The sequence below is a fragment of the Bacillus sp. BC08 genome, from assembly GCF_054326875.1.
The window spans coordinates 1-57,671 of sequence record NZ_JBTGPA010000018.1; the positions used below are offsets into that span (position 1 = coordinate 1).

Genomic DNA, 57,671 nt, shown 5'->3' on the forward strand with positions numbered 1-57,671 from the left:
AATGTTAACTGATTCTGGTGGTGTACAAGAGGAAGCGCCGTCATTAGGTGTACCGGTTCTTGTTCTTCGTGATACAACGGAGCGCCCAGAAGGTATTGAAGCAGGTACATTGAAATTAGCAGGAACAGACGAAGAGACAATCTTTGGTCTTGCTGATGAATTGTTATCAGATAAAGAAGCTCATGATAAGATGTCAAAAGCATCTAATCCTTACGGTGATGGCCGTGCATCAGAGCGTATTGTAGAAGCAATTTTACAACACTTTAATAAGTAAATAAAAAAGAGCCAAATCATATGCGATTTGGCTCTTTTTGTTATTGCTGATTTCTCATAATCCACTCTGCATGAGCATTCGTAGAAGGAGGTGGCTCAGTTGGTGTTTTGTTCTGATTCTGATTCGTTTCTTTCTTTGCTTTTTCGTCAGAGTTAGAATTTGAAGAAGGATTTGATTCGGTTTTTGTAGTTGGATTTTCTTGCGTGTTTGCTGTTTCGCCTAATTCTTTTTTAATTTCGTTACGTACTGTCTCTACACCGATTGGATCTGGAAGGAAGTAATAAATACCACCTATTTTTTTGTCTTCTCCTTCAAGTTTGAACGTTTGTATTGTAGAAGGGTCAAACCCAGACAATTTATTGTAAAGAGCAAGTCCGTCTGAAATAGGAATGTCAGTTTTTATATATTTTCCAACGACTGCCGTTAAATCTTTAATTTTAAATACGGTAGAGGCTGAATTTAGTTTTTGAGCAACAGCTGCTAGTAATTGTCTTTGTCTAGCGGCCCGACCATAATCGCCGTTTGGATCCTGTTTTCGCATACGTACGTATGCAAGTGCTTCTTCTCCATTTAAGTCTTGTTGTCCTTGTTTAAATTCGATTTTTTTGTAGTAATCCACGTCCGAACGCTCCCAAAAATCGAATGGGACATCAACGGTAACACCGCCAACAGCATCAACAATACCTTTAAAGCCTTGGAAATCAATTTTAAGATAATGGTCTACAGGAACTTTTAGAAAACCTTCGACTGTTTTGATTGCCATTTCTTCTCCGCCGTAAGCATGCGCAGCGTTAATTTTGTCCTCTTTGTTCTTACCAACAATTGGAACGCGACTATCACGAGGGATACTCATAAGCGAAATCTTTTTCGTTTTAGGATTGACTGTCGCAAACATTAATGAATCTGTACGACCGTTTTGACCGTCCGTTGCATAATCTTCTATACCCATAATGAGGAGTGTAAAAGGCTCCTTTGTAATTTCTACATCTTCGGTTCTCAAGTCCGATTTTTGACGAGTAAAACCACTATACATCCCCATGAGAGAAGAGTAGGAATTCAATATATAAAGTCCTACACCACCAAATAAAAATACGAAAATAAGGAAGTAGAAAAACTTTCTTCTTCGTTTCTTTTTTATTCTGCTATTTTGGAGATGATAATAACGTTCTTCCATATATAATCTCCTTAGTTCATTTGTAGGGAAGTAATTCACTACATTAATCTTTAGAGGTGATAATATAGTTATTCTTAGATAACATCTTGTTCTAAGTACAACATATCTCCTTCTGTAATTGTACATTTCCCATTTGTTAATTCAATCATCCAATCTGTGAATGCTTGTTTTCCGTCTTCTTCTACATACGTATCAAATGTGACATTTTCTAGGTAATGTATATCTTTAATGGCATATTTCGAATTGCGTAATTCATTTTCAATTTTGCCAAGTAATGTGTAATCAATTTCGGTCTGCATAACACGCATTAGTTTTCGCTGAACGACACCAACATGATTAATACCCTCACTTGTACATTTTCCATATGCGCGAATTAATCCACCTGCGCCAAGTTTGATGCCGCCAAAATAGCGAGTAACGACAACGACGGTATCTTTTAAACCGCGTTTTTTTAGTACCTCTAACATAGGTACGCCAGCTGTGCCGCTAGGTTCTCCATCATCATTTGCTTTTTGGATCTGATCTTGTTCGCCAATCAAATACGCAGAACAATTATGTGTGGCATTCCAATTTTGTTTTTTTATTTTTTGTATAAACTCTTGAGCTTCTTCCTCGGTTGTAGCTCGGCTAATATAACAGATAAATCTTGATTTTTGAATGACAATTTCGTGCTCACCGTAGTCTTTGATTGTTAAATATTGTAATAACACTCGTATACGCCCCTATCTATCAAAATGACTAGTACTTTACATTTTAAAAGCGAGCGTTTTTATATTCAAACATTTTTTATAAATAAGTTGAAATTTTTGATGAGTATTTCACCTTTTTGTTGTAATTTGTCGAGATGGTGAGTATAATTTCAAATCGGCATTTTCATGTATGGATGCACCATTTTTAGTTTTCGTGTAAACTTAGGGAATAAAAACTTTTTTATAAGGCAGGTACGCAAATGAAAACAGCTATTGTTACTGATAGTACAGCATATATACCGAAGCATATTCGTGATGAACTCAATATATATATGATTCCATTAAACGTTGTATTTGGAACGGAATCTTATCAAGAAGAAGCTGAAATTTCAGTAGATGATTTCTATGTAAAAGTACGTGAGCAAGAAGAACTTCCGAAAACTTCTCAGCCAGCAATCGGAAAGTTTGTTGAGTTATTTGAAGAACTATCGAAGGATTATGATGCGGTTATTAGTATTCATCTTTCAAGTGGGATTAGTGGTACATATCAAACGGCAACGACAGCTGGGCAGATGGTAGAGGGTATTGATGTATATACGTACGACTCTGAAATTAGCTGTGAAGTACAAGGATTCTATGTGCGTGAAGGAGCGAAATTAGCAAGCGAAGGAAAGGATCCGAAAGAGATCATTGCCCGTTTTGATGAAATGAAGCAAACGATGGACGCTTATTTTGTAGTAGATGATTTACATCATTTACAACGTGGAGGACGATTAAATAGTGCGCAAGCCTTCATTGGTAGTTTGTTACAAGTGAAGCCCGTTTTATATTTTAGAGATAAAATCATTATTCCATTTGAAAAAATTCGTACACGTAAAAAGGCGTTAAAACGAATTGTTGAAATTTTTGATGAGCAAGCAAGTAAAGGTGTACCTATGGAAGCAGTTATCATTCATGCACAACGTGAAGAGGAAGCGAATGAATGGAAGGCTGAATTAGAAGCAAAATATCCTCATGTCACAATCCGCACAGGTTATTTCGGTGCTGTAATTGGAACGCATTTAGGTGAAGGTGCACTAGGTCTTGGATGGTATACGAAGTAATAAGATATAAAAAGCTCTCTTTTTGAAGAGGGTTTTTTTACGGATATTTTACGTGTAGTTGACAAGTTAATATTTGGAAATGATAGAATGTACGTAAAATAAAATAATGAGGAAAGTTTTATAACTTACTTTTTACAAGAGACTATATTATAATGGAAGAGAGGTGAAACATATGGAGCATAATTCTTGTTTATGTCCAAAGTTTGAGTCAGCTTTTACTTTGCTTAGTAAAAAATGGACTGGTTTAATTATTAAATCTTTGCTTGAAGAGTCAAAACGTTTTAGAGAAATTGCAGATATTATACCAAATATGAGCGATCGTATGTTGTCAGAGCGTTTAAAGGAATTGGAAAGCGAAGGCATTGTAGTTCGTAATGTTTATCCAGAAGTACCAGTTCGAATCGAGTACGGCTTAACTGAAAAAGGAAAAGCATTAGAAAGTGTTATGGATGAAGTTCAAAATTGGGCTGAGAAATGGATGAAATAACGTTTTGATTTCATTTGTATTGGTGTATTTAACAAAACGTAAGGGAAACCTTGCGTTTTTTTTTGCTTATAAAAAGCTTTTAAAATTCTACACATATATACAAAAATATGCATATTTTGCGATAGAGTTACATGTAATATTACATTTGTTTTACAATAGCGTAACATTAGCAAAAAAAATCCCGAATTATGGTATAAATTTTATAGGTTATATACGGAAAAAGACAAAAGAAAGCGGTGTAAAAAATAAAATGAAAAAGCTAAAAATGGCATCTTGCGCATTAGTTGCAGGGTTAATGTTTTCAGGACTAACACCAAATGTATTTGCAGAAGATAAAATTTCTGACGTGAAATCACAAATTAATACACAAAATGACACTTTACATAAACAACAACAAGAACGTGATGAATTACAAAAACAAATGAATGACTTAAACAAAACAATTCAAGGTTTAGATAAGTCTGTTCAAGAGAATACTTCAAAGCTTGATGAAACAACGAAAAAAGTTGCTGATACTGAGAAATTAATCGAAAATAAAAATAAAGATATTGCAGAACTACAAACGAAAATTGCAAAACGTGAAGAGTTATTAAGAAAACGTTTAGTTGCACTTCAAGAGCAACCAAACACAAATGTTGTAACAGAAGTTCTTGTAAACTCTAAAAACGTTGCAGATTTAGTTGATCGTTTAGCTTCTGTTTCTAAAATTCTTGAGTCTGATGAAGATATCATGAAAACACAACAAGAAGATCAAGCGAACGTGAAAAAAGATGTTGAAACGGTAAAAACAAAGCAAAAAGAATTAAAAGAAGCACAAGCTCAAATTGAAACTGCTAAGAAAGAACTTGACGCTGAAAAAGCGAAAAAATCAACAGCAGTAAATGATTTAAGCGGTAAAATGGATACAGTTGTAACTTCAATGACAAGTACGGAAAGTCAATTGAAAGATCTTGAAAAACAAGCACTACAATTACAACGTATTGCTGAACAAGAAGCACAAGAAAAAGCTGCACAAGAAGCTGCTGCTCAAAAGCAAGCAGAGCAAGCTGCTAAAGATGCGCAAGCTCAGTCAGCACAGGCTCAACCAGCACAAGCGGCACCAGCTCAGCCAGCAGCACCAGCTCAAAAAGAAGAACCTAAAAAAGAAGAGCCTAAAAAAGAAGCACCTAAGCAAGAAAAGAAACAAGCAGAGCCAGCACCAACTCCAAATGCGGGTGGCGTAATTGGTAAAGCGCAAGGCTACTTAGGTTTACCATATGTTTGGGGAAGTGCATCTCCATCAAACGGTGGTTTTGACTGTAGTGGATTCATTTCTTACATCTATGGTGTAGGACGTCAAGACGTTGCAGGTTACTGGAACTCAGTTTCTAAAGTAAGTAGCCCACAACCTGGAGATTTAGTATTCTTCCAAGGCACTTATAAACCAGGTCCATCTCACATCGGTATTTACGTTGGGAATGGCCAAATGATTCATGCTGGTGATAAAGGGATTGCTTACGCTAGCTTAAGCAGTAGTTATAATCAAAAACATTTCTTAGGTTATGGAAGATTATAAGATTATAATTTAATAAAAAAACGTGTATAAAGTCGATAGCTTACTATTTTATAAGTAGGTTATCGGCTTTTTTGAGTTTTTACGAGATTATGAGAAGGGTTTATAGTAGTGCTGGAGGTGGTTGCTGATGTTAGCAGGGAAACAGTTACTATTAGAGGAACTCTCTTCAGATTTAAGGGATACATTACATGATTTGAAAAAGAAGAGGAAGGTCGTATGTGTACAAGGCGTAACAAAAAAGTCTTCTAAATATATATGTCAGCGCTGTGGAAATATAGAGCAACGACTATTTGCATCATTTTCATGTAAAAGATGTAGTAAAGTGTGCACGTATTGCAGGAAGTGTATCACGATGGGGAGAGTTAGTGAATGTGCTGTACTCGTTCGTGGGATCGCTGAAAGAAAAGGTGAAAAAGGTTTAAATTCGTTACAGTGGAACGGAACTTTGTCTACTGGTCAGGAGTTGGCGGCGCAAGGTGTTATAGAAGCTATTAAGCAGAAAGACTCTTTTTTTATTTGGGCTGTGTGCGGGGCTGGAAAAACAGAAATGTTGTTTTACGGTATTGCAAAGGCACTTCAAAAGGGAGAAAGAGTTTGTATCGCAACGCCAAGAACAGATGTTGTACTAGAATTAGCGCCGAGATTACAAAAAGTGTTTCCAAATGTAAATGTAGCGTCCTTATACGGAGGAAGTGAAGATAGGGACAAAGATGCAGCGCTAGTCGTTGCAACGACTCATCAACTGTTACGTTACTATAGAGCGTTTCATGTCATGGTTGTAGATGAGATAGATGCCTTCCCGTATTATGCAGATCAAATGTTACAGTATGCAGTGCAACAAGCGACGAAAGAGAAAGCAGCGCGTATTTATTTAACGGCGACTCCTGATGAAAAGTGGAAGCGTAATTTCAGAAGTGGGAAACAAAAGGGTATTATTGTCTCAGGGCGATATCATCGTCATCCGTTACCAGTTCCTCAATTTTGCTGGTGCGGAAGTTGGAAGAAAAGCCTCCATCATAAAAGAATTCCTCGAGTGTTACTACAATGGTTAAAAATGTACGTAAGCAAAAAGTACCCCATTTTTTTATTTGTTCCCCATGTGCGATATATAGAAAAAATGAGCCTGATATTGAAAGGATTGGATCATAGAATTGATGGTGTACATGCAGAAGATCCGATGAGAAAAGAAAAAGTAGCAGCTTTCAGAAAGGGAGAAATTCCATTATTAGTTACAACGACAATTTTAGAGAGAGGAGTAACTGTGAAGAATTTACAAGTTGCGGTGTTAGGGGCGGAAGAAGAAATCTTTTCAGAAAGTGCGCTCGTACAAATTGCAGGCCGAGCAGGTCGTAGTTTTGAAGAACCATATGGCGAGGTCGTTTATTTTCATTGCGGTAAGACAGAGGCGATGGTACGCGCGAAAAAACATATTCAAAGTATGAACAAAAAGGCGAAAGAACAAGGATTAATCGATTAATGCATTGTCTACTTTGCGATGAGTATATATTGGAAACAGTTAGTTGGTACACCTTCTTTGTAAAGCCTCATAAAAAATATATATGTGATAGATGTGAGCAGAAACTTTCCTATATTATAGGAGACATTTGTATGGAATGTGGGCGACCTTTAGAGGGCTTGCCTTCCGAATATAAAGAAAATGATATTTGTGTAGATTGCATAAGATGGATAAACAAGGAGAAATATCGTCCTTTTAAAAATCGTTCTTTGCACGTGTACGATGATGAGATGAAAGAAATAGTAGCACAGTTTAAGTTTCGGGGGGATGCGGAGTTAGTTCATATTTTTCATCGATCTTTTCGGGAGTTATTTCAAAAGCATTTTACGAGTGTTTCAAGTGTTATTGCTGTTCCGCTTAGTAGGGAACGGGAATATGAACGTGGTTTTAATCAGGCAGAGTTATTAGCAGCTTGTTTACCTGTCAAAATTTCTTATCCATCATTAAGAAGAAGAGAAACAGAAAAGCAAAGTAAGAAGAAACGTAAAGAAAGGCTTTCGGGAAGTAATCCTTTTTATTTTCAGGGAGAAGATATGTTTCATGACCAACATATCTTACTCGTTGACGATGTATATACGACAGGAATTACAGTTAGGCAAATTGGAAGTCTTTTATACGATAGAGGAGCAAGGGAAGTTTCTAGTTTGACGCTCTGTAGAAGTTGATCTGTAACTGTCGAAAGGGATAATAAAAAGGCGATAAGTCTCCTTTGACTTCGTAAGTTGTCATTCGTTATAGTCAAAGTATGGGGCGAATGCCCTGATTTTTAGAGTGAAGGGAATGGAATGAACATGCAAGGAAGAGTGAAATGGTTCAATGCAGAAAAGGGATTTGGATTTATTGAGCGTGAAGATGGTGATGATGTGTTTGTTCATTTTTCTGCTATTCAACAAGATGGATATAAGTCATTAGAAGAAGGGCAACAAGTTGAGTTTGATATTGTAGATGGAGCACGTGGACCACAAGCAGCTAATGTTGTAAAACTGTAGGAATATTGTTTTTGGGAAGAGAAAGCTGCGTTTGTGGCAACGTTATATATATGGTAGAACCTCTTGTTTTTTACAGGGGGTTTTTGTTATGAATCAAGTTGTCAAAAAGTTGTTTCTTTTCTGTAACGAATTGTCCACAGTTATATTCGTTATTCACGATGTTAATAGGATAAAATAAAGATAGAAACGATGCATCTTTTCATTTCAACAAAAAACGATAAAAAAATCGCAATTCCACTAATTTTTTTAAAAAAGTTAGAAGGAGTTTTTAAGCCAATGTCGAAATTATAGTACATAGGCTTGAAAGGAGGAATTCATCTATGAAATTCAACATTCGTGGTGAAAATATTGAAGTAACTCCAGCATTAAAGGAATATGTAGAGAAAAAACTAAGTAAGTTAGAGCGTTATTTTGATACATTCCCAGAGATTAAAGTTAATTTAAAAGTATACTCTGACAAGCAACGTGTCGAGGTAACAATTCCATTTACTGATTTATTACTTCGTGCAGAAGAAACTAATAGCGATATGTACGCTGCTATCGATTTAGTAGTTGATAAACTTGAGCGACAAATTCGTAAACATAAAACAAAGGTAAATCGTAAGTTACGTGAGAAAGGTTCTGTGAAAACGAACTTTATCCTTCCAGAAGCAGTAGCTGTTCTGGATGCGGTAGAAGAGGATGAATTAGAACTTGTACGTACAAAACGATTCGATTTAAAACCGATGGACGTCGAAGAAGCGATCCTACAAATGGATATGCTAGGACATAATTTCTTCGTCTTCACAAATGCTGATACAAATGAAACTAATGTTGTATACGGCCGTAAAGATGGGAAATACGGTTTAATCGAAACTAAATAATAATTCAAAAGCGCAGCCGAAATGGCTGCGCTTTTTTTGCTAAAAATAGATTTTTTTAAAAAGTTTCCTTAATTTAGAACGAGACATTCGGCCGATTGTTGTCATAGTTATAAAACAAGTGTTACAATTATCATTAGGTATATACATTTTAGTTTTTTTAATTAGGAGAAAAATTGGCATAACATACATTTGATTTTTATAACGACTGATTGTAATAGAAAAAGAAAAAACAATCGGAAGTTTTATTTTAATAAAAAAGAGGAGCGTATTTCCTATGATCGGTATTTTAAAAAAGGTATTTGATGTAAATCAACGCCAAATTAAACGTATGCAGAAGACAGTTGAGCAAATTGATGCATTAGAATCATCTATTAAGCCACTAACAGATGAACAATTAAAAGGAAAGACGCTTGAATTTAAAGAACGTCTAACAAAAGGTGAAACAGTAGATGATCTACTTCCTGAAGCTTTTGCGGTTGTTCGCGAAGCTGCGACTCGTGTTCTTGGAATGCGTCCGTATGGCGTGCAGTTAATGGGTGGTATTGCCTTACATGAAGGGAATATCTCTGAGATGAAAACGGGTGAAGGTAAAACGTTAACATCTACATTACCTGTATATTTAAATGCTTTAACAGGAAAAGGTGTTCACGTTGTTACGGTCAATGAATACTTAGCGCAACGTGATGCAAGCGAAATGGGACAACTTCATGAGTTCCTAGGCTTAACAGTAGGAATTAACTTAAACAGTATGTCACGCGAAGAAAAACAAGAAGCTTATGCTGCTGATATTACGTATAGCACAAATAATGAGCTTGGATTCGATTACTTACGTGACAACATGGTTTTATATAGAGAACAGTGCGTTCAGCGTCCACTTCATTTTGCTATTATCGATGAAGTCGATTCTATTTTAGTCGATGAAGCACGTACGCCGCTTATTATTTCGGGACAAGCTCAAAAATCAACAGAGCTATACATGTTTGCAAATGCATTCGTTCGTACGTTAGAAAATGAAAAAGAGTATTCATTTGATGTGAAAACGAAAAATGTAATGTTAACTGAAGATGGTATTACGAAAGCAGAGAAAGCTTTCCATATTGAAAACTTATTCGATTTAAAACATGTCGCACTTCTTCACCATATTAATCAGGCGCTTCGTGCACACGTTGTCATGCACCTTGATACAGATTATGTTGTACAAGAAGGCGAAATCGTAATTGTAGACCAATTCACTGGTCGTCTTATGAAAGGGCGTCGCTATAGCGAAGGTTTGCACCAAGCTATTGAAGCAAAAGAAGGCGTAGAAATTCAAAATGAAAGCATGACACTCGCAACAATTACGTTCCAGAACTATTTCCGTATGTATGAAAAGTTATCTGGTATGACTGGTACAGCAAAAACGGAAGAAGAAGAATTCCGTAGTATTTACAATATGAATGTTATCGTAATTCCAACGAACAAAGATATTATTCGTGATGACCGTGCTGATTTAATCTTCAAATCAATGGAAGGCAAATTCAATGCAGTTGTTGAGGATATTGTAAATCGTCATAAACAAGGGCAACCTATTCTTGTTGGTACAGTTGCAATTGAAACGTCAGAGCTTATTTCAAAAATGTTAACACGTAAAGGTGTACGCCATAACATTTTAAACGCGAAAAACCATGCGCGTGAAGCAGATATCATTGCAGAAGCTGGTATGAAAGGTGCTGTAACGATTGCAACGAATATGGCTGGTCGTGGTACGGATATTAAGCTTGGAGACGATATTAAAAACATTGGTCTAGCAGTTATCGGTACAGAGCGTCACGAAAGTCGTCGTATTGATAATCAGTTACGTGGTCGTGCTGGTCGTCAAGGGGACCCTGGCGTAACGCAGTTCTACTTGTCTATGGAAGATGAACTAATGCGCCGCTTCGGTTCTGACAATATGAAAGCGATGATGGATCGCCTTGGTATGGATGATTCACAGCCGATTGAAAGTAAAATGGTTTCTCGTGCGGTAGAATCTGCACAAAAACGTGTAGAAGGAAATAACTATGATGCACGTAAGCAGTTACTGCAGTACGATGATGTACTTCGTCAGCAACGTGAAGTTATTTACAAACAGCGTCAAGAAGTAATGGATTCTGAGAACTTACGCAGTATTATTGAAGGTATGATGAAATCGACAGTAGAACGTGCTGTTGCGCTTCATACACAAGAGGAAATTGAAGAAGATTGGAACATTAAAGGTCTTGTTGACTACTTAAATACAAACCTTCTGCAAGAAGGCGATATAAAAGAAGAAGAGTTACGTCGTCTTGCTCCAGAGGAAATGAGCGAGCCAATTATCACGAAATTAATAGAGCGTTACAACGACAAAGAAAAGCTTCTGCCAGAAGAGCAAATGCGTGAGTTTGAAAAAGTTGTTGTATTCCGTGTAGTAGATACGAAATGGACAGAGCATATTGATGCGATGGATCACCTTCGTGAAGGTATCCATTTACGTGCTTACGGTCAAATTGATCCACTTCGTGAGTATCAAATGGAAGGATTCGCAATGTTCGAGTCAATGATTGCTTCTATTGAAGAGGAAATTTCTCGTTACATTATGAAAGCTGAAATTGAACAAAACTTAGAGCGTCAAGAAGTTGTTCAAGGTGAAGCTGTTCATCCATCTAGCGATGGCGAAGAAGCGAAGAAAAAACCAGTTGTAAAAGGTGACCAAGTGGGTCGCAACGATTTATGTAAATGTGGTAGTGGCAAGAAATATAAAAACTGCTGTGGCATTGTAAGCTAATAAAAAATGCGGCTGCTGAATTCAGCTTGTTTTGCAAATTATAATAAAAGGATTAAACTCTCTCCCTAGTAAGTGGAGGGAGTTTCCCTTGTTTTCATACGAAAGTAACAGCAATTACATAGAGGTGAAGGAAATGGAATTAGTAGAAATTAGACAAGAATTAGAGAAAATGGCTAAGAGATTAGCGGCTTTTAGGGGGTCTCTTTGACCTTCCTACTAAGGAAAAACAAATTGCAGAATTAGAAGAGACAATGATGGGCGCAGGATTTTGGGATGACCAACAAGGCGCACAAGTTGTAATTAACGAAGCTAATGCACTGAAAGAGATGGTTGGAAAGTTCCGTCAGTTAGATGAGACATTCGAAAATTTAGAAATCACGCATGAGCTTTTAAAAGAAGAGTATGATGAAGATTTACATGAGGAGCTTGAATCAGAAGTGAAAGGCTTAATTCAAGAGATGAATGAGTATGAGCTTCAGTTACTACTAAGCGATCCTTATGATAAAAATAACGCGATTTTAGAATTACACCCAGGTGCTGGCGGAACAGAGTCACAAGACTGGGGTTCTATGTTATTACGTATGTACACACGTTGGGCTGAAAAACGTGGATTTAAAGTAGAAACGGTTGACTACTTACCAGGTGATGAAGCTGGTATTAAGAGTGTTACTTTATTAATTAAGGGTCATAACGCTTACGGTTACTTGAAAGCAGAGAAAGGTGTACATCGTCTTGTGCGTATTTCACCATTCGATTCTTCAGGCCGTCGTCATACATCGTTCGTATCTTGTGAAGTTGTACCTGAGTTCAATGATGAAGTTGAAATCGAAATACGTTCAGAGGACTTAAAAATTGATACGTACCGTGCAAGTGGTGCAGGTGGACAGCATATTAATACGACAGACTCAGCAGTTCGTATTACACATACACCTACAAACACAGTTGTAACGTGTCAGTCAGAGCGTTCACAGATTAAAAACCGTGAGCACGCGATGAAAATGTTAAAAGCGAAATTATACCAAAAGAAATTAGAAGAGCAACAAGCAGAATTAGATGAAATTCGCGGTGAACAAAAAGAAATCGGATGGGGTAGCCAAATTCGTTCTTACGTATTCCACCCGTATTCTCTTGTGAAAGACCACCGTACAAATACAGAGGTTGGTAACGTGCAAGCAGTTATGGATGGAGAAATTGATCCATTTATTGATGCTTACTTACGTTCTCGCATTTAATAAAGTGAAACTTTAATCAGTGGGGGGCATCCCCACTGATTATCAGCCCTCACCAATCGGGCTTTTACGGGCAGTTGATTCCGCACCTAACTTCTTTGCTTTCGCTGAATTTTGAGTTGAGGATCTTACTGCCCGTTAATGCGGGGTAAGCGAAAAAAAGCCAACAAAGTTGTCGGCATATGCTGAGGATAATCGAGGATATAAAGAATTTGATTTTATTTCTATAAATGAAGTAAAGAGGAAGAGAAGTTGGAAACGACAACTTCTCTTTTTGATGGGATTATATGTAGCATACAATGTTGTATATTGTATTGTAAAAAGTAGAGAATAGTAAAACAGAGCGGCAATAGAGTAAGACTTGAACAGAACTTTTGTGATTTTCTGTTCAACAAGAATTCTTTATAGAAGTTTTTACGTTGTTCACAGAATTGAAACAACTTATGAAAGCTTTATATTATCAGGGTTCTTACTGTATTTTTGAAGAATATGAAATATACCTTAGTTTTTCTATATAAAGATAATGCTTATAATGAAAATGAGTGTGTTAGGAATGAAAAGAATATCAACAATGGGGAGCGATAGAAGTGAAAAAGAAATTGTTGGCTATTGCGCTAGGAACATCAGTTGTTTTTGCTTTAGGAGCATGTGGAAATAAAGAAGAGAGTAAACCTTCGAAACAATCTGCAAGCACAGATAGCGCAGAGCAAATTTACCAAAAAAGTTGTATAGGCTGTCACGCGAAAGATTTATCGGGAGCAACTGGACCGGATTTACGAAAAGTGGGACAGAAATATGATGCAGCAGAGATTGAAAAGATTATTGAAAAAGGTCGCGGTTCCATGTCACCAGGAATTATTCAAGGTGAGGATGCGAAAAAAGTAGCTGAGTGGTTAGCTGAACATAAATAAAGTGGGTAAAATGGACGAGTTGATTACATAATCTTATCCCAAAATGATTTTTGGGTAAGAACTATGACAGCTCGTTTCCTTTTTTTGGAGTGTAACATAACTGTAACAAAATTGTATCCGAACTGGAAACCGTTTGATGTTACAATGGGGTTTGTAGAATTTTGCTGAAATATATTACATAGTAGTATTGCTTATAAATGTAAGTAGACTACCTTCAACAAGATTGGTTAAGCGAGAATAAAAGGTTATCTTTTATTTTTAGATGTACAGAAAAGTATTTCGAAAAAAATCATTAAGTATTGGGTGATAAATAATGATAAAAATGACGAATGTTTATAAGGAGTACCCGAATGGTATGAAAGCCATTGCTGGTCTCACAGTTAACATTAAACAAGGTGAGTTTGTATACGTAGTTGGACCGAGTGGAGCCGGGAAATCTACATTTATTAAAATGATGTATCGTGAAGAGAAGCCATCTACAGGATCAATTAATGTAAATGGACTTGTTATTGAAACATTAGCAGAAAGAGATGTTCCATATTTCCGTCGTCAATTAGGCGTAATTTTCCAAGATTTTAAATTACTACCTAAGTTAACGGTATATGAGAATGTTGCGTTTGCCTTAGAAGTAATTGAAGAAGAAAAAGAAGCCATTCGTGAGCGTGTAACAGAAGTTTTAGGTCTTGTAGGTCTTGAAGATCGTGCAGACGCACTACCAAGTGAACTTTCAGGCGGAGAGCAGCAACGTGTTGCGATTGCGAGAGCAATTGTTAATAGACCAAAGGTTGTAATTGCCGATGAGCCAACAGGTAACTTAGATATTGAAACAGCTCTTGATATTATGAAGATTTTCACACGCATCAATGAACGCGGTACAACGATCGTTATGGCGACACATAACGCAGATATCGTAAATACAATCCGTCATCGTGTAATCGCGATTGAAGGCGGAAAAATTGTTCGAGATGAGATTGAGGGAGGATACGGATATGAAGGCTAAGACCCTTAGTCGACATTTGCGAGAAGGTGTAAAGAATCTATCACGTAACGGATGGATGACGTTTGCTTCTGTTAGTGCAGTAACAGTTACATTATTACTTGTAGGTGTCTTTTTAACAGCGATTATGAATATGAACCATTTTGCGACGAAAGTAGAGCAAGATGTAGAGATTCGTGTACACATTGATCCAGCAGCAAAAGAAGCTGATCAAAAGAAATTAGAAGATGATATGAGTAAGATTGCAAAAGTAGACTCTATTAAATATTCTTCTAAAGAAGAAGAGCTAAAACGCTTAATTAAAAGCTTAGGCGATAGCGGAAAAACGTTTGAGTTATTTGAACAAGATAACCCACTTAAAAACGTATTCGTTGTAAAAGCGAAAGAACCAACAGATACAGCGACAATCGCGAAAAAGATTGAGAAAATGCAGTTTGTAAGTAATGTTCAATATGGTAAAGGGCAAGTTGAAAAATTATTTGATACTGTAAAAACAGGACGTAATATCGGTATTGCGTTAATTGCAGGTCTTTTATTCACAGCGATGTTCTTAATCTCTAATACAATTAAAATTACAATTTATGCTCGTAGTACAGAAATCGAAATTATGAAACTGGTAGGTGCAACAAACTGGTTTATTCGTTGGCCGTTCTTATTAGAGGGATTATTCTTAGGAGTATTAGGATCAATTATTCCAATTGGCTTAATTCTAGTTACGTATAATTCACTACAAAGCGTGTTTAACGAAAAACTTGGCGGAACAATTTTCGAACTTCTACCATACAGTCCTTTCGTATTCCAATTAGCTGGTTTATTAGTGTTAATCGGGGCTTTAATCGGTATGTGGGGAAGTGTAATGTCAATTCGTCGCTTCTTAAAAGTATAAAAAGTTGCAAACATAATTCGTACAAGCTTATCATATAGTAGAAATAGGTAAAGGCATCACACACTGTGTGATGCCTTTTGCTACACCACCTGTGTGTTTTGGAAAGGGGAATTCCGCATTGAAACGTAGAGTTGCAATTATTGGAATGGTTGTTGCATTTTTAATTGGTGCTGGCGGAATGTTTGCAGGTATGTCTTTATTTGGGGTTAACCCAGCAGAAGTAACGCAAACAATTTCGAGTGGAAACGCTAGCACCGCGCAAGGGAATTTGGCAAAAATTAATGAGGCGTATGCACTAATTGATTCACGTTATGTGGAAGACGTGAAGGATGACAAGTTAGTCGAAGGTGCAATACAAGGTATGTTGTCTACGCTGAAGGACCCTTATTCCACGTATATGGATAAAGAAACGGCTAAACAGTTTAGTGAATCACTTGATCCTGAGCTAGAGGGGATTGGGGCTGAGGTGAACAAAACGGACGGTAAGCTTATTATCGTATCTCCAATTAAAGGTTCACCAGCAGAAAAGATTGGAATTAAACCAAATGACCAAATTTTATCTGTAGATGGAAATAGTGTGAAAGATTTATCACGTGAAGAAGCAGTATTAAAGATCCGTGGTAAAAAAGGAACGACTGTCGCGATTGAAATTAAGCGTGCAGGAGTAGCTGATCCGATTGTATTTAAAATTAAGCGTGAAAAAATTCCAATCTTCACTGTGTTTAGTTCTGTGAAACAAGAGAGCGGAAAAGATATCGGTTATATGCAAATCACTTCTTTTGCTGAAAATACGGCGAAAGAATTTAAGGATCAGTTAAAAGAGTTAGAGAAGAAAAATATCAAAGGCTTAGTTATTGACGTGCGTGGTAATCCTGGTGGCTACTTAAATAGTGTAGAAGAGATACTAGGGGAAATTATGACGGATAAAAAGCCGATGCTACAAGTAGAGCAACGAAATGGTGAGAAAAAGAAATTCTCTACGGAACTGAAAGAGAGAAAGCCATATCCAATTTCAGTATTAATTGATAACGGAAGTGCTTCTGCTTCAGAGATTTTAGCGGGTGCGCTAAAAGAGGGAGAAGGATACGATTTAATTGGTGAAAAAACGTTTGGTAAAGGTACTGTGCAGCAAGCTGTTCCATTTAAAGATGGCAGCAACATTAAATTAACGATGTTTAAATGGTTAACACCGGATGGAAACTGGATTCATAAAAAAGGAATCGCGCCCACAGTAGAAGTGAAGCAACCAGATTATTATCATGCGACACCAATTCAAATTGAAAAAACACTTTCATACAATTCAAATGATGTGCAAGTAAAACACGCACAAGAAATGCTTAAGAGCCTAGGATATGTACCAGGGCGTGAAGATGGATACTTTAGTAAAGAGACAGAATCAGCGCTGAAAGCATTCCAAAATGCGAATGAGATGGAAGCGACAGGGCAGCTGGATAAAAAGACAGCTGAGGCGATTCAAACGAAAATTATTGAAAAAATCCGTTCTGGAGAAAATGATCTACAATTACAGTCCGCATTAAAATTAATAGCGAAATAAAGTGAAATACAGGCAGTTTGCTGCCTGTATTTTTTTGTGTTAAACAAACGTTTGTCCAGTTATGATAATATAAAAAGAAAGAATGATATAAATGGTGGTGAATGGGTTCGTGGAGGCATGGATTTTTGAAATAATGCGGGCAGTTGGACGTTTTTTCTTACACCCTGCTGTCTATGTGTTTTTAATAAGTAGTATCTTCGTTGGATACTTACGTATGTTACGTGAAAGAAAGGATTTTTCCTTTAAAGTTTATGATATTTGGTTTGAACTGCGAACATCTCTATTTGCAGGAGTTAAATACGGATTAATCGTATCTATTATTACAATTGGACTTGGACTTGTTGTTTCTAAAGCGAGCTTATGGGTCATCTTATTATGGACGTTACTATTTGGATTAACTGCAATGTATCGATATTTATCAGCAGCTTATACGCTTAGTATCGCGATTGTATGTGTTCTATTATCTTCTAAGCTACCAGTTTCCTTCTTACAGCTTGGAGAGGGTGAAGAGAGTACGATCGTATCCCTTGCTATTTTACTAGGCGTCATGCTCGTTGTAGAAGGTTTATTGATTTCTAAAAATGCAGTAGGATATTCGACGCCGAAGATTAGGAAGGGTAAGCGCGGGTTAAAGATTGGTTTACACGAATCAAAGCGTTTATGGATCGTTCCTATTTTTATTCTTGTACCAGGTGACGCGATAACACAATTTATTTCATGGTGGCCTGTCGTTTCAATCGGTTCAGATACATATTCTCTATTCCTCGTTCCATTTTTAATTGGATTTATGAGAAGGATTAGAAGTTATGAGCCAACGGAAGCTTTATTATTTACAGGAAGACGTGTGTACGGATTAGCAGGACTTGTGCTTGTTTTAGGAGTCGCAAGTTATTGGTGGCACGTACTGGCCATTATCGCGATGGGAGCCGCAATGCTTGGACGTTTCACAATTTCCATGCAAGAAAAAATTGCGGATGAAACAAGACCTGCGTATTTCGCTGCACGTAATGATGGACTTGTTGTATTAGATACAATCCCGAATACAATTGGGGCAGAGCTGAATTTACTGCCTGGAGAAGTGATTACGAAAGTAAATGGAGTCATTCCAAGAAGTGCTGAGGAATTTTATGATGCGCTTCAAACGAAGACGACAGGAGCATTTTGTAAGTTAGAAGTATTAGATACAAATGGAGAGCTTCGCCTTGCTCAAACGGCATTATACGCCGGAGGACATCACGAACTAGGAATTGTGTTTGTTCAGCAGGAGCATGAGTGGGATTCGGAAGCGATGTAATAGAAGTGGGGTATCACCTTGTGGTGATACCCTTTTTGGTTGTGGGGGGCGGGAGGTAGTAAATAGGATTTATATCGGCGATTATTCCAATATATCGACTTTCCGGCAAGAAACGACAACTATCGAAAACATTCTTTTTAGTTTCATAGACGGATAACTTGAATAATTATTTGATAATGGTTATCATTTAGGGAGTCTTTTTAATTTTGGAAAATGGAGGTAAGATATGCTACGTAAATTTTTTTCTTACTATAAACCGTATAAAGGTTTATTTATACTCGACTTTTCTTGCGCGGTTGTCGCAGGGTTACTAGAACTTGGCTTCCCGCTTATCGTAAATCAATTTATTGATAAGTTATTGCCAGGGCAAAACTGGACGCTTATTTTATGGGCTTGTTTCGGTTTACTTGCAGTGTATATTTTAAATGCAGGCTTACAATATGTCGTTACATATTGGGGACATATGCTTGGCGTTAACATTGAAACGGATATGAGGCAGAAATTATTTGATCACATTCAAAAGCTATCATTCAGATTTTTTGACAATAATAAAACAGGTCATTTAATTTCACGTCTTACAAACGACTTAATGGAAATTGGGGAAATTGCTCACCACGGGCCAGAAGATTTATTTATCGCTGTTATGACTTTATTTGGGGCATTCTCATTTATGATGATGATCAACTGGAAGTTAGCGCTATTAACGTTCTTCGTCATTCCATTCTTATTATGGTTAGCCCTTTACTTTAACAAAAAAATGACAGGTACGTTTAGACGTTTATTCTCAGACGTTGCTGATTTCAATGCATGTATTGAGAACAACGTTGGTGGTATCCGCGTTGTACAAGCATTCGGAAATGAAAAGTTTGAGAAAGAGCAATTTGCTGTTAACAACGCTCGTTTCCGTACAACGAAATTAATGGCGTATAAAATTATGGCATTGAATTCATCGATTAGTTATATGCTCATGCGTCTCGTAACGCTCTTCGTCTTAATATGCGGTACATGGTTTGTTCTGCAGGGTGAATTAACGTACGGTGGATTTATCGGATTCGTTTTATTAACGAATATTTTCTTCCGCCCAATTGAAAAAATTAATGCAGTAATCGAAAGCTATCCGAAAGGAATCGCTGGTTTTAAGAGATATGTAGAGCTTCTTGAAACAGAGCCAGACATTGTAGATTCTAAAGATGCGATGGAAGTTAAGCATGTACATGGTGATATTCAATATAGCAACATTACGTTCGGATATGAAAACAAAGAACCGATTTTAAATGATATTAGTTTGAAAATACATGCAGGTGAAACAGTGGCGTTTGTTGGACCATCAGGAGCTGGAAAAACAACGTTATGTAGTTTACTTCCACGTTTTTATGAACAATCGTCTGGTTCAATCCAAATTGATGGTATTGATACGAATGATATGACGTTATCTTCACTTCGTAAGCAAATTGGAATTGTGCAGCAAGATGTGTTCTTATTCTCAGGAACGATTCGTGAAAATATTGCTTACGGAAATTTAAAGGCGTCAGAAGCTGAAATTTGGCAGGCAGTAAAACGTGCGCAGTTAGAAGACTTAATTTACTCACAACCAGACGGTTTAGATACTGTTATCGGTGAGCGCGGCGTGAAACTTTCTGGTGGACAAAAGCAGCGTCTAGCGATTGCTCGTATGTTCTTGAAAAACCCGCCAATTTTAATATTAGATGAAGCGACTTCTGCATTAGATACAGAGACGGAACTAGCGATTCAAAAATCACTTGCTGAACTATCTGTCGGCCGTACAACATTAGTTATCGCTCATAGACTTGCAACGATTAAAAATGCAGATCGTATCGTCGTTGTAAATAAAGATGGTATTGCAGAACAAGGTTCACATGAAGAATTAATTGAGCAAGGCGGAGGATACAGTAGGTTATACGAAGCTCAGTTTAGTTCGTAAATATAATTTGTACTGAATTAGCACATCCTATAAGTAGATGAACAACTTATATGGGAGGCTATAAAGTATGATTGTAACAACAACGTCTACAATTCAAGGGAAAGAAATTATTGAGTATATCGATATCGTCAATGGAGAAGCGATTATGGGCGCGAATATCGTTCGTGACCTTTTCGCCTCTGTTCGTGACGTTGTCGGCGGTCGTGCAGGTGCTTATGAAAGTAAATTAAAAGAAGCACGCGACATTGCAATGGAAGAGATGAAAACTTTCGCAAGACAAAAAAATGCGAATGCAATTGTTGGTATCGACGTGGATTACGAAGTAGTTCGCGAAGGGATGCTAATGGTTGCAGTGAGCGGAACTGCTGTCCGTATTTAAAGTAAAAAGCCGTGCTGATGCACGGCTTTTTACTTTTATTGATGCTATTCTATGTCGAAGTTCCAATATTTCTTGGGAAATGCGGAAGGCCTTGTCGATATATAGGGAAGACATTAGAGCGCTTCCTTACATTTCCGGATTTGAACTAATAATGTTTCGTATTCTTGTTCGAGAGATGTGATGTCATCGTGATGATTTGGTATGGAAATTCGGCCGATGATTTCTGTTAATTTTGTTTGTAATCGTAATAATTCTTGTTCAGTAACGTTTACAGAATCCCCTGTTGTTCTTTTTGTGTATTGCTCGTAATTACCGTGGAATACTTTTGGTTCACTTTCGTCTACTTGTAGAATATGGTCTGCAACAGAGCGAATAAAGGCACGGTCATGGCTAATGAAAAGTATTGTGCCAGGGTATTCTTGTAACATGCTTTCTAATTCTTCTTGCGTCGCTAAGTCCAAATAGTTTGTCGGTTCATCGAGAAGAAGCATATTATAGTTTCCTAAAAATACTTTTGCGAGCGCAACCTTCATTCGCTCGCCGCCACTTAAGACATGCACAGGTTTATGAACATCTTCACGGCGGAATAGAAGCCGTGCGAGTATTGTTCGAACGAATGCTTCTGTATAGTTGGTTTCTTCTAGAACGTTCTCTAAAATGGTTTTATCTGTTTTTAAAATGGATAGTGTTTGTTCAAAGTATCCAATTTTACAACTTTTCGAAAGCTGAATGCCACGCTCGTTTGCGAGAAGCATGTTGAACACAGTTGTTTTACCGCTTCCGTTTGCACCTAAAATAGCAAGCTTTGCACTAGGGGCAATAGTTCCATTCATATTTTTAAATAGTGTGCGGTCGCCTATTTTCTTTGTTGCTTTATTGAACTGTACTGCCACTTTACTATGAATGGGTGTATGGTATTGCACGTCAAACTGAGCCTGAGAAAGATCTTTTGGCTTTTCTTTCTTTTCTAGTTTTTCGAGACGTGTTTCTAATGCCTTTGCTGCTTTGCTAACCTGTTCTTGCCCATGAGCCCCGCTTAACTTATAAAGTTTAGATTCAGATGAACTGAACCGAGTTGGGATTTTCGTCATGCGAGAAGCACGTTGCTTTTTTTGTGAAATTGATTGCTCTAAACGATTTTTTTCTTGTATATATTGCTCATACTCTGCTTGTTTTTGTATTCGTTCATGTTCTTTTTGCTTTCGATAGTTGGAATAGTTTCCTTTATACTCTTGAATCATGCCGTCTTCAATTTCAATGATTTTTGTACATATATTATCTAAAAAATCACGATCGTGCGATATTAAAACAAGTGCCCCTTTATAAGATAAAAGTGCTTTTTCTAATTGCTCTGTGCCAACCATATCTAAGTGGCTTGTTGGTTCATCAGCGAATAAAATGCCTGCATCTTGCTCGAGAGCATGGGCAATCTTTAGTCGCATTCGTTCACCACCGCTCATTGCATCTGTAACGTTTGAAATACTCCATTTTCCTTTTGCGAGAGAAGAAGCGGTTTCTGGTAGTTCCTCGCTAAGTTGAGGAATGATGCTGATAGAACTATGATGAGTTACTATGCCATTGTCAGCTTCTATTTCTTTACTTAATATTTGTAATAACGTAGATTTACCAGCTCCGTTGACTCCGACAATTCCGATGCGGTCCTGTGCCTGAATTTCCAGTGACGGTAACGTAAATAGTGTGCGATCACCAAAGCTCTTTTCAATATTACGTGCGAATAAAATAGTCATAAAAAAACCTCCCTAGTTTCACTAGAGAGGATAAACGTCGCCCTTGCATGTAAAAATCGTACATAAATAAACGATTTTTCACATGATCGTTTCGAAAGAAAGTATCGACAAATGGACAGACTAATCCCCTGCTAGTTTTCATCATTTTTTGTTCACTATTTGTGATGGATGAAATAAATAAGAGAATTAGAACTTCATTGGTCAAAGTACCTTCCTTTCATAATATTACTTTTATTGTATGCGCATACAAAATGGTTTGTCAAACTTATTTCTGTTTATGATTTTTGAATTCGTTATTATACAGTTGTGCCTTTGCTAGTGCTTCAGCATCATTTTTGATTTCATCCAATCCATTCGCATCTCCAATAACATACCCTTCAAATGATGAACCAACAAAATCAAAGATGTATTGGAACTGAGCGATAAGCGGTAATGCTTTCAGCTTTGGATTGTCTCCGCCAACGATGACAACGTACATTTTTTTACCTTTCATTTTTTCTTTGAAATGAAGAGATGTATCACGCAAGCTTTGTGACCAGCGATCGACGAAGTTTTTCATATGACCGCTCATTCCATACCAGTATAGTGGTGTAGCAAAGATAATTGTGTCGTGCTCTAGCATGCGTTTAATTAAATTTTGATAGTCATCGTTTACAGATTGGAATCCTTCTGCGTCATGACGCTGGTCTGAAATAGGATGGATTGTATGGTCTCGCAAGTAAATTTGTTCTGTTTCAATTCCATCGATCATCCTATGTGTTAAAGTTTCTGTATTTCCATTTTGTCTTGAACTGCCATGTATAACAAACATGTAATCATTCCTTTTCTTTTGCTTGTTTTAGGAGTGAAACGTGTTTTTGCAAATTTGTTTGAATACTGGAAAGTAATGAGATTTGCTTCGTTACTTCATTGAGTTTATCTTCATAAAGCGTTAGGATACTGCTGCAAGGATTTTCGTACAGATGCGGTTCGATTTCAAGGCAGCGCAGCATCTTTGCCGTCTCTTCTAAATTTAAGCCAATTTGTAAGTACATTTGAATAAGCTCCACTTTTTCGATGGCACTTTCATCAAAATCACGGTAGCCATTTGCGAGGCGGTTCGAAGGGAGTAACCCCTTTTCTTCATAATGTCTTAGTGATCTTTCGCTAATGCCAGTTTCTTTTGATAGCTCTCCAATCCGCAATGTGTTTCACTCCTTTTACATGTATTGTAAACCTTCACACTAATGTGAAGGTCAACTCTGTTTTTTCGCAAAAGAATCTACATGATTTAAAAACACTTGAATGGCCTTAGACGGAATAAAATATTTGCCGCGCACGATGGAGAATGGACGGATGAGTTGTTCATTTGGAACTTCAACGTGGAATAGCTCTTTTGCCAGTAACTCTTTCCGTATGGTCCAATCAGAAAGGATAGCGATGCCAAGTCCGGCACTAACTGCTTCCTTCACGCTTTGGATACTACTAAATGTAAAGAATCGTTTCATTTTTAAATGGTGTTGATGAATAAAGCGGTCACTATAAGCGCGTGTACCAGACCCACTTTCCCTTAATACCCATACTTGATCTTGGAGTGTGCTTTCATTTATTTCATTTGTGCGGAGTAGTGGATGATTTGGCGGGACGACGAGCTTCATTTCATCTTGCATAAACGTTTCAACGTCAACGTCGGCGTATACGACTTGCCCTTCCACTAAGCCGATATCAATTTGATTAGAGCGAAGGCTTTGCAAAACATCTTCTGTATTTGAGATAAAGGTATGAACTTCGACGTGTGGATTTTCATTCGCATAGTTAGCCAGTATTTTTGGAAGTAAGTATTCGCCAATTGTAAAACTAGCACCGATGCGAAGAGTTCCTGTTACAACGTTATGTAGCTCGTTAATTTCTTGCTTAGCATCTTCATAAAGGGAGAGCATTTGCTTAGCATGTATATATAATATGTTTCCAGCCTCTGTCACTTGAACGTGCTTCGGAGAGCGCTGAATGAGTGTAGTTCCAAATTCATTTTCTAAGTTGCGTATATGCATACTTACGCCAGGCTGTGAAAGGTTTAATAATTCTGCTGCACGGGAGAAGTGCTTCTGTTCAACGACAGTAACAAATATTTTTAAAATGTCTACGTTCATGTAATGGGCTCCTTTCTTTTTCTATCATTTTATCATAAGTATTTCTGATGATAGAGATTCAATATTGATATTAAACTTATTATAAAAACTCTCTTATAATGTAAGTAGAAAGAACATGCATGTTCCAATACGATTATTGGAGTGGTTCAAAGTGGAACAAACACTTGTTATACAAAAGAAGAAGGGCTTTGGATTTTCGCAAGGAATTGGGATTACACTATTAATCGCAATTGCTGCGAAATATTTAGCAGAGCTTCCTTTTTTAAATATTATGGGACAATTAGTAATTGCTATTCTAATTGGGATGGTTTGGCGTGCGGCAATTGGAATTCCGCAAGATGCGATTGCAGGGACGAACTTTGCGAGTAAGAAGTTGCTTCGCTTTGGGATCATCTTACTTGGAATGCGGTTAAATCTTGTTGATATTGCGAAGGCAGGGCCGAAAGTATTGGTCATCGCTGCAGTTGTTATTACATTTACGATTTTCGTTGTATATGGGCTAACGAAAGTATTTAAGGTAGAAAAGAAACTCGGAATTTTAACAGCGTGCGGAACAGCAATTTGCGGCGCGGCTGCGGTCGTGGCAATTGCACCGCAAGTGAAAGCGAAGGATGAAGAAACGGCAGTTGGGGCAGCGATTATTGCAATTTTAGGTACAATATTTACACTTATTTATACGCTATTATACCCAGTGCTTGGCTTCTCACCGTACGGTTATGGTGTATTCTCAGGTGCGACGCTGCATGAGATCGCCCATGTCATCGCAGCTGCGGCACCAGGAGGAAGCACGGCTGTAGATATCGCAGTTATCGTGAAGCTAACGCGCGTAGCAATGCTTGTACCAGTAGCGATTTTAATTGGACTATGGTTTGGTAAGAGTGAAGGAAGCGAGGGAAAAAAATCGTGGCGCGACCTTCCAATCCCGTGGTTCATATTCGGATTTTTAGCGATGAGTGCAGTGCATTCGCTCGGGATTATACCAGAAGTTGTTGCCGGATACATTGTTGTCATTGCTTATATGCTTATTGCAATGGCGATGGCGGGTCTTGGTTTAAATGTAGAGTTTAAAACGTTCCGTAAGTTAGGAAGTAAAGCATTCGTGGCGGGGCTGATCGGTTCGGTTTTCCTTTCTATTCTTGGATACGTTCTTGTATATGCGTTAGGATTTATGTAGTAGGAAGAAGCTGCTCCCAAAGGTATTTGGGGGCAGCTTTTTCTTATGATTATAGTGCTACGGATGTCGGTATTTTTCGGTAAGTCGATATATTAAAAAAATCGCCGATAAAAATGGAGTTGCGCTGATATAAATTGAATTTCTATCGTAATGTGTGAGAGAAGATGCTCAGTGAAACGTTTTTCTAAAATTTGTAAAGATATCTTTACTTGAAACTGGAAAATATTTATAATTAAAGTAAAGATATCTTTACTTTCGAAGGTGGAGCCTATGGGTGTGAAAAATACAATAAAAGAGTTAAGAAAGCAAAATCATATAACGCAAGTTGAAATGGCAAAGGCGATGCAGGTGACGCGGCAGACGATTGTTGCGATTGAAAACCATCATTATAACCCGAGTTTAGAGTTATCCTTAAAGATCGCCAAATATTTTGGGGTGAAGGTGGAGGAAATATTTACGCTAGAGTAAGGGGAGAAACAGTGAACGATACTAAAAAGTTATTGATCGGTGCGACTTTTGGATTGTTTTTGGGAGACATTGTAGTTCATATTATGAACCCGGCTATACCAATTTTACCGCTCGTAGTGAGTAACGTTTTAGCAATTGTATTTTTGATAGTGTATGCGTATTACAAAAAGCGTAAGTACAGAAAAGAAGAACTTCCAGATATAGATGAGCGAGTAAATGAAAATATAAAAAAATATGTAAATGTCTCATTTGTATTCGCATTTCTATTGCTTATTGTTTATATTGTTGCGAGTAAAGCGATAGGCAGAGCTGTTATACCAGTGCAAGAAATATTTATGATATGTAGTTCCTTATTTGCGGGTAGTCTCATCATAGGCGTCATGATAGGAAAACGAGCATAGCGATAGGAGGAATGAAAAATGCAAGATGAGTTTGAGAGATTCCAGTCAGATAAAGCGTTTAAATATGTAGGGTTATTTTTTACGATTAGTTTAGCGGTATGGAGTTTATATAATTTAATAGTTGATGGAAATGCTGGTATGCCGTTTGTTTTATTTGTACTAGGACAGTGGGTGTATTTTCTTGTGAACTATTGGCCGAAGTGGAAATATAGAAATCAAAAAGAGGCTGATCATGTATGAGTAAGCAAGATGTTATAAGGTTTATAGGAAGTTTATCCCGCTTTAATGGGCAGTAAGACCCCCACCTCAAAATTCAGTGAAAGTAAAGAAGTTAGGTGGGGGGCGGGCTGCCCATAAAAGTCCGATTGGTTCAACTAATAATCAGTGGGGGATGAAGAAAACCCCCACTGATTAAAGTTTCACTTTATTTTTAGCAGGTCTTATTTTAAATGCGAGTTTAATAATGTTAAGTATTTCATGGGGAACAATCTTTATATCAAATGTAGCATTGGTTATTTTATATAGTATTTCGGAATATAGAGAACAGAAGCGTTTGAAAGAAGAGGGAGTACCGTCGATTGATGAGCGAGTTGTGAACAAGATGAAGTCATATTTTACGATTAGTATGACAAGCTTCGTTTTTTTGTTCATTATGTATCTTTGTGTAAATGAGTTATTATATATTGCTATTTTTGGTTTATTAATAAGTATGGCATCGAAGAGTGTGTTAGCAACAAGGAATAGATAGAAAAAGGGGAACTGGGATGGGATTACCGGTATTATGTGTCGCTACGGCTATTTTTGCTTTGTTTTGGGGAATGCAGAACTTCTCTCGTAATCCAGTACCAAGTATTTGTATTATGCTTGGTACTGTAGGTTTATCATATTATTTATTAGTTTCAGCTCATTACCATAAAACAGCAACGAGTGTTGTTGTTGGAGCACTTATTTTATTTTGTGGGCGCGCTGTACAAAAAGGATTATTTCCGTAAAAGCTGTTTATACAAAGAGTATAAACAGCTTTTTGTATTTTTTTTACAAAAGGCTTGAAAGTGACGTAACGTCACCTTTTATAATGAAGGAGAAGAGGTGATGGTAGTGATTTCAATACAACAATTGACGAAAGAAACAGGGGTAACAGTACGTACATTACGTTATTATGATCAAATAGATTTATTAAAGCCGAGCGGGAAAACAGAAGGCGGGCATCGTTTATATAGTGAAGCTGACGTAATACGTCTGCAACAAATTTTATTTTTAAAGGAAATGGGATTTTCATTAAAAGAGGCTGCGAATATGTTAGTAAAAGGTGAGCTTAACTTAAAGGACTCTCTTGAAAAACAACTTCGGTTTGTACAGGAAGAACAAAAGAAGTTTAATCGAATGGAACGTGTTTTACAAGCTGTTGTTTATTCGGTGGATGTGGAGGGAGAACTTGATTGGAAAGTTATGTTTGAACTGATTCAGCTTTCGAAACAGTCGTCTCGTATACGTGAAATATTTCAAAATGAAGTATTTTCAAAGGAAGAACAAAAATTGCTTCATAACTTGCCAAATATGAGTGAAGAAAATCCGAATGTTTTAGAATGGGTAGATTTATTAAAGCAATTACGCACTTTTATGAAAGACGGTAAAGAAGCTGCAAGTGATGAGGTGCAAGGGGCAATGAAGAGATTAATGCAGAAGTGTTTAGAAATGGCCAATGGTGATGAAGCGTTTTTAGATAAGTTATGGGAAGTTAGAAAGTCGAAGGAAGATTCACAGAAAATGAGCATGTATCCAATCGAAGAAGAATTTTTATTATATATGGATGAAGCTTTTCGTATATATGATGAAAAGGAGAGGGATAAATGAGTATACTCGCAGAATATCGTTGGTACTTTTTAATTGGGGCAGAGATTGTATTTTGGTTATCGGCTATCGGTTTCTTTTTACTTCGTTACGGATTCCGTTTGAAAAAGGCGAGCTTTATTATGGGGATTGTACTCCTCGTAAATGAAGTGTTTATTTTAACTTTAGGGGTAGTGGACTATTATCAAACAGGGAAGTTCTCTAATTTTCAAATCATTACTGTAATTATTTTATTGTATGCAGTTTTCTACGGGAAAAAGGATTTGAAGAAGCTTGATATATTTGCGCAAAAGCTAGTTGCGAAATGGCGGAATGAACCAGATCCTATTATTGAAGAACATATAGAATTAACAGGTATGGCTTATGCGAAGCAGGAAATAAAAAATTGGGTATTGCATCTTGTTTTATTCGTTGTTGTGCATATTTTCTTTTTCTTCGCGTATGGGCTTACTCCATTTGAACAGTGGGGCAATTGGTTAGAGTCAGGAATCGTTTTAAATAAAGCTGCGAGTCGAGTGAGCCAAGTGTGGGCACTTATATTTTTAATTGATACAGCGATTTCATTTTCATATGTTCTTTTTCCGAAGAAGGAGAAAGGAAAAGAGAAGCTACTTTCGTAGAGGAAAGTAGCTTTTGCAGTATACAAATAATTCTTATAGGAGAGGATGACAATAGGAAAAAGAAGTGGTTTTATATGCCTACTTCTCTTTAGTTTAGTAGCATGCTCACAACCTAACATTACAATTGATAAGAAAAGTGATGTCATTGTAAAGGGAACAGGAACTTCTAATCTAGATAAATTTGAAAAGTTCGTTTTGAATGTGGGACAAGGGAAAGTTGATAAAATAAGAATTGTACATTATACACATGAAGGTGATCCGGTTTTTCAAACGTTAGAGTATAGTGGGATAGATATAATTCATATGTTAGATAATAGGCAAGATCGATTTGCTGGTAATCATAAAGATATAGGTGAAGATAGCTGTAGAGGGATTGTTAAAGAGCAGCGTGAATTACAAACGGCTTATAGGTTAATAGACTGTGTGAATGAAAATGGGCGCAATGGATATGATTTATTATATGTACCTAAAAAATAGAGTTAGTAGAGGAAGGAAGTTTTGGCTCCTTCCTTTTTCTATGTATATATTGTCGAAAATTTTACCGAATATCTGTTCGTTTTTTTAGGTTTTTTATGGGCGTTCGTGGTAAAATAATAATACAGATTTTTATGAGGAGGTCGGATTTTTCTTGGAACATCAATTTGAAATTATCTCAGCGTATTCCCCGCAAGGTGATCAGCCGGTAGCTATAGAGAAGCTTGTAGAGGGAATTAATAGTGGAAAGAAAAAGCAAGTGTTGCTTGGAGCGACAGGAACGGGTAAGACATTTACGATTTCAAATGTCATTAAAGAAGTGCAGAAGCCAACACTTGTCATGGCTCATAATAAAACGTTAGCAGGACAGTTATATAGTGAGTTGAAAGATTTTTTTCCAAATAATGCAGTTGAATATTTTGTTAGTTATTATGATTATTATCAGCCAGAAGCGTATGTACCGCAAACAGATACGTTTATTGAAAAAGATGCGCAGATTAATGATGAAATTGATAAATTGCGTCACTCAGCAACATCTGCACTATTTGAACGGGATGACGTAATTATTGTTGCGAGTGTTTCGTGTATATATGGTTTAGGTTCTCCAGAAGAATACCGCGAGTTAGTTGTTTCGCTTCGAGTTGGTATGGAAAAGGACCGCAATCAATTGCTTCGTGAACTTGTTGATGTGCAGTATGGACGTAATGACATTGATTTCAAGCGTGGTACATTCCGTGTACGCGGAGATGTAGTTGAAATCTTCCCAGCATCACTTGATGAGCATTGTATTCGAATTGAATTTTTCGGCGATGAAATCGATCGTATTCGCGAAGTAAATGCGTTAACAGGTGAAGTATTAGCAGAACGTGATCATGTAGCAATCTTCCCAGCATCTCACTTCGTTACACGTGAGGAAAAAATGAAGGTCGCTATTGAAAATATCGAAAAAGAATTAGAAGAGCGTTTAAAGGAATTAAATGATAATGGCAAGTTATTAGAAGCACAGCGTATAGAGCAACGTACACGTTATGATTTAGAAATGATGCGCGAGATGGGATTTTGTTCAGGGATTGAAAACTATTCCCGTCATTTAACACTTCGTCCAGCGGGTGCAACACCGTATACGTTATTAGACTATTTCCCGGAAGATTTCTTAATTGTTATGGATGAGTCACACGTATCAGTACCGCAAGTAAGAGCGATGTATAACGGGGACCAAGCACGTAAGCAAGTACTTGTGGATCATGGGTTCCGTTTGCCATCAGCTTTAGATAATAGACCGCTTACGTTTGATGAGTTTGAAGGGAAAACGAATCAAGTTATTTACGTTTCGGCAACGCCAGGACCGTACGAGTTAGAGCAGGCACCGGAGGTAATAGAACAAATTATTCGTCCAACAGGGCTTTTAGATCCACCAATTGATATACGACCAATTGAAGGTCAAATTGATGATTTATTAGGAGAAATTCAAGATCGCATTGCAAAAAATGAACGTGTATTAATTACGACTTTAACGAAGAAGATGTCAGAGGATTTAACGGATTACTTAAAAGATGTAGGAATTAAAGTGAACTATCTTCACTCTGAAATTAAAACGTTAGAACGTATTGAAATTATCCGTGACCTTCGCCTTGGTAAGTTTGATGTACTTGTTGGTATTAACTTATTACGAGAAGGATTAGATATTCCAGAAGTATCACTTGTAGCTATTTTAGATGCTGATAAGGAAGGATTCTTGCGCTCAGAGCGTTCATTAATTCAAACAATCGGTCGTGCGGCACGTAATGAAAACGGCCGCGTAATTATGTATGCAGATCGTATAACAAGATCGATGGGAATTGCGATTGAAGAAACGCAGCGTCGTCGTACTATACAAGAAGCTTACAATAAAGAGCATGGTATTACGCCGAAAACGATTCAAAAAGGCGTGCGTGATGTTATCCGTGCAACGACAGCTGCTGAAGAGCCGGAAACATATGAAACAGGACCAGCTAAGAAGATGACGAAAAAAGAGCGTGAAAAGACAATTGCAAAGATGGAAGCAGAGATGAAAGAAGCAGCAAAAGCGTTAGATTTCGAGCGTGCAGCTGAATTAAGAGATTTACTATTAGAATTAAAAGCGGAAGGGTGAACAGAGTGAGCGTAAGTAAGGATTTTATTGTTGTAAAAGGTGCTAGAGCACATAACTTAAAAAATATTGATGTAACCATTCCGAGAAATCAGCTTGTTGTTGTAACAGGATTGTCTGGTTCTGGGAAATCATCATTAGCGTTTGATACGATTTATGCAGAAGGGCAGCGCAGATACGTAGAATCGTTATCTGCGTATGCGCGCCAGTTTTTAGGACAGATGGATAAGCCGGATGTAGATACGATTGAAGGATTGTCACCAGCGATTTCAATCGATCAAAAAACAACGAGTCGTAATCCACGTTCAACTGTCGGAACGGTAACGGAGATTTATGATTATTTACGTCTACTATTCGCACGAATTGGTACGCCGATTTGTCCGAATCATGGTATTGAAATTACATCACAAACAGTAGAGCAGATGGTAGACCGTGTACTTGAATATCCTGAACGTACGAAATTACAAGTGTTAGCTCCTATCGTTTCTGGGCGTAAAGGTGCACATGTGAAAGTGCTTGAAGACATTAAGAAGCAAGGATATGTTCGTGTACGTATTGATGGTGAGATGCTTGATGTATCTGAAGATATTGCGTTAGATAAAAATAAGAAGCATTCCATTGAAGTTGTAATTGACCGTATTGTTGTAAAAGAAGGAATCGCAAGCCGTCTTGCGGATTCACTTGAAAGTGCATTAAAGCTTGGCGGGGGACGAGTGTTAATTGATGTAATGGGAGAAGAGGAACTTCTATTTAGTGAACATCATGCTTGTCCACATTGTGGTTTTTCAATTGGAGAATTAGAGCCGCGTATGTTCTCATTCAACAGTCCATTCGGGGCATGTCCTTCTTGTGATGGACTTGGTTCAAAGTTAGAGGTAGATTTAGAACTTGTTATTCCGAACTGGGATTTATCATTAAATGAACATGCGATTGCGCCTTGGGAACCGACAAGCTCACAATATTACCCGCAGCTTTTACAATCTGTATGTAATCATTACGGCGTTGATATGGATATGCCTGTGAAAGATATACCGAAAGATTTATTTGATAAAGTGTTGTACGGAAGCGGAGAAGAGAAAGTTTATTTCCGCTATGTAAATGAATTTGGTCAAGTAAAGGAAAATGAGATTTTATTTGAAGGTGTTATTCCAAATATTGAACGTCGTTATCGTGAAACGAGTTCTGATTATGTTCGTGAGCAAATGGAGAAATATATGGCAGAACAAGCTTGTCCAAAGTGTAAGGGCGGACGCTTAAAGCCAGAGAGTTTAGCTGTTTTCGTTGGTGAGAAAACGATTGCTGATGTAACGAAGTATTCTGTTCAAGAAGTACAGGAATTCTTCTCAAATGTGGAGCTAACGGAGAAACAACAAAAAATTGCTCATTTAATTTTAAGAGAAATTCAGGAGCGTGTTGGGTTCTTAGTGAACGTTGGTTTAGATTATTTAACGTTAAGTCGTGCCGCAGGAACTTTATCAGGTGGTGAGGCACAGCGTATTCGTTTAGCGACACAAATCGGTTCTCGTCTGACTGGCGTACTTTACATTCTTGATGAGCCTTCTATCGGTTTGCATCAGCGTGATAACGATCGTCTTATTCGCACATTGCAAGAAATGCGCGATTTAGGAAATACGCTAATTGTCGTTGAGCATGATGAAGACACGATGATGGCTGCTGATTATTTACTTGATATCGGACCTGGTGCCGGTATTCACGGTGGTCAAGTTGTGTCAGCAGGTACACCAGCTGAAGTGATGCAAGATGATAATTCGCTAACAGGTAAGTATTTAAGCGGTAAAGAGTTTATTCCGGTTCCACTTGAAAGACGTAAAGGTGATGGAAGAAAAGTGGAAATTGTCGGTGCAAAAGAGAATAACTTAAAGAATGCAAAGATGTCATTCCCACTTGGTACGTTTGTAGCGGTAACCGGTGTATCTGGTTCCGGTAAAAGTACGATGATTAACGAAGTACTATATAAATCGTTAGCGCAAAAGTTATATAAAGCGAAAGCGAAGCCAGGTACTCATAAAGAGATTAAAGGTCTTGAGCATTTAGATAAAGTAATCGATATTGATCAATCGCCAATCGGTCGTACACCACGTTCTAATCCAGCGACGTATACAGGTGTATTCGATGATATTCGTGATGTGTTTGCGCAAACGAATGAAGCGAAAGTGCGCGGATATCAAAAAGGACGTTTCAGCTTTAATGTAAAAGGTGGACGTTGTGAAGCGTGCCGTGGTGATGGAATTATTAAAATCGAAATGCACTTCTTACCAGACGTATATGTTCCGTGTGAAGTTTGTCACGGTAAACGTTATAACCGCGAAACGTTAGAAGTGAAGTATAAAGATAAGAACATTTCTGAAGTGTTAGGGATGACAATTGAAGATGGAGTAGAGTTCTTCGCTAATATCCCAAAAATTAAGCGTAAACTTCAAACACTTGTAGACGTTGGGCTTGGTTATATGAAATTAGGACAGCCAGCTACGACATTATCTGGTGGTGAAGCGCAGCGCGTGAAGCTAGCTTCTGAATTACACCGCCGTTCTACTGGGCGTACGTTATATATTTTAGATGAGCCAACGACTGGTTTACATGCACATGATATCGCGCGTCTTCTAGAAGTGCTGCAACGCCTTGTTGAGAGTGGTGAGACGGTGCTTGTAATTGAACATAATTTAGATGTAATTAAAACAGCTGATTATATCGTTGACCTTGGACCAGAGGGTGGAGATAAAGGTGGACAAATCGTTGCTTCCGGAACGCCAGAGCAAGTAGTGAAAGAAGAGCGCTCGTATACAGGTAAGTATTTAAAAGATATTTTAGTCCGCGATAAAGCAAGAATGAAAGAGAAAATAAAAGAAGTAGAGTTATCACAATAAGTGTATTACTAAAAACCGAGTGGAAATGCCACTCGGTTTTTAGTTCATAGGGGGAGAAGATGGAGTTTGCCCCGCATTAACGGACAGTAGGATCCCCACCTCAAAATTCAGCGGAAGCAAAGAAATTAGGTGGGGATCAACTGCCCGTAAAAGCCCGATTGGTTCAACTAATAATCAGTGGGAGATGAACAAAAACCCCACTGATTAAAGTTTCACTTTATAGATGTTTTAAGAAAGAAAAATATGAAAGTAAGAGAGTTTCAAAGTTGGGGTGTATATTTTCGCAAGCGCTGGGAGGATAACTTTGCAAATCATTTAAGTGATGAGGAAAAAGAAGACATTTTCCTGTATGGAGATAAGTATGCATGTGGGTATCTTTGGCACATATTTAGTTATGAGAAAAAGAAATGTTTAGAGGGCGAAGAAGCGGAGAATGCGTTTCATAATGAAGCGAAAAAGGATTGTTGCATATGCTATCAACATTGTGATGATGTACTGCTAATAAAAGATGCGAGTTTATTACATATGGATGATATATTGTGTGAGAGGGACGATATGTATAAAGGTGATATTTATATTGTAGACAAAGCGTTCACTTGGACTTTTGTGAAAACGCATGAACATAGATGGTGTGGCCCTTATTTTGCGAGGAAATGTTAGTAGGTATACAAGCATGCAGAGTAGAATAAGTTGATAGAAGTATTTGTATGATACTTGCGTTTATTATCTATTAGCGTATGATGAAATATATATGTCAAAAGGATGTGTAAGAAAATGAGATGGATTGTATCACTTCTTGTAAATAGCGTTGTGTTAATCGCTGTATCGGGACTTTTAAAAGGGATTGCACCAGACGCTTTTTATGTAGCAAATATACAAACTGCAATTATTGCGAGTATTATCTTGGCCGTTTTAAATGTGTTCGTAAAACCGTTTTTAATTTTAATTACGCTACCGATTACTGTTGTAACTTTCGGGTTCTTCTTAATTGTTATTAATGCGATTACGTTAAAAATAGCAGATTCATTATTAGGAGATGCATTTAATATATCAGGATTCGGTGTAGCGATTGTAGCGGCAATTTGTATTTCAATTTTTAATATGATTATTGAAAAGGCAATTGTGGAACCACTATACGAAAAAAAGAGAAAATGACAAAAAGAAAAACATTTCATGATGTGTATGAAATGTTTTTTTCTATTTATTAGAAACCGTATTTCTTGTTTCCAGAAAAAAATGGTACAATATCCGGTAGAATGGAATTTTACATCAAATGAGACTGAACCCGCAGCGGAGTGGAGGTTTATACATATGCCGAAAGTAAGGACAAAAGATTTAATTGAACAATTTCAATTGGAGTTAATAAGTGGTGAAGAAGGAATTCATCGTCCGATTGATACAAGTGATTTATCACGACCTGGAATTGAAATGGCAGGATTTTTTACATATTATCCAGCTGATCGCGTGCAGCTTCTTGGAAAGACGGAGCTTACGTTCTTTGACACGTTAACGACAGAGCAAAAACAAGAGAGAATGAAAGCGCTTTGTACTGAGGAGACGCCGTGTATTATTATAACTCGTAATCAAGATGTACCAGATGAGTTACTGCAAGCGTCACGTGAATCGGGTATGCCTTTATTACGTTCTTCTCAAACGACAACAAGATTATCAAGTCGTTTAACAAATTATTTAGAAGGTAAGCTAGCACCAACAACAGCTGTACATGGTGTGTTAGTGGATATTTACGGTGTTGGTGTTTTAATTACAGGTCAAAGTGGTGTCGGTAAAAGTGAGACAGCTCTTGAGCTTGTAAAACGTGGTCACCGCCTTGTTGCGGATGATAGCGTAGAAATTCGCCAAGAAGATGAAGACACATTAGTAGGAAGCTCACCAGATTTAATTGAGCATTTATTAGAAATTCGTGGTCTAGGTATCATTAACGTTATGACGTTATTCGGTGCAGGAGCAGTGCGGAATTATAAGCGTATTACACTTGTTATTAATCTTGAAATTTGGGATCAAAAGAAAAATTACGATCGCTTAGGTCTTGATGAAGAGAAGATGAAGATTATTGATACAGAACTTACGAAGATTACACTTCCAGTTCGTCCTGGTCGAAACTTGGCTGTTATTATTGAAGTAGCAGCGATGAACTTCCGTTTGAAACGTATGGGAGTCAATGCAGCACAACAGTTCTCTGAACGATTAATGAGTGCGATTGAGTTAGGAAATCAGGAGTAAACTTTGGAGAGGGAGGTCATACATATGCTGTTAGGTTCTGTACCACAGCTTGACCGTGTAGCGATCCAACTTGGACCGTTTCCTGTTTATTGGTACGGGATTATTATCGGTACAGGTGTGCTATTAGGTCTTTGGCTAGCGACTCGCGAGGGAGAAAGACTAGGTATTCCAAAAGATACATTTGTTGACCTTGTGTTAATTGCAGTACCGATCGCTATTCTATTTGCGAGAATGTACTATGTTATTTTTGAATGGGAATATTACGCGCAAAACCCGAGTCAAATTATTAATATTCGTCAAGGTGGCTTGGCGATTCATGGTGGTTTAATCGGGGCTGTTATTACAGGGATTCTTTTTGCGAAACGCCGCGGGGTTTCATTCTGGAAGTTGGCGGATATTGCTGCACCAAGTATTTTACTAGGACAAGCAATTGGCCGATGGGGAAACTTTATGAATCAAGAGGCACATGGTGATGAAGTAACGAGACAGTTTTTAGAAGGTCTTCATTTACCGGATTTCATTATTAATCAAATGTATATTGAGGGTGTGTACTATCATCCGACGTTTTTATATGAATCATTATGGAATTTTGCAGGTGTCATTTTATTACTTGCATTACGAAAAGTGAATTTACGACGCGGGGAATTATTCTTCACATATTTAATTTGGTATTCAGTAGGGCGCTTCTTCGTAGAAGGCTTACGTACAGATAGTTTAATGCTAGGACCACTTCGTATCGCACAAGTAATGTCAATTGGACTTGTTGTTATTTCTATTATTTTCATTATTGTGAGACGAAAAATGGGGCAAGCTGATAAAAGATATTCGGAAAATTAGAGAAAAGTAGCATCTTATTATAAGGTGCTGCTTCTTTCATATTCAGGAAAGAGAAGGGACTAAGGCAATGAGAATAAATACAGTGTTATTTGATTTAGATGGAACGTTAATTAATACAAACGAACTTATTATTTCTTCTTTTTTACATACGTTACATACATATTATCCAAGTCAATATAAGCGTGAAGATGTATTGCCATTTATCGGCCCTTCTTTACATGATACTTTCAGCAAGATTGATGAAAACAAGGTTGAAGAGATGATTACATGTTATCGTCAATTTAACCATGAGCATCACGATGAATTAGTGGAAGAATATGAAACTGTATATGAAACAGTTCAAGAGTTGAAGAAGCAAGGCTATAAAGTTGGTATTGTTACAACGAAAGCGAGACAAACCGTTGAAATGGGATTAAAGCTGTCGAAGCTTGATGAATTTTTTGATGTTGTCGTGACAATTGATGATGTAGAGCATGTGAAACCACATCCAGAGCCACTTCAAAAAGCGCTTGAGTTATTAGATGCGAAACCGGAAGAAGCATTGATGGTTGGGGATAACCACCATGATATTGTTGGCGGACAAAATGCTGGTACGAAAACAGCTGCTGTTTCATGGACGTTGAAAGGTAGAACGTATTTAGAGGCTTACAAGCCGGACTTTATGCTAGATAAAATGAGTGATTTGCTACCGATTTTGTCTAATATGAACCGTTCATAAAGGTCCAAGTAAGTTAGTCGGGGTGTATGTTCCTACTAACTTACAGTTTCACTTTTTAGTAGAGGAGCGAGCTAAGTGCGACGGACAACGCGCTATCCTGTTTCGGGAGAGAATTCATTATGGAATGTGTATAAAACAGTGTCCTTTTGGAAGGTAATGAAGAACTTTATTATTATCCAAATTGCGCGTTACACGCCATTTTTATCCGTCAAGAATTGGTTGTACCGCACATTCTTACGGATGAAAGTCGGAAAGAAAACATCATTTGCGCTTATGGTAATGCCGGACATTATGTTCCCAGAAAAGATAACTGTGGGAGAGAATTCGATTGTCGGCTATAACACAACGCTTTTAGCACATGAATATTTAATTCGTGAATATCGACTTGGAGAGATCATCATAGGAAATGAAGTGATGATTGGAGCGAATACGACTATATTACCAGGTGTGAAAATTGGGGATGGCGCGATTATTTCAGCTGGCACACTTGTTCATAGAGATGTCCCAAGTGGTGCTTTCGTCGGTGGAAATCCAATGCGTGTTATTTATACGAAAGAAGAAATGGATGCTAGAGAAGGTTGATGCCAAAAATGTAACATTTCTCTTCTTTTTTAATGAATAAAAAGGAAATAATTGAGTATAATATACTGTTTTGTTTTTTACGGAATCGTTTATACTTATAGATAGAAGAATGTGTGAACGAAGAAAACAAAAAACTGGAGGATATATGGGGAAAAATCAAGGAATATATAAGGAGAACGGACAAGTTATCTCTTTTAATCAATTAGCGGACTTCTTTTATAAAAAAGGGATGAGGGCTTACAAAGGGCAAAAATTGCAAGATGCAATTAAATATTTTCGAAGAGCGGCACAAAGTGAGAAGGAGCCGTTTATTTTATGTCAATTAGCAACAGTATTATCTGAGGCTGGTGAATATCAAGAGTCGAATCAAATCTTCTTTAAGCTTGTTAGATCTAACCCAGAACTTGAACAGTGCTATTATTTTATTGCAAATAATTATGCATATATGGGGCTATTTCAGCAGGCGAAAAAGTATGCGGATCGCTATTTAGAGGTTGCAGAAGAGAAGGAATTTGTAGAAGATACATTAGAATTACTTGAGATTATGGAAGAAGAAGCGATGGGTGCGGAAGAGATTGAGGATGAAGATGATCTAATTGTTATGCAGGAAGAAGCGAATCGTTATATTCGTAACGGACAATTGGAAGAAGCAATTGCTACATTAGAAATTGTTACGAAAGATTATCCGGAATTTTGGTCGGGTCATAATAATTTAGCCATTGCACATTTTCAATCTGGTAATGTAGATAAGGCGCTGAAGTTAACGGAAATGATTTTAGAGAAAAATCCTGGTAATATACATGCGCTTTGTAATACGCTTATTTTTCTATATTCAATTGGAGAGCATAAACAAGTAGAAGCGTTAGCTGCTCAGTTAGTTTCAGTATATCCAATTTCGTTCGAGCATCGTTTAAAACTTGGAACGACACTTGCGACAATTGGTCATTTTGAGCCTGCATATAGATGGTTCAAAGTATTAAAGCGTCAAGGATACGAGGGAGACGTTAGTTTTTATTATTGGTTTGCGTATTCTGCTTATATGGTGAAAGATCAGCAAGTAGCTGAAAAAATGTGGCAACATGTTGTAGAATTGCACCCTGATAAAAAGGGAAAAGAACCATGGAATGCGCTGAATTTAGCGGATGAAGGACAAAACGTATTATTTGAAGAATTACGAAAATCATTTCAGCAAAGTGGGACGCTAGAGGAACAAATGCTAGCTTTATATTTAATGAATGAATTGTCAACGCCAGAGAAGGTGGGATTCTTCTTTGATGTAACGCAGGCGAAGAACGGTGTTCCAATCGTATCGCAACTTGCAAAGTATTTCTTTTTACTTAATAGCCATAAGAGCATTCCGGCTGATTTACAGCAATTTGAACAGTGTGCGCGAATTGCGGATGCTTTATATAATTATACGAAAAAAGATGATGAATTAATCGAAGAGTGTTTACAATTTTGGTTCTGTACGTTCATACGTTTATATACATCTGGGGCAGTTTTCACAAATGTATACGGCTGGTCAGCTGCGGTTGAATATATCGTACGCAGCGAACAAGGAAATAAGATGACACAGTCGGAGCTTGGAGATGTATATAATGTATCTGTAGCAACTGTTCGAAAGTATGTGCAGGCTGTTAAGCGTACGCACACATAGAGTAAGCAAATCATTGGGAAAAAAATGATGCTAACAGTATAATGAGGGTAACTTAATTGTGTAGGAATGAATAGGAGTGAATAGTGTGTCAGAAGAAAAAATTTATGATGTCATTATTATTGGTGCAGGACCAGCTGGTATGACAGCTGCAGTATATACATCTCGTGCGAATTTAAGCACATTAATGCTTGAGCGTGGTATCCCAGGTGGCCAAATGGCAAACACAGAAGATGTAGAAAACTACCCAGGTTATGAGTCTATTTTAGGACCAGACTTATCAAATAAAATGTTCGAGCATGCAAAGAAATTTGGTGCTGAATATGCATATGGTGATGTGAAAGCAATCATCGATGGTAAAGAATATAAAACAATTATTGCTGGTAAAAAAGAATATAAAGCACGTGCAATTATCGTTGCAAGCGGTGCGGAGTATAAAAAAATTGGTGTGCCAGGCGAAGCAGAACTTGGCGGCCGCGGTGTATCATATTGTGCAGTATGTGATGGGGCATTCTTTAAAGGTAAAGAGCTTGTAGTTATTGGTGGCGGAGATTCTGCTGTTGAAGAGGGTGTGTTCTTAACACGCTTCGCATCGAAGGTAACAATTGTTCATCGTCGTGACACGCTTCGTGCACAGAAAATTTTACAAGATCGTGCTTTCCAAAACGAGAAAGTGGACTTCATTTGGAATCACACTATTAAAGAAATTAACGATGCAAATGGTAAAGTAGGAAGCGTAACACTTGTAGACGTAAACAGTGGAGAAGAGAAAGAAGTCAAAACTGACGGCGTATTCGTATACATCGGTATGTTACCATTATCAAAACCATTTGTGGAACTAGGTATTACAAATGAAAATGGTTACCTTGAAACAAACGAGCGTATGGAAACGAAAGTTCCAGGTATTTTCGCAGCTGGTGACGTTCGTGAAAAAATGCTACGTCAAATTGTAACTGCAACAGGTGATGGTAGTATCGCAGCACAAAGTGCACAACATTACGTAGAAGAATTATTAGAAGAACTAAAAACTGTATCAGAAAAATAAGGGATAACATACCTTTTGAGAAGAAAGCTACCGATAGGAGCTTTCTTCTTTTTTTGTGTGAAAATGTCAAAGTTTTGTCAAAAAATATTAAGAATATAAGCTTTCTTATTGATATACTGGACTTTACGGAAAAACCACTATAAGAAATGAGGAATTTATTCAGTATGGAATGGCGTAATATATATCGTGGATTTTGTATGGGCGTTAGTGATTTAATTCCCGGTGTGAGCGGCGGTACAATCGCTGTAGTGTTAGGGATTTATGAACAATTGCTTGCGGCAATTAGTGGATTCTTTAGTCGTGAATGGAAAAAACATTTAGGATTTTTAATTCCCCTTGCAGCTGGTGTGGCAGCAGCGTTTTTAACGTTAAGTCATGTTATTAAATATTTACTTGCAAATCATTATGAACCGACTCAATTTTTCTTCCTCGGTTTAATTATTAGTATATTACCGATGTTAATGAGAGAAGCTGATGCAAAGTCTTCGTTTAAAGGTAAGCACATTGTTTTACTAATAGTTGCAGCAATTCTTGTTGCGATTACAGCTTTCTTTAAGCCAGATAAGGCAGCAGATCCAATTACAACGTTAACAATTTTAAATGCAATTGGTTTATTTTTCGCAGGATGGCTAGCTAGTATGGCCATGTTGCTTCCTGGAATTAGCGGATCATTTATTTTATTAATTATTGGTGTGTATCCGACGGCAATTAATGCTTTAACTACACTGAACTTACCTTTAATCGTAGTTATCGGTGCTGGTGTTATGGCAGGATTCGTTGTAAGTAGTAAAGGAATTAGTTTCTTATTAGATCGTTATAAAAGTATGACATTTGCGGCAATTATTGGACTTGTTATCGGCTCAATTGTAATTGTGTTCCCTGGTATTCCAACTGGAGGATTTTCAATTATAAGTTCAATTATTACCTTTATTTTAGGATTTGCGATTGTTACTTATTTCGGTAAGAAATAAGGACTTTAATCCCCTTGGCGATAAAAATCGTTAAGGGGATTTTTCATGCTATTTATTGAAAGTCTAGGCATTTACATTGCTTGTTTTAGAAAGCTTTTTTAAAATTGTTGAGTAGCATGTGCTTAGCGAAAGAGGACTGGCTCCTTCGTTGTAGCAAACTGTTTTTGATAGTATAATGAAATGAGTATGCAGTGAGAAATTTACTGCAAGTAGCTGAGGTGAAGAAACATGCAAAGAGTGACAAACTGTGTGTTAGTTAGAGATAATGAAGTACTCTTACTCCAAAAACCTCGTCGAAATTGGTGGGTTGCACCAGGCGGGAAAATGGAGCGCGGTGAGACAGTAAGAGATTCCGTTGTTCGCGAGTATCGTGAAGAAACAGGTATTTATTTAAAGAACCCAGCGTTAAAAGGGGTCTTCACCTTTGTCATCCAAGAAGGTGATAAGGTTGTTTCTGAATGGATGATGTTCTCCTTTTTAGCGACAGATTTTGCAGGAGAAAACAAACTAGAGAGCGAAGAAGGCATCATTGGTTGGCATACATTTGACAAAATTGATGATTTAGCAATGGCACCAGGAGATTATCACATTATTGATTATTTAATTAAAGGAAATGGCATAATCTACGGTACATTTGTATATACCCCAGATTTTGAGTTGCTTTCATATCGATTAGATCCGAGTTAAACCGTCAAGGAGAGGATACGATGACAGAGAATAATGATATAAAAATGGTAATTATTACAGGAATGTCTGGAGCTGGAAAGACAGTAGCTTTACAAAGTTTTGAAGATTTAGGATATTTCTGTGTAGATAATTTACCACCGATGTTATTGCCAAAGTTTATTGAGCTTATGGCGGATTCAAAAGGGAAAATGAATAAAGTGGCACTTGGCGTTGATTTACGTGGCCGAGAGTTTTTCGAACATTTATGGGGAGCACTTGATGATTTATCAGAACGTACATGGATTATTCCTCATATTTTATTCTTAGATGCGAAAGATGGCACGCTTGTCACTCGTTATAAAGAAACGAGACGTTCGCATCCACTTGCACCAACTGGTTTACCGTTAAAGGGAATCGAAATGGAGCGCAGCTTATTAACTGATATGAAGGCACGAGCGAATATTGTGCTTGATACATCGGATTTAAAACCGAAAGAATTACGTGAAAAAATTGTTCATCTGTTTTCAACTGAAACTGAGCAAGCATTTCGTGTAAATGTTATGTCATTTGGATTTAAGTACGGTATTCCAATTGATGCAGATTTAGTATTTGATGTTCGTTTTTTACCAAATCCATATTACATTCCACATATGAAGCCATTAACAGGACTAGATGAGGAAGTTTCATCGTATGTGCTGAAATTTAATGAGACACATAAGTTTTTAGAGAAGTTGACGGATCTTATTACTTTCATGCTGCCTCATTATAAAAGAGAAGGCAAGAGTCAACTTGTAATTGCAATTGGATGTACAGGTGGACAGCATCGTTCTGTTACGCTTACAGAATACCTTGGGAAACATTTGAAACCAGAGTATAGCGTTCATGTATCTCATCGTGATGTGGAGAAGAGAAAGGGCCATTAAGGGATGAAAAAAGAGAGAAAACCTAAAATTGTTATCATGGGAGGCGGTACAGGACTCTCTGTTTTATTACGAGGATTAAAACAATATCCAGTTGATATTACAGCAGTTGTTACAATCGCTGATGATGGTGGCAGTTCAGGCAGATTACGTGATGAGCTCGAAATTCCACCCCCAGGTGACATTCGTAACGTACTTGTTGCGTTATCAGATGTAGAGCCGCTGGTGGAAGCTTTATTTCAGCATCGTTTCACAACGGGAGACGGGCTGAAAGGTCATGCGTTAGGAAATTTATTATTGGCGGGTATGACCTCGATTACAGGAGACTTTTTCCATGCGATTACGGAAACGAGTAAAGTGTTAAATGTCAGAGGGCGTGTGTTACCAGCAGCGAACCAAAGTGCGGTACTTCATGCGGAACTAGAAGATGGAGAAATTGTAACAGGTGAATCAAAGATTCCTTATTACGGAAAGAAGATTAACCGCGTCTTTTTAACTCCAGAAGATGTAGAGCCGTTACATGAAACGTTGGCTGAGATTAAACGAGCTGATTTACTTGTTTTTGGTCCAGGAAGTTTGTATACGAGTATATTACCGAATTTAGTTGTTAACAAAATCGGGGACGCTGTTCTTGCTGCAAAAGCGAAGAAGGTATATGTGTGTAATGTTATGACGCAAGCTGGTGAAACGATGGGATATACTGCGTTTGACCATGTGCAGGCGTTACATGATCATTTAGGTAAACCATTTATCGATACTGCAATTGTAAATAACCGTGATATTCCTTGTGAATTACGTGAGTTATATGAGGAAGAAATGTCGGCACCAGTTGTAGTAGATGAAGAGCGTTTTACAGAGAGCAATATTGATGTCATTCAAGATCAATTAGCGAAGTATGATGATCGTGTTGTAAGGCACGATACATTAAAACTAGCTTCTATTTTATATTCACTGTTGTAGATGTGCGTTGCCTCGTTTGAGGTAACGCTCATCATTTCATATAGGACAAGATTTTTGTTCCAAAGTAATCGTATAAGGAGGTGTTGACTGTGTCATTTGCATCAGAAACAAAGAAAGAGTTGACGAATCTTGAGATGAAGGAATGCTGTGAGAAAGCAGAATTATCAGCGTTACTTCGAATGAACGGATCGCTTTCTTTTTCAAATCGTCGTCTATCTATCGATATTCAAACGGAGAATGCGGCAATTGCAAGAAGGATTTATACACTTTTGAAAAAAGGATATGACGTGACGGTAGAATTACTTGTTCGTAAAAAAATGCGATTGAAGAAAAATAATGTATATATTGTGCGGCTTGTTGAGAAGTCTCGCGAAATATTAGCTGATCTTCATATTGTTCGAGACGACTTTTCATTTATCCGAGATATATCACAAGAATTGATTGAGAAGAAATGTTGTAAACGATCGTATTTACGCGGTGCATTTTTAGCAGGTGGTTCAGTAAATAACCCAGAAACATCATCTTATCATTTAGAAGTCTTTTCGTTATATAAGGAACATAATGATGCTATATGTGAACTGATGAACGGATTTGATTTAAATAGTAAGACGTTGGAAAGAAGAAAAGGTTACATTACGTATTTGAAAGAAGCAGAAAAGATTACGGAGTTTTTAAATATTATAGGCGCTCATAATGCACTTTTAAGATTTGAAGACATTCGAATCGTTCGCGATATGCGTAATTCAGTAAATCGTTTGGTGAACTGCGAAACAGCCAATTTAAATAAAACAATTGGTGCAGCGCTAAGGCAGATTGAAAATATCCGCTATATTGATGAGACAGTTGGTCTTGATATATTACCAGATAAACTGCGAGAAATTGCACAATTAAGAAGAGATTATCAAGATGTAACATTGAAAGAGTTAGGCGAGATGGTATCCGGGGGGAAAATTAGTAAATCGGGTATTAATCATCGTTTGCGTAAAATCGATGAGATTGCAGAGAAATTACGCGCGGGGGAAACGGTAGCAAAAAAATAAGAGGGTAAAGGGGAAATGGAGCTGTGGTTCAAAAAAGAGTTCAGGTTTCATTAAAAAACGGTTTACAAGCACGTCCGGCTGCGTTGTTTGTACAAGAAGCCAATCGCTTTCATGCGGATATCTTCATCGAGAAAGATGGAAAGACAGTGAATGCAAAGAGCATAATGGGGATTATGAGTTTAGCAATTGGAACTGGTAGCATGATAACAATTACAACAGAAGGTTCAGATGCAGAAGAAGCCTTAGAAGCGTTAGCTGCATATGTACAATAAGAAGCTATCGCGCATATGCGATAGCTTTTTTGTTTTGTTAGGGTGTGGGGGAGGGGATGTAGGGGGCGTGTACTTGTCGAGGATTGTCGGTAAGTCGATAAGTTGTGTCGAATCGTCGATATATTGAAATAATCGCCGATATAATTGGAGTTACGGTCGATATATTTGAAAAATCGCTGATATATTCAGGGGGATACTAGGTGGGGTATGTGATTGCGGAAACCCCACTATAAAAAAAGCGCCCTATTATAGGGCGCTTCCGCTTTAAATCTATCCAGCTCCGGCGGCTAGAACAGTCGGTCGTTTCACCCCTTCATTCGAGGCAAAAAAGCGCCTCGGAATCAGGGGTTCCAACTTCCTCCTGTTCTAAACGAGCCGCTTCCGCTTTAAATCTATTAACGATTTGTAAAGATCTTATCGATTAAACCGTATTCTAAAGCTTTTTCTGCTGTCATGAAGTTGTCGCGGTCTGTGTCGCGTTGTAGTACTTCAAGTGGTTGACCTGTGCGGTCAGCAAGAATTTGGTTTAGTTTTTCACGTAAGAATAGGATACGTTTTGCAGCGATTTCGATTTCAGTCGCTTGACCTTGTGCTCCGCCAAGTGGTTGGTGAATCATTACTTCACTGTTTGGAAGTGCATAACGTTTTCCTTTTTCACCTGCTGCAAGTAAGAATGCACCCATAGATGCAGCCATACCGATACAGATTGTTGATACTTGTGGTTTAATAAACTGCATTGTATCGTAAATTGCCATACCTGCTGTGATAGAACCACCAGGGCTGTTGATGTAGATGTGAATATCTTTTTCAGGATCTTGAGATTCCAAGAATAAAAGCTGGGAAACGATTGAGTTAGCTACGTTGTCATCAATTGCACTACCAAGCATAATGATGCGGTCTTTTAATAGTCGAGAATAAATATCGTAAGCGCGTTCTCCACGATTTGTTTGTTCAATTACTGTAGGAATTAAATTCATCTGTTATTTCCTCCTTCTAAAGCTTTCTTAGTCTTATAATACAATTATGGTCAATAAAGGTCAAACGAAACCACTTTAAATCAAAAAAATATGTAGTTGTACCATGAAATATTCGCTATGTTTTTGAAATTCCCTGCTTATGTATCTTCAACATCATAACCGAATTACATAAATTTAAACGTTATAAAAACTATAGAAAAAAAGAAAAGAACGCCTTTTTACTACAGCGTTCTTTCGATATCTATTCTTTTAAAAGATAGGTTACTTTATTTAAAATCTTTTCGATGTGTTTCGCGTTTTTACTGTACATTTCGCTAGCTGATTTCGACTTTGTTTCTAGGGAAAATAGTTCAAGATCAGCATGACATTTTTTTAAAGATGCTAATAATAAAGGCTTGTTTTGAGGAGAAGGCATTTGTAGTTTGTCATTATAAATGTCGATAGTAAGTTGCCCATATGAATCCACTTGACCGAGAAAGACATTTTCAATAACAACACCGAGCTTTTCTAGTTCAGAATGTAACCAAGCACGGTTATGCCCGCTTGAGGATAAAGGTTCATCTAAGACATTTCCATCCATAATAACAGTTTGTGGTTCTTTTTCATTTGGTACTTTTAAGCCGATGTCTTTTGCTGTAAGTGGCTGAGAATCTTTCTTTAATAGTACATTTAATTCTCCGCTCGGTTCTAAGACAGCAAATTCGACTTCAGCTACGCTGAAAGCATTTTTTCCGCGAAGAAGTTCCAGTAATTCGTCACTTGTATATTTTTCTTTCTTTAAGTTGTCTTCGAGTATCTTTCCGTCTTTTATTAGTACGGTAGATTTCCCTTCAAAAAAATCTCGAGCTGTTTTGTTTTTTAAAGAGAGGATTCCTGTTAAAAAAGGTACCACAGCGAAAATGAGTATCGCAAAGACGCCGTGGAAAAATTTTGAATCGAGCCCTGTAGATACTTGGGCAGCGATGTCACCGATTGTCATTCCGGCTATGTATTCAAAAAAGGAGAGCTGAGAGATTTGTCTTTTCCCTAACCATTTTGTAATAGCGAATAAAATAATTAATATGAATACAGAGCGAAGAATGACAAGTGTCCATTCCGGCAGGTGAGACATAGTCATTTCCTCCAGTCTACTTAAAACCCTTTATATTGAGGTTCTTCACGTTCTAATACTGAAACTCTATTCTGTAAATCAGCGATGATGCTGTCCATTTCTAACATGCATTCATGAAATACACATTTTGATTCCGCGTCCTGTGAGTTTAGTGAAAGAGAGCTTAAACTTGCTTGAGCGCCCCTTACACTAGCGAGGCAGGTTTTAACGCTAGCGATAACTGTCATACGAACACCTTATCCTTTCGGTTTGAATAGCAATGCACCAATGAAGCCGAAAATAATAGCTGCTGATACACCGGCGCTCGTTACTTTAAACATACCGGTGATGACGCCGACGATGCCATGTTTTGCAGCTTCTTCCATTGCGCCGTGAACGAGGGCATTACCGAAGCTTGTAATAGGTACAGTTGCCCCGGCTCCAGCAAAATCAATTAATGGTTCATACAGGTTGAATCCGTCCAGTATAGCGCCGACAACAACAAGTGTTGCCATTGTATGAGCGGGTGTTAATTTGCCGACATCAAACATAAGTTGTCCGATTACACATATGAGTCCACCAATGACGAAAGCCCAGAAAAAAATCATTGCGTTGCACCTCCAAATTCAATCGAAACGGCGTGAGCGATACACGGAATCGTTTCTTCTTGTTGGAATGTAAGTGGAGATAGTAAAGCGCCTGTCGCAACGACAAGTATTTTTTTGAACTCTCCTCTTTTCATTCGGTTTAATAAATGACCGTACACGACTGTTGCGGAACATCCTGGTCCACTCGCCCCAGCTATGACTGGTTGTCCGTCTCTGTAAATAATGATTCCGCAATCTTGGAATTGTTCACTTGTTACTTTTGTTCCGTGTTTATGTAGTAGGTCGTAGGCAATTTCGCGACCGACATGTCCAAGGTCACCTGTTACGATTAAGTCGTAATAAGAGGCGTCAATTTGTCGTTCGCGTAAATGGGCTTCAATCGTATCGACGGCCGCCGGGGCCATCGCACCACCCATATTAAAAGGATCTGTTAATCCCATATCAATCACTCGTCCGATTGTTGCAGATGTTACTGTAGGACCATGTCCAGTGTCGCTTAAAATAGCTGCGCCAGCTCCAGTTACTGTCCATTGTGCGGTAGGAGGTTTTTGACCGCCGTATTCAGTTGGATACCGGAATTGTTTTTCTACAGCGGCATTATGACTGGATGCCCCAGTTAATAAATATTTTGCGCCTTTTGCATTTACAATGCTTGCCCCGAGTGCTAATCCTTCCATTGAAGTAGAACATGCTCCGAATAATCCGAGATATGGTGTTCCGAGTGTACGACAGGCAAAGCTTGTTGGAGTGATTTGATTAATTAAATCTCCTGCAAGTACAAATTGAATATCGTCTTTACGAAGCTTGGCTTTTTCAGTAGCGCGGCTACAAGCTTCTTCGAACAAAATTTTATGGGCTTTTTCATAGGAATCCTGGCCGAGCCATAAATCTTCATGAAGGATATCGAAGTCTTCTGGAATGTTTCCTTTTGCTTCGAACGGTCCACCAACGACTCCTGTCGAAATAATAACGGGTTTATTTTCAAATACCCACGTTCGGTGTCCTTGTAACATTTATAGCCCTCCCCATTGAACGAGAATCGTTTTAATAAGTGCGATGACGAAAGCTGAAAATACACCAAATAAAATAACAGAACCGGCTAATTTAAACATATTTCCTCCAACACCGAGTACGAACCCTTCAGTTCGGTGTTCGATACATGCGGCAATAACAGAGTTACCGAATCCAGTAACGGGTACAGCTGTGCCTGCTCCAGCAAACTGCCCAAAGCGGTCATATATACCGAATCCAGTTAGCAACATGGAGATGAAAATAAGAGTTGCGACTGTTGGATTTCCTGCGGAACGCTCAGTGAAATCAAAATATGTGATATAAAACGTAGAAATGAGTTGTCCGATGAAGCAAATAAAACCACCGACGAAAAAGGCTTTTATACAATTTTTCAAGACGGGGCGCTTCGGTTCTCGCTCTTGCTCGAATTTTTTATACTCCTGTTGTACAGGGGTTAAGTTCTTATCTTTACTAGACATTGCGATCCTTCCTTTTCTTTTAAAAAGCGTTAAGTGTTAGACTCCATTTTTTTTCCGATGAGTTTTAATTGCTCATTAATTTCATCTTTAGATACTTTTTTTTCCTTAATCTTTCTTTCAAGCTTTTCGAGTAACATAAAGATTTTTTTATCTGTACTTACACGAACATCGAAAGTAGGATGTTCATCACTTAGCTGCTTTTGAAGCTTCTTACGTAAAGGTTTTAATCCAAACCTTTCGTGGTGCTCCGGTGTAACTGCTATGTAGAGATCTAAATTTGAATTCACTGCTGTGCTTTTTATAATTTCATCCATAGCGAGAGCCCTTTTCTTGGCTCCTTGTGATATAGATTGATTAAATGATTCCGTACTCGTCTTTGTTAATTTGGGACCTTTCTCTTTCTCTGTTCGTTTTGCTTCTTCTTTCACTTTTTTATCTAAGGGACTATTATCACATCCGGTAAAAGAGCTAAATAGAAGGGCAAATAATGCGGTTATGAGGCCGAGTTTTCGCATGAGTATCATTCCATTTCTATTGCAATATGTAATGTGATAGAAAAAGGATGACTGCATATCATCCTTTTTCTATTTCACAGCATGACGAATACGTTATTGCTGTGAGTATTGTGGTTCTTCTTGTTGGACTTCTTCAACGCGTGGATTTAAAGAATCGATAATCGTTTGCGTTTGCTCTGCAGCTGTTTGGAAAAGTTGCTTTGCTTGTTGGTTATCCGTATCAAGAGCGAATCCCTCTAAGCTAGCTTGTGCACTTTTTAATCCAGAAACAGTTTGCTTTAGTTTCGTAATTACAGTCATTGAATGAAGCCCCCTTTGGAATATCAATTCAAAGGTTATAATTTGTGAGTTGGGGTGAATTTATGATTGGAAAATTTAGGGGGAAGTGCTTTGTTAATATACTCATAGCCAAGGTGCATAAAGGATTACGGGGATATTTTTATTGATTTAGATGGATTTTATTGCTATTATTATGAAAAGAAAATGAAGTGTTTTCTATAATCATGCGCCCATAGCTCAGTCGGATAGAGCGGTGGTTTCCGGTACCACGTCTGCCGGGGGTTCGAATCCCTCTGGGCGCGTTATGTATTGTTGGTGTTACGTGTTGAAAATGAATAGTAAATCTAAGGAATCCCCTTGTATGTGAATCGCGTACAGGGGATTTTTGTTATGGGCTTATAAGATATTTCTGTTAATGCTATAACGAGTTTATACTAAAATTATCTAAAACTTATAGTATGAGGGGATTGATGGTGCGTACAATTAGTGGATATTTAAGTATTTTAGGGGATAACGAACGTAGAACCGTCGCTGTATCTGATTCTGGTGAAATTACAGGTGATGAAATGTTGAAGTTCATGTTAAATATGGAATTACACTATAAAGAGATGGATAGGGAATGTTTTGGACCTAGTCACTATTTACCTAGTGGAGACTACCATAAGGATTTAATAGCGATTGTCTTTACGGCTGAAATGATGTTAGACGACATGGAATTAGAAGGGTAATGGCCTGCTGAAGAGGGAGGTGTTATATTTAACGAAGCATAATGAATCTATCTGCGTAAAAAGGTCTGAACTTACATTTGTAAGTTCAGACCTTTTTTTATTACTACTTGTTATATCTAGTGATAAGATTTACTATTAGTATGTGGTAATAATTTTAGCTCGCTATTATTTTCTTTCAATATTATTCAAATTTCGGTTGTAAGTTGTAAATCTCATTAATACATATAAATTAATAATATTTTGGAATGGGTGTCTGTGATAGGATTCTCCTTTTACCAAACTTATTGTACAATAGAAACAAGGGGGAGATTAGTTTGAAGGCAAGTCTTTTACAAGAACAAAGCTTACGTTTGGCAATGACACAAGAGTTAAGGCAAGCGATTACAATGCTCCAGTATAATGTACAAGAATTATCGGAGTTTTTGTATGAGCAATCGTTAGAGAATCCCCTTATTGAGTTAGGTGGTTTTGAGAGGGAGAAGAAAAAGAGCTCTAACGCAAGTAAAAGTACCAGTAAACAAGTCGAGAATCAGATGGAAATCTACAGTGTGGATTCTACAACGATTCAGCAACATTTATTAAATCAAATACAGTATTATAAAATAGATGAAGAAGAGCGAAAGGTAGCTTCTTTCATTATTATGAACATGGATGGAAATGGATATTTACAAGAAACGAACGAAGAGTTAGCTGATCTCCTTTCCGCACCGCTTCATGTAGTCGACCGCTCTGTAGAGCTTGTCCAATCACTCGAGCCAGCAGGGGTAGGAGCACGTAATATTCAGGAATGTCTAACCTTACAATTGAAGCGCTTACAAAGACGGAACGGATTAGCAGAAGAGGTTATAGAAGATCACTTCGCGTATTTCGTGAAGAAAGATTGGCGAAAGCTCGTTCAAGTGTTGAAGTGTAGTAATGAGGAATTGCAATCGGCGGTGAACTGTATTACGTCATTACAGCCGAAACCAGGCCTTGCATTTTCTTCTGATAAACCACTTTATATTGTGCCTGATATGGCGGTGAAAAAAGATGGCGATCGTCTCGTTTTACAAATGAATGAGAGAAATATGCCGAGAATTGAAATCCATTCTGAGTATAGCGCGCTTCTGAATGATAGTGAAAGTGAAGTAGCATCTTACGTATCAGAAAAGTATCAGCATGTGCAGTGGATTATGCGCAGTTTAAAACAGAGAAAACAAACGCTTCTGCAAGTGATGACCATTATTATGGAAAAACAACATGATTTCTTCTGGGAAGGTCCAGAACATTTAAAGCCACTTGCTTTAAAAGAGGTAGCGGAAGAGTTAGGTGTGCATGAATCTACAATTAGTCGTGCAACGCGAAATAAATATGTGCAAACACCACACGGTTTATTTGAGATGAAATCGTTCTTTAGTAATGCTGTTTCGACTACTGAAGATGAAGCTGTTTCTACAAAGCGTGTGAAACGATTTATTCAAACGCTTGTTGAAGCGGAGAATAAGAAAAAGCCACTTTCAGATCAAAAGATTTCAAAATTATTAGAAGAAGAGCATGAAATCGTTATTTCTCGAAGAACAGTGGCGAAGTATAGAGAACAAATGCACATTCCAGCGTCGTCATTACGAAAAACGATCGGATAGGTGAAGAAGATGGAAGTTGTACTGTATACAAAAAAAGATTGTGGCCTGTGCGTGCAGGCGAAACAAGTTTTACAGGAAGTACAATGTGAATATTCTTTTCAAATTGAGGAAATAGATATATATGAAGATAATGACCTTTTAGAAAGATATCACCTAATGATTCCGGTTGTAGAAATAGGCGGGAAACAGGTGGAATATGGTAACATTCACAAAGGTGTCATAATAAACTATATAAAGAATGCAGTTAAGAGTTGAATAAGTTTCTATCTCCTGTTACAATAATACACGTAGCAGGGATTATTTTTTTAACCTATGTGGGACACAAAATGTCACTACGGGACGTAAAGTGACCACCGGGAAAAATGAACCAATGTAGTGAGGAGAAAAGATATGCGCTCATGGATTCAGAATACAAAAAAATTATTACCTGATCTGCTACCTGTTATGCAAACGAGGATGCAAATTCTTCAATACATTAGGCTCATGCAGCCGATTGGAAGAAGAAATTTGTCAGCAAGTCTCGGTATGACAGAACGAGTATTGCGAAGTGAAGTTCAAGTTTTGAAAGAACAAAACTTAGTTCACGTCGCTTCTTCTGGAATGACATTGACAGAAGAAGGAACAGCTTTAGTTCTTGCTTTGGAAGACTTTATGAAAGAAATTTCCGGGTTAAAGGTTTTAGAAAAGCAACTTAAGGAAACATTAGACTTGGATGAAGTTTTCGTTGTCCCTGGTGATAGTGATGAATCACCTTGGGTCAAACTGGAGATGGGCCGTGCTTGTGTGACTTGTATAAAAGACCGTCTGACAGTGAATAATATCGTTGCTGTGGCTGGAGGAACTACGCTAGCTGCTGCTGCGGACATGATGCAGCTTGATTGCAAAGATTTACATATGCTATTTGTCCCAGCACGTGGTGGAATTGGAGAAGGTGTCGAATTAGAAGCCAATACCATTTGTGCCAAGATGGCGCAAAATACGATGAGTAATTATCGCTTATTGTATGTTCCAGACCATGTTAGTAGCGAAGCATATGCGTCTATTGTGACAGAGCCTTCCGTGAAAGAAGTTCTTGAGTTGATTCGATCTTCCAATATCGTCATTCATGGAATAGGTGATGCGTTAACAATGGCACGTCGCAGAAATACTTCAGAAGCAGATTGGTTAAAGATTCAAGCAAGCGAAGCAGTAGGCGAAGCTTTCGGTTACTACTTTAATGAACAAGGAAATGTTGTCCATAAAGTAAGAACAGTTGGTATGCAACTTGAGGATTTACAACATGTATCTCACGTTGTTGCAGTCGCTGGAGGTTCTTCAAAGGCAAAGGCAATACAAGCTGTAATTAAACAAGGGCACACTTCAATTCTAATTACAGATGAAGGTGCAGCAAAACAGTTAACAAAGGGTATTACCCTTTAATATAATCCCCCAAGGAGGAAATTCAAATGACTAAAATTGGTATTAATGGATTTGGACGTATCGGACGTAACGTATTCCGCGTAGCACTTAACAACCCAGAGGTAGAAGTAGTAGCAATCAACGACTTAACAGATGCTAAAACATTAGCTCACCTTTTAAAATATGACACAGTTCACGGAACTTTAAATGCAGAAGTATCTGCTAACGAAAACAGCATCATTGTTAACGGTAAAGAAATTAAAGTTATCGTTGAGCGTGACCCAGCTCAAATTACATGGAGCGACTACGGAGTAGAAGTAGTAGTAGAATCTACTGGCCGTTTCACTAAAAAAGCAGACGCTGAAAAACACTTAGGTGGATCAGTTAAGAAAGTTATCATCTCAGCTCCAGCTTCTGACGAAGATATCACTATAGTTATGGGTGTTAACCACGAACAATATGATGCAGCTAGCCACAACGTAGTATCTAATGCTTCTTGTACTACAAACTGCTTAGCTCCATTCGCTAAAGTATTAAACGAAAAATTCGGCATCAAACGCGGAATGATGACAACAATTCACTCTTACACTAACGACCAACAAATCTTAGACTTACCACACAAAGATTTACGTCGTGCTCGTGCAGCAGCTGAAAACATGATTCCAACATCTACTGGTGCAGCTAAAGCTGTAGCATTAGTATTACCAGAACTTAAAGGTAAATTAAACGGTGGCGCTGTACGTGTTCCAACTGCTAACGTTTCTCTAGTTGACTTAGTTGTTGAACTTGACAAAGAAGTAACAGTTGAAGATGTAAACGCAGCATTCAAAGCAGCAGCTGAAGGCGAATTAAAAGGTATCCTTGGATACAGCGAAGAGCCATTAGTATCTATCGACTATAACGGATGTACAGCTTCTTCTACAATCGATGCATTATCTACAATGGTAATGGAAGGTAACATGGTTAAAGTACTTTCTTGGTACGATAACGAAACTGGTTTCTCTAACCGTGTAGTAGACTTAGCAGCATACATGACTTCTAAAGGTCTTTAATTCTTAATTATATAAGTAATCAATGACAAAACGAGGGAGAGGGTTTGTTCCCTCTCTCTCTTCTTTCGTTTTAAAAGCAAATGTGTTAAGCTTTTGAGTGGGTTTTGTCAATCCTAACTAGTAGTCGGAGGGAAATCCAATGAACAAAAAATCAATTCGTGATGTAGATTTAAAAGGCAAGCGTGTATTTTGCCGCGTTGATTTCAACGTACCTATGAAAGAAGGCAAAATTACAGATGAAACTCGTATCCGTGCAGCTCTTCCTACAATTCAATATTTAGTAGAGCAAGGTGCAAAAGTTATTTTAGCAAGTCATTTAGGCCGTCCAAAAGGTCAAGCAGTAGAAGAATTACGTCTTACTCCAGTAGCAGCACGTTTAGGCGAGCTTCTTGGTAAAGATGTTAAAAAAGCAGACGAAGCATTCGGACCAGTTGCACAAGAAATGGTTGCAGCAATGAACGAAGGCGACGTATTAGTTCTTGAAAACGTACGTTTCTATGCGGGCGAAGAAAAGAACGATGCAGAACTTGCGAAAGAATTTGCAGCTCTTGCTGATATCTTCGTAAACGATGCATTCGGTGCAGCTCACCGTGCTCACGCTTCTACAGCAGGTATCGCAGACTACCTACCAGCAGTATCTGGTTTATTAATGGAAAAAGAGTTAGATGTACTTGGAAAAGCACTTTCTAACCCAGAACGTCCATTCACAGCTATCATCGGTGGTGCGAAAGTAAAAGATAAAATCGGTGTAATTCGTCATCTATTAGACAAAGTAGATAACTTAATCATCGGTGGCGGACTTGCTTATACATTCGTTAAAGCTTTAGGTCATGAAATTGGTCTATCTCTATGTGAAGACGACAAGATCGAACTAGCTAAAGAATTTATGCAACTTGCAAAAGAAAAAGGCGTAAACTTCTACATGCCAGTTGATGTTGTAATCACAGAGGAATTCTCTGAAACTGCAACAACTCAAATCGTTGGTATCGACTCTATTCCTTCTAACTGGGAAGGCGTGGACATCGGTCCTAAAACACGTGAAATTTATGCAGATGTAATTAAAAATTCTAAGCTTGTTGTATGGAATGGACCAATGGGTGTATTCGAAATGACTCCATTCTCACAAGGTACAAAAGCAGTAGGACAAGCATTAGCAGATGCAGAAGGTACATACTCTGTTATCGGCGGTGGTGACTCTGCAGCAGCTGTTGAAAAATTCGGTATGGCTGATAAAATGAGCCACATTTCTACTGGCGGCGGTGCGTCATTAGAATTCATGGAAGGTAAAGAGCTTCCAGGTGTAGTTTGTCTTAACGACAAATAAGTAGCAGCCAAAGGAAAAGGACGGTGCAAAGCATGCGTAAACCAATTATCGCAGGTAACTGGAAAATGAATAAAACTCTATCTGAAGCAGTTAGCTTCGTAGAGGAAGTTAAAGGTCAAATCCCAGCAGCTTCTGCTGTTGATGCAGTAGTTTGCTCTCCAGCTCTATTCTTAGAGCGC

Annotated in this window: 63 protein-coding genes and 1 tRNA gene (1 of these 64 running past the window's edge); 50 read left to right on the top strand and 14 right to left on the bottom strand. The window is 37.8% G+C overall.

The genetic code is table 11. The annotated features are described in order from the left end of the window. A partial coding sequence (locus tag ACXVYO_RS02170) for a UDP-N-acetylglucosamine 2-epimerase (protein WP_176541828.1) occupies positions 1 to 274 on the top strand: 274 nt, incomplete at its 5' end. Positions 275 to 314: 40 nt separating this feature from the next. Here the strand turns inward: ACXVYO_RS02170 and ACXVYO_RS02175 are convergent. Continuing rightward, on the bottom strand, positions 315 to 1,448 hold the full coding sequence (locus ACXVYO_RS02175) for an LCP family protein (protein WP_426970082.1): 1,134 nt from the start codon (positions 1,446 to 1,448) through the stop codon (positions 315 to 317). Between the two features lie 74 nt (positions 1,449 to 1,522). Further along, positions 1,523 to 2,158: a YigZ family protein gene (locus ACXVYO_RS02180; RefSeq protein WP_073517111.1), complete on the bottom strand. Its 636-nt coding sequence runs from the start codon at positions 2,156 to 2,158 to the stop codon at positions 1,523 to 1,525. 239 nt (positions 2,159 to 2,397) lie between these two features. Here ACXVYO_RS02180 and ACXVYO_RS02185 point away from each other — a divergent pair, with 239 nt between their 5' ends. The 16 genes from ACXVYO_RS02185 (at position 2,398) to ACXVYO_RS02260 (ending at position 20,625) form a co-directional block, all read left to right on the top strand. Beyond that, positions 2,398 to 3,240 (top strand): DegV family protein, encoded by an 843-nt coding sequence (locus ACXVYO_RS02185; RefSeq protein ID WP_073517110.1) that lies wholly within the window; start codon positions 2,398 to 2,400, stop codon positions 3,238 to 3,240. A 172-nt stretch (positions 3,241 to 3,412) separates the two neighbouring features. Next, complete coding sequence (locus ACXVYO_RS02190; protein WP_000400858.1) at positions 3,413 to 3,727, top strand: winged helix-turn-helix transcriptional regulator; 315 nt, start codon at positions 3,413 to 3,415, stop codon at positions 3,725 to 3,727. A 145-nt stretch (positions 3,728 to 3,872) separates the two neighbouring features. After that, entirely contained in the window at positions 3,873 to 5,282 is a 1,410-nt protein-coding gene (locus ACXVYO_RS02195) for a C40 family peptidase (protein WP_458465911.1), read from the top strand. Between the two features lie 127 nt (positions 5,283 to 5,409). Then, complete coding sequence (gene comFA / locus ACXVYO_RS02200; protein ID WP_458465912.1) at positions 5,410 to 6,759, top strand: ATP-dependent helicase ComFA; 1,350 nt, start codon at positions 5,410 to 5,412, stop codon at positions 6,757 to 6,759. Next, the gene (locus ACXVYO_RS02205) at positions 6,759 to 7,463 is read left to right on the top strand and encodes a ComF family protein (RefSeq protein WP_071724658.1); all 705 of its coding nucleotides are present in this window, start codon (positions 6,759 to 6,761) and stop codon (positions 7,461 to 7,463) included. Before comFA ends, ACXVYO_RS02205 begins: the two co-directional genes overlap by 1 nt. Before the next feature lie 126 nt (positions 7,464 to 7,589). After that, the gene (gene cspC / locus ACXVYO_RS02210; protein ID WP_001990088.1) at positions 7,590 to 7,787 is read left to right on the top strand and encodes a cold shock protein CspC; all 198 of its coding nucleotides are present in this window, start codon (positions 7,590 to 7,592) and stop codon (positions 7,785 to 7,787) included. 320 nt (positions 7,788 to 8,107) lie between these two features. Continuing rightward, positions 8,108 to 8,650 (top strand): ribosome hibernation-promoting factor, HPF/YfiA family, encoded by a 543-nt coding sequence (hpf, locus tag ACXVYO_RS02215; protein WP_000671193.1) that lies wholly within the window; start codon positions 8,108 to 8,110, stop codon positions 8,648 to 8,650. Between the two features lie 274 nt (positions 8,651 to 8,924). Continuing rightward, positions 8,925 to 11,432, top strand: coding sequence for a preprotein translocase subunit SecA (gene secA / locus ACXVYO_RS02220; RefSeq protein WP_458465913.1), 2,508 nt, complete (start codon positions 8,925 to 8,927; stop codon positions 11,430 to 11,432). Between the two features lie 133 nt (positions 11,433 to 11,565). Continuing rightward, positions 11,566 to 12,664, top strand: a protein-coding gene (gene prfB, locus ACXVYO_RS02225; protein ID WP_097863750.1) for a peptide chain release factor 2 whose coding sequence is annotated in 2 segments (ribosomal slippage) — positions 11,566 to 11,637 and positions 11,639 to 12,664 — 1,098 coding nt in all. Because the reading frame shifts where the segments join, the coding sequence is not laid out codon by codon here. Positions 12,665 to 13,248: 584 nt separating this feature from the next. Continuing rightward, positions 13,249 to 13,572: a cytochrome c551 gene (gene cccB / locus ACXVYO_RS02230; RefSeq protein ID WP_000727965.1), complete on the top strand. Its 324-nt coding sequence runs from the start codon at positions 13,249 to 13,251 to the stop codon at positions 13,570 to 13,572. 313 nt (positions 13,573 to 13,885) lie between these two features. Beyond that, positions 13,886 to 14,572 carry a cell division ATP-binding protein FtsE gene (gene ftsE / locus ACXVYO_RS02235; RefSeq protein WP_071724655.1) on the top strand — a complete coding sequence of 229 codons (687 nt, stop codon included), beginning with the start codon at positions 13,886 to 13,888 and terminating at the stop codon, positions 14,570 to 14,572. Continuing rightward, the gene (ftsX, locus tag ACXVYO_RS02240) at positions 14,562 to 15,455 is read left to right on the top strand and encodes a permease-like cell division protein FtsX (RefSeq protein ID WP_375807451.1); all 894 of its coding nucleotides are present in this window, start codon (positions 14,562 to 14,564) and stop codon (positions 15,453 to 15,455) included. The genes ftsE and ftsX overlap by 11 nt, the downstream gene beginning before the upstream one ends. Before the next feature lie 118 nt (positions 15,456 to 15,573). Continuing rightward, positions 15,574 to 17,010 (top strand): S41 family peptidase, encoded by a 1,437-nt coding sequence (locus tag ACXVYO_RS02245; protein ID WP_097950800.1) that lies wholly within the window; start codon positions 15,574 to 15,576, stop codon positions 17,008 to 17,010. Positions 17,011 to 17,101: 91 nt separating this feature from the next. Beyond that, positions 17,102 to 18,304, top strand: coding sequence for a PDZ domain-containing protein (locus ACXVYO_RS02250; RefSeq protein WP_458465914.1), 1,203 nt, complete (start codon positions 17,102 to 17,104; stop codon positions 18,302 to 18,304). A gap of 226 nt (positions 18,305 to 18,530) precedes the next feature. Next, positions 18,531 to 20,246, top strand: a complete 1,716-nt coding sequence (locus ACXVYO_RS02255; protein WP_458465915.1) for an ABC transporter ATP-binding protein — start codon at positions 18,531 to 18,533, stop codon at positions 20,244 to 20,246. 67 nt (positions 20,247 to 20,313) lie between these two features. Next, positions 20,314 to 20,625 carry a heavy metal-binding domain-containing protein gene (locus tag ACXVYO_RS02260; RefSeq protein ID WP_000637523.1) on the top strand — a complete coding sequence of 104 codons (312 nt, stop codon included), beginning with the start codon at positions 20,314 to 20,316 and terminating at the stop codon, positions 20,623 to 20,625. 113 nt (positions 20,626 to 20,738) lie between these two features. On the opposite strand, the gene abc-f is transcribed toward ACXVYO_RS02260, so the two are convergent. The 4 genes from abc-f to ACXVYO_RS02280 form a co-directional block, all read right to left on the bottom strand. Next, positions 20,739 to 22,373: a ribosomal protection-like ABC-F family protein gene (gene abc-f / locus ACXVYO_RS02265; RefSeq protein ID WP_458465916.1), complete on the bottom strand. Its 1,635-nt coding sequence runs from the start codon at positions 22,371 to 22,373 to the stop codon at positions 20,739 to 20,741. Positions 22,374 to 22,638: 265 nt separating this feature from the next. Continuing rightward, positions 22,639 to 23,184, bottom strand: a complete 546-nt coding sequence (locus ACXVYO_RS02270) for a flavodoxin family protein (RefSeq protein ID WP_458465917.1) — start codon at positions 23,182 to 23,184, stop codon at positions 22,639 to 22,641. Between the two features lie 4 nt (positions 23,185 to 23,188). Further along, on the bottom strand, positions 23,189 to 23,557 hold the full coding sequence (locus ACXVYO_RS02275; protein ID WP_458465918.1) for a MerR family transcriptional regulator: 369 nt from the start codon (positions 23,555 to 23,557) through the stop codon (positions 23,189 to 23,191). A gap of 51 nt (positions 23,558 to 23,608) precedes the next feature. Beyond that, a complete protein-coding gene (locus tag ACXVYO_RS02280) occupies positions 23,609 to 24,502 on the bottom strand; it encodes a LysR family transcriptional regulator (RefSeq protein WP_458465919.1) in 894 nt (297 codons plus the stop codon). A 151-nt stretch (positions 24,503 to 24,653) separates the two neighbouring features. Between ACXVYO_RS02280 and ACXVYO_RS02285 the strand changes: the two genes are divergently transcribed. The 25 genes from ACXVYO_RS02285 (at position 24,654) to ACXVYO_RS02405 (ending at position 46,409) form a co-directional block, all read left to right on the top strand. Then, positions 24,654 to 25,676, top strand: coding sequence for a YeiH family protein (locus ACXVYO_RS02285; protein ID WP_458465920.1), 1,023 nt, complete (start codon positions 24,654 to 24,656; stop codon positions 25,674 to 25,676). 270 nt (positions 25,677 to 25,946) lie between these two features. Then, positions 25,947 to 26,144 (top strand): helix-turn-helix transcriptional regulator, encoded by a 198-nt coding sequence (locus tag ACXVYO_RS02290; RefSeq protein WP_098257995.1) that lies wholly within the window; start codon positions 25,947 to 25,949, stop codon positions 26,142 to 26,144. An 11-nt stretch (positions 26,145 to 26,155) separates the two neighbouring features. Next, on the top strand, positions 26,156 to 26,545 hold the full coding sequence (locus ACXVYO_RS02295) for a hypothetical protein (protein ID WP_458465921.1): 390 nt from the start codon (positions 26,156 to 26,158) through the stop codon (positions 26,543 to 26,545). Positions 26,546 to 26,563: 18 nt separating this feature from the next. Then, entirely contained in the window at positions 26,564 to 26,785 is a 222-nt protein-coding gene (locus ACXVYO_RS02300) for a hypothetical protein (protein WP_001150203.1), read from the top strand. A gap of 223 nt (positions 26,786 to 27,008) precedes the next feature. Then, positions 27,009 to 27,293, top strand: a complete 285-nt coding sequence (locus ACXVYO_RS02305; protein WP_458465922.1) for an ATPase — start codon at positions 27,009 to 27,011, stop codon at positions 27,291 to 27,293. A gap of 16 nt (positions 27,294 to 27,309) precedes the next feature. Further along, a complete protein-coding gene (locus tag ACXVYO_RS02310; RefSeq protein WP_000524124.1) occupies positions 27,310 to 27,537 on the top strand; it encodes a hypothetical protein in 228 nt (75 codons plus the stop codon). Positions 27,538 to 27,637: 100 nt separating this feature from the next. Next, positions 27,638 to 28,399: a MerR family transcriptional regulator gene (locus tag ACXVYO_RS02315; protein ID WP_073517094.1), complete on the top strand. Its 762-nt coding sequence runs from the start codon at positions 27,638 to 27,640 to the stop codon at positions 28,397 to 28,399. Then, complete coding sequence (locus ACXVYO_RS02320) at positions 28,396 to 29,016, top strand: hypothetical protein (RefSeq protein ID WP_458465923.1); 621 nt, start codon at positions 28,396 to 28,398, stop codon at positions 29,014 to 29,016. The genes ACXVYO_RS02315 and ACXVYO_RS02320 overlap by 4 nt, the downstream gene beginning before the upstream one ends. Positions 29,017 to 29,061: 45 nt before the next feature. Beyond that, positions 29,062 to 29,493 carry a DUF4362 domain-containing protein gene (locus tag ACXVYO_RS02325; RefSeq protein WP_458465924.1) on the top strand — a complete coding sequence of 144 codons (432 nt, stop codon included), beginning with the start codon at positions 29,062 to 29,064 and terminating at the stop codon, positions 29,491 to 29,493. A gap of 151 nt (positions 29,494 to 29,644) precedes the next feature. Continuing rightward, positions 29,645 to 31,621, top strand: a complete 1,977-nt coding sequence (gene uvrB / locus ACXVYO_RS02330; RefSeq protein WP_458465925.1) for an excinuclease ABC subunit B — start codon at positions 29,645 to 29,647, stop codon at positions 31,619 to 31,621. Positions 31,622 to 31,626: 5 nt separating this feature from the next. Further along, positions 31,627 to 34,503 (top strand): excinuclease ABC subunit UvrA, encoded by a 2,877-nt coding sequence (uvrA, locus tag ACXVYO_RS02335; protein WP_458465926.1) that lies wholly within the window; start codon positions 31,627 to 31,629, stop codon positions 34,501 to 34,503. Positions 34,504 to 34,746: 243 nt separating this feature from the next. Beyond that, positions 34,747 to 35,163, top strand: coding sequence for a DUF4275 family protein (locus tag ACXVYO_RS02340; RefSeq protein WP_458465927.1), 417 nt, complete (start codon positions 34,747 to 34,749; stop codon positions 35,161 to 35,163). 114 nt (positions 35,164 to 35,277) lie between these two features. After that, positions 35,278 to 35,658: a phage holin family protein gene (locus ACXVYO_RS02345; protein WP_001267308.1), complete on the top strand. Its 381-nt coding sequence runs from the start codon at positions 35,278 to 35,280 to the stop codon at positions 35,656 to 35,658. A 156-nt stretch (positions 35,659 to 35,814) separates the two neighbouring features. Then, positions 35,815 to 36,744: an HPr(Ser) kinase/phosphatase gene (gene hprK / locus ACXVYO_RS02350; protein WP_001127251.1), complete on the top strand. Its 930-nt coding sequence runs from the start codon at positions 35,815 to 35,817 to the stop codon at positions 36,742 to 36,744. Positions 36,745 to 36,768: 24 nt separating this feature from the next. Beyond that, positions 36,769 to 37,581, top strand: a complete 813-nt coding sequence (lgt, locus tag ACXVYO_RS02355; RefSeq protein ID WP_016136008.1) for a prolipoprotein diacylglyceryl transferase — start codon at positions 36,769 to 36,771, stop codon at positions 37,579 to 37,581. A 67-nt stretch (positions 37,582 to 37,648) separates the two neighbouring features. After that, positions 37,649 to 38,299, top strand: a complete 651-nt coding sequence (ppaX, locus tag ACXVYO_RS02360) for a pyrophosphatase PpaX (RefSeq protein WP_073517089.1) — start codon at positions 37,649 to 37,651, stop codon at positions 38,297 to 38,299. Between the two features lie 75 nt (positions 38,300 to 38,374). Continuing rightward, positions 38,375 to 38,881, top strand: coding sequence for an acyltransferase (locus ACXVYO_RS02365; RefSeq protein WP_061679305.1), 507 nt, complete (start codon positions 38,375 to 38,377; stop codon positions 38,879 to 38,881). Between the two features lie 145 nt (positions 38,882 to 39,026). Beyond that, positions 39,027 to 40,538: a tetratricopeptide repeat protein gene (locus ACXVYO_RS02370; RefSeq protein WP_458465928.1), complete on the top strand. Its 1,512-nt coding sequence runs from the start codon at positions 39,027 to 39,029 to the stop codon at positions 40,536 to 40,538. A gap of 85 nt (positions 40,539 to 40,623) precedes the next feature. Further along, positions 40,624 to 41,580, top strand: coding sequence for a thioredoxin-disulfide reductase (gene trxB / locus ACXVYO_RS02375; protein ID WP_458465929.1), 957 nt, complete (start codon positions 40,624 to 40,626; stop codon positions 41,578 to 41,580). A gap of 164 nt (positions 41,581 to 41,744) precedes the next feature. Continuing rightward, positions 41,745 to 42,551: a DUF368 domain-containing protein gene (locus ACXVYO_RS02380; protein WP_458465930.1), complete on the top strand. Its 807-nt coding sequence runs from the start codon at positions 41,745 to 41,747 to the stop codon at positions 42,549 to 42,551. A gap of 228 nt (positions 42,552 to 42,779) precedes the next feature. Next, complete coding sequence (locus ACXVYO_RS02385; protein ID WP_061679302.1) at positions 42,780 to 43,238, top strand: NUDIX hydrolase; 459 nt, start codon at positions 42,780 to 42,782, stop codon at positions 43,236 to 43,238. Positions 43,239 to 43,258: 20 nt separating this feature from the next. Further along, entirely contained in the window at positions 43,259 to 44,140 is an 882-nt protein-coding gene (gene rapZ / locus ACXVYO_RS02390) for an RNase adapter RapZ (protein WP_000138462.1), read from the top strand. Positions 44,141 to 44,143: 3 nt separating this feature from the next. Next, positions 44,144 to 45,097, top strand: a complete 954-nt coding sequence (locus ACXVYO_RS02395; RefSeq protein ID WP_097816973.1) for a gluconeogenesis factor YvcK family protein — start codon at positions 44,144 to 44,146, stop codon at positions 45,095 to 45,097. Positions 45,098 to 45,186: 89 nt separating this feature from the next. After that, positions 45,187 to 46,137 (top strand): DNA-binding protein WhiA, encoded by a 951-nt coding sequence (whiA, locus tag ACXVYO_RS02400; protein ID WP_458465931.1) that lies wholly within the window; start codon positions 45,187 to 45,189, stop codon positions 46,135 to 46,137. Between the two features lie 23 nt (positions 46,138 to 46,160). Beyond that, entirely contained in the window at positions 46,161 to 46,409 is a 249-nt protein-coding gene (locus ACXVYO_RS02405; RefSeq protein WP_000250307.1) for an HPr family phosphocarrier protein, read from the top strand. A 395-nt stretch (positions 46,410 to 46,804) separates the two neighbouring features. Here ACXVYO_RS02405 and clpP read toward each other — a convergent pair whose 3' ends face one another. The 8 genes from clpP to ACXVYO_RS02445 form a co-directional block, all read right to left on the bottom strand. Then, complete coding sequence (gene clpP, locus ACXVYO_RS02410) at positions 46,805 to 47,386, bottom strand: ATP-dependent Clp endopeptidase proteolytic subunit ClpP (protein ID WP_001049162.1); 582 nt, start codon at positions 47,384 to 47,386, stop codon at positions 46,805 to 46,807. A gap of 241 nt (positions 47,387 to 47,627) precedes the next feature. Continuing rightward, the gene (locus ACXVYO_RS02415; RefSeq protein ID WP_098585090.1) at positions 47,628 to 48,497 is read right to left on the bottom strand and encodes a DUF421 domain-containing protein; all 870 of its coding nucleotides are present in this window, start codon (positions 48,495 to 48,497) and stop codon (positions 47,628 to 47,630) included. Positions 48,498 to 48,517: 20 nt separating this feature from the next. Further along, positions 48,518 to 48,724, bottom strand: a complete 207-nt coding sequence (locus ACXVYO_RS02420) for a DUF1657 domain-containing protein (protein ID WP_458465932.1) — start codon at positions 48,722 to 48,724, stop codon at positions 48,518 to 48,520. A 9-nt stretch (positions 48,725 to 48,733) separates the two neighbouring features. Beyond that, a complete protein-coding gene (gene spoVAE / locus ACXVYO_RS02425) occupies positions 48,734 to 49,084 on the bottom strand; it encodes a stage V sporulation protein AE (RefSeq protein ID WP_000575922.1) in 351 nt (116 codons plus the stop codon). Further along, the gene (gene spoVAD / locus ACXVYO_RS02430) at positions 49,081 to 50,097 is read right to left on the bottom strand and encodes a stage V sporulation protein AD (RefSeq protein ID WP_458465933.1); all 1,017 of its coding nucleotides are present in this window, start codon (positions 50,095 to 50,097) and stop codon (positions 49,081 to 49,083) included. The genes spoVAE and spoVAD overlap by 4 nt, the downstream gene beginning before the upstream one ends. Beyond that, positions 50,098 to 50,574: a stage V sporulation protein AC gene (spoVAC, locus tag ACXVYO_RS02435; RefSeq protein WP_000095399.1), complete on the bottom strand. Its 477-nt coding sequence runs from the start codon at positions 50,572 to 50,574 to the stop codon at positions 50,098 to 50,100. Between the two features lie 29 nt (positions 50,575 to 50,603). Beyond that, complete coding sequence (locus ACXVYO_RS02440) at positions 50,604 to 51,089, bottom strand: YhcN/YlaJ family sporulation lipoprotein (protein WP_458465934.1); 486 nt, start codon at positions 51,087 to 51,089, stop codon at positions 50,604 to 50,606. Between the two features lie 93 nt (positions 51,090 to 51,182). Beyond that, positions 51,183 to 51,389 carry a DUF1657 domain-containing protein gene (locus ACXVYO_RS02445; RefSeq protein WP_000216160.1) on the bottom strand — a complete coding sequence of 69 codons (207 nt, stop codon included), beginning with the start codon at positions 51,387 to 51,389 and terminating at the stop codon, positions 51,183 to 51,185. Positions 51,390 to 51,594: 205 nt separating this feature from the next. Here ACXVYO_RS02445 and ACXVYO_RS02450 point away from each other — a divergent pair. The 8 genes from ACXVYO_RS02450 to tpiA form a co-directional block, all read left to right on the top strand. Beyond that, positions 51,595 to 51,670, top strand: a tRNA-Arg gene (locus ACXVYO_RS02450). Positions 51,671 to 51,841: 171 nt separating this feature from the next. Then, positions 51,842 to 52,096: a hypothetical protein gene (locus ACXVYO_RS02455; RefSeq protein ID WP_458465935.1), complete on the top strand. Its 255-nt coding sequence runs from the start codon at positions 51,842 to 51,844 to the stop codon at positions 52,094 to 52,096. A gap of 314 nt (positions 52,097 to 52,410) precedes the next feature. After that, positions 52,411 to 53,718 (top strand): RNA polymerase factor sigma-54, encoded by a 1,308-nt coding sequence (gene rpoN / locus ACXVYO_RS02460; protein ID WP_458465936.1) that lies wholly within the window; start codon positions 52,411 to 52,413, stop codon positions 53,716 to 53,718. A 9-nt stretch (positions 53,719 to 53,727) separates the two neighbouring features. Continuing rightward, on the top strand, positions 53,728 to 53,973 hold the full coding sequence (locus ACXVYO_RS02465; protein WP_073517083.1) for a glutaredoxin family protein: 246 nt from the start codon (positions 53,728 to 53,730) through the stop codon (positions 53,971 to 53,973). A 135-nt stretch (positions 53,974 to 54,108) separates the two neighbouring features. Continuing rightward, the gene (gene cggR, locus ACXVYO_RS02470) at positions 54,109 to 55,137 is read left to right on the top strand and encodes a gapA transcriptional regulator CggR (protein ID WP_001258189.1); all 1,029 of its coding nucleotides are present in this window, start codon (positions 54,109 to 54,111) and stop codon (positions 55,135 to 55,137) included. 26 nt (positions 55,138 to 55,163) lie between these two features. Next, positions 55,164 to 56,168 (top strand): type I glyceraldehyde-3-phosphate dehydrogenase, encoded by a 1,005-nt coding sequence (gene gap / locus ACXVYO_RS02475; RefSeq protein ID WP_427284618.1) that lies wholly within the window; start codon positions 55,164 to 55,166, stop codon positions 56,166 to 56,168. A gap of 139 nt (positions 56,169 to 56,307) precedes the next feature. Further along, positions 56,308 to 57,492 (top strand): phosphoglycerate kinase, encoded by a 1,185-nt coding sequence (locus ACXVYO_RS02480; RefSeq protein WP_458465937.1) that lies wholly within the window; start codon positions 56,308 to 56,310, stop codon positions 57,490 to 57,492. A gap of 32 nt (positions 57,493 to 57,524) precedes the next feature. Further along, on the top strand, positions 57,525 to 57,671 hold the beginning of the coding sequence (tpiA, locus tag ACXVYO_RS02485) for a triose-phosphate isomerase (protein WP_001231043.1). It continues 609 nt past the right edge of the window; the window shows 147 of its 756 coding nt (coding positions 1-147); its start codon is at positions 57,525 to 57,527; its stop codon lies off the right edge, out of view.

Excerpts from the sequence above, each read along its gene's own strand:
- ACXVYO_RS02175 (WP_426970082.1), bottom strand. The coding sequence starts at position 1,448 with ATGGAAGAACGTTATTATCATCTCCAAAATAGCAGAATAAAAAAGAAA.
- ACXVYO_RS02185 (WP_073517110.1), top strand. The coding sequence starts at position 2,398 with ATGAAAACAGCTATTGTTACTGATAGTACAGCATATATACCGAAGCAT.
- ACXVYO_RS02190 (WP_000400858.1), top strand. The coding sequence starts at position 3,413 with ATGGAGCATAATTCTTGTTTATGTCCAAAGTTTGAGTCAGCTTTTACT.
- comFA (WP_458465912.1), top strand. The coding sequence starts at position 5,410 with ATGTTAGCAGGGAAACAGTTACTATTAGAGGAACTCTCTTCAGATTTA.
- ACXVYO_RS02205 (WP_071724658.1), top strand. The coding sequence starts at position 6,759 with ATGCATTGTCTACTTTGCGATGAGTATATATTGGAAACAGTTAGTTGG.
- cspC (WP_001990088.1), top strand. The coding sequence starts at position 7,590 with ATGCAAGGAAGAGTGAAATGGTTCAATGCAGAAAAGGGATTTGGATTT.
- hpf (WP_000671193.1), top strand. The coding sequence starts at position 8,108 with ATGAAATTCAACATTCGTGGTGAAAATATTGAAGTAACTCCAGCATTA.
- secA (WP_458465913.1), top strand. The coding sequence starts at position 8,925 with ATGATCGGTATTTTAAAAAAGGTATTTGATGTAAATCAACGCCAAATT.
- ftsE (WP_071724655.1), top strand. The coding sequence starts at position 13,886 with ATGATAAAAATGACGAATGTTTATAAGGAGTACCCGAATGGTATGAAA.
- ftsX (WP_375807451.1), top strand. The coding sequence starts at position 14,562 with ATGAAGGCTAAGACCCTTAGTCGACATTTGCGAGAAGGTGTAAAGAAT.
- ACXVYO_RS02250 (WP_458465914.1), top strand. The coding sequence starts at position 17,102 with ATGGTGGTGAATGGGTTCGTGGAGGCATGGATTTTTGAAATAATGCGG.
- ACXVYO_RS02255 (WP_458465915.1), top strand. The coding sequence starts at position 18,531 with ATGCTACGTAAATTTTTTTCTTACTATAAACCGTATAAAGGTTTATTT.
- ACXVYO_RS02260 (WP_000637523.1), top strand. The coding sequence starts at position 20,314 with ATGATTGTAACAACAACGTCTACAATTCAAGGGAAAGAAATTATTGAG.
- abc-f (WP_458465916.1), bottom strand. The coding sequence starts at position 22,373 with ATGACTATTTTATTCGCACGTAATATTGAAAAGAGCTTTGGTGATCGC.
- ACXVYO_RS02270 (WP_458465917.1), bottom strand. The coding sequence starts at position 23,184 with ATGTTTGTTATACATGGCAGTTCAAGACAAAATGGAAATACAGAAACT.
- ACXVYO_RS02280 (WP_458465919.1), bottom strand. The coding sequence starts at position 24,502 with ATGAACGTAGACATTTTAAAAATATTTGTTACTGTCGTTGAACAGAAG.
- ACXVYO_RS02290 (WP_098257995.1), top strand. The coding sequence starts at position 25,947 with ATGGGTGTGAAAAATACAATAAAAGAGTTAAGAAAGCAAAATCATATA.
- ACXVYO_RS02300 (WP_001150203.1), top strand. The coding sequence starts at position 26,564 with ATGCAAGATGAGTTTGAGAGATTCCAGTCAGATAAAGCGTTTAAATAT.
- ACXVYO_RS02305 (WP_458465922.1), top strand. The coding sequence starts at position 27,009 with ATGTTAAGTATTTCATGGGGAACAATCTTTATATCAAATGTAGCATTG.
- ACXVYO_RS02310 (WP_000524124.1), top strand. The coding sequence starts at position 27,310 with ATGGGATTACCGGTATTATGTGTCGCTACGGCTATTTTTGCTTTGTTT.
- ACXVYO_RS02315 (WP_073517094.1), top strand. The coding sequence starts at position 27,638 with ATGGTAGTGATTTCAATACAACAATTGACGAAAGAAACAGGGGTAACA.
- ACXVYO_RS02320 (WP_458465923.1), top strand. The coding sequence starts at position 28,396 with ATGAGTATACTCGCAGAATATCGTTGGTACTTTTTAATTGGGGCAGAG.
- ACXVYO_RS02325 (WP_458465924.1), top strand. The coding sequence starts at position 29,062 with ATGACAATAGGAAAAAGAAGTGGTTTTATATGCCTACTTCTCTTTAGT.
- ACXVYO_RS02340 (WP_458465927.1), top strand. The coding sequence starts at position 34,747 with ATGAAAGTAAGAGAGTTTCAAAGTTGGGGTGTATATTTTCGCAAGCGC.
- ACXVYO_RS02345 (WP_001267308.1), top strand. The coding sequence starts at position 35,278 with ATGAGATGGATTGTATCACTTCTTGTAAATAGCGTTGTGTTAATCGCT.
- hprK (WP_001127251.1), top strand. The coding sequence starts at position 35,815 with ATGCCGAAAGTAAGGACAAAAGATTTAATTGAACAATTTCAATTGGAG.
- lgt (WP_016136008.1), top strand. The coding sequence starts at position 36,769 with ATGCTGTTAGGTTCTGTACCACAGCTTGACCGTGTAGCGATCCAACTT.
- ppaX (WP_073517089.1), top strand. The coding sequence starts at position 37,649 with ATGAGAATAAATACAGTGTTATTTGATTTAGATGGAACGTTAATTAAT.
- ACXVYO_RS02370 (WP_458465928.1), top strand. The coding sequence starts at position 39,027 with ATGGGGAAAAATCAAGGAATATATAAGGAGAACGGACAAGTTATCTCT.
- ACXVYO_RS02380 (WP_458465930.1), top strand. The coding sequence starts at position 41,745 with ATGGAATGGCGTAATATATATCGTGGATTTTGTATGGGCGTTAGTGAT.
- ACXVYO_RS02385 (WP_061679302.1), top strand. The coding sequence starts at position 42,780 with ATGCAAAGAGTGACAAACTGTGTGTTAGTTAGAGATAATGAAGTACTC.
- rapZ (WP_000138462.1), top strand. The coding sequence starts at position 43,259 with ATGACAGAGAATAATGATATAAAAATGGTAATTATTACAGGAATGTCT.
- ACXVYO_RS02395 (WP_097816973.1), top strand. The coding sequence starts at position 44,144 with ATGAAAAAAGAGAGAAAACCTAAAATTGTTATCATGGGAGGCGGTACA.
- clpP (WP_001049162.1), bottom strand. The coding sequence starts at position 47,386 with ATGAATTTAATTCCTACAGTAATTGAACAAACAAATCGTGGAGAACGC.
- ACXVYO_RS02415 (WP_098585090.1), bottom strand. The coding sequence starts at position 48,497 with ATGTCTCACCTGCCGGAATGGACACTTGTCATTCTTCGCTCTGTATTC.
- ACXVYO_RS02420 (WP_458465932.1), bottom strand. The coding sequence starts at position 48,724 with ATGACAGTTATCGCTAGCGTTAAAACCTGCCTCGCTAGTGTAAGGGGC.
- spoVAE (WP_000575922.1), bottom strand. The coding sequence starts at position 49,084 with ATGATTTTTTTCTGGGCTTTCGTCATTGGTGGACTCATATGTGTAATC.
- spoVAD (WP_458465933.1), bottom strand. The coding sequence starts at position 50,097 with ATGTTACAAGGACACCGAACGTGGGTATTTGAAAATAAACCCGTTATT.
- spoVAC (WP_000095399.1), bottom strand. The coding sequence starts at position 50,574 with ATGTCTAGTAAAGATAAGAACTTAACCCCTGTACAACAGGAGTATAAA.
- ACXVYO_RS02440 (WP_458465934.1), bottom strand. The coding sequence starts at position 51,089 with ATGCGAAAACTCGGCCTCATAACCGCATTATTTGCCCTTCTATTTAGC.
- ACXVYO_RS02445 (WP_000216160.1), bottom strand. The coding sequence starts at position 51,389 with ATGACTGTAATTACGAAACTAAAGCAAACTGTTTCTGGATTAAAAAGT.
- ACXVYO_RS02465 (WP_073517083.1), top strand. The coding sequence starts at position 53,728 with ATGGAAGTTGTACTGTATACAAAAAAAGATTGTGGCCTGTGCGTGCAG.
- cggR (WP_001258189.1), top strand. The coding sequence starts at position 54,109 with ATGCGCTCATGGATTCAGAATACAAAAAAATTATTACCTGATCTGCTA.
- gap (WP_427284618.1), top strand. The coding sequence starts at position 55,164 with ATGACTAAAATTGGTATTAATGGATTTGGACGTATCGGACGTAACGTA.
- ACXVYO_RS02480 (WP_458465937.1), top strand. The coding sequence starts at position 56,308 with ATGAACAAAAAATCAATTCGTGATGTAGATTTAAAAGGCAAGCGTGTA.